This is a genomic window from Variovorax sp. GW531-E2 (genome assembly GCF_059423125.1).
On the sequence record NZ_JBWKXQ010000053.1, the window covers coordinates 1 to 47,632 of the forward strand.

55 protein-coding genes and 3 pseudogenes are annotated in these 47,632 nt (G+C 61.7%); 28 read left to right on the top strand and 30 right to left on the bottom strand.

Annotation, left to right across the window (positions count from 1 at the left end; all coding sequences use genetic code 11):
* The 3 genes and pseudogenes from AC07XP_RS24325 to AC07XP_RS24335 all read left to right on the top strand — a co-directional run.
* Nucleotides 1-772, top strand: a 772-nt coding sequence (locus tag AC07XP_RS24325; protein ID WP_495266114.1) for an SDR family oxidoreductase, incomplete at its 5' end; no start/stop codon positions are given.
* A gap of 14 nt (nt 773-786) precedes the next feature.
* On the top strand, nt 787-1,164 hold the full coding sequence (locus tag AC07XP_RS24330) for a dihydroneopterin aldolase (protein WP_056576172.1): 378 nt from the start codon (nt 787-789) through the stop codon (nt 1,162-1,164).
* 52 nt (nt 1,165-1,216) lie between these two features.
* Nucleotides 1,217-1,399, top strand: a pseudogene (locus AC07XP_RS24335) (tRNA 2-thiocytidine(32) synthetase TtcA); the annotation flags it as partial.
* Between the two features lie 540 nt (nt 1,400-1,939).
* On the opposite strand, the gene AC07XP_RS24340 reads toward AC07XP_RS24335, so the two are convergent.
* Entirely contained in the window at nt 1,940-2,185 is a 246-nt protein-coding gene (locus AC07XP_RS24340) for a helix-turn-helix domain-containing protein (protein WP_495266115.1), read from the bottom strand.
* Nucleotides 2,186-2,423: 238 nt separating this feature from the next.
* On the opposite strand from AC07XP_RS24340, the gene AC07XP_RS24345 reads away from it, so the two are divergent.
* The 7 genes and pseudogenes from AC07XP_RS24345 to AC07XP_RS24375 all read left to right on the top strand — a co-directional run bounded on the left by AC07XP_RS24345 (nt 2,424) and on the right by AC07XP_RS24375 (nt 6,604).
* Nucleotides 2,424-2,804, top strand: a complete 381-nt coding sequence (locus tag AC07XP_RS24345) for a hypothetical protein (RefSeq protein WP_495266116.1) — start codon at nt 2,424-2,426, stop codon at nt 2,802-2,804.
* Between the two features lie 2 nt (nt 2,805-2,806).
* Nucleotides 2,807-3,247: a hypothetical protein gene (locus AC07XP_RS24350; protein ID WP_495266117.1), complete on the top strand. Its 441-nt coding sequence runs from the start codon at nt 2,807-2,809 to the stop codon at nt 3,245-3,247.
* A gap of 30 nt (nt 3,248-3,277) precedes the next feature.
* Entirely contained in the window at nt 3,278-4,111 is an 834-nt protein-coding gene (locus tag AC07XP_RS24355; protein WP_495266118.1) for a metallophosphoesterase, read from the top strand.
* A gap of 238 nt (nt 4,112-4,349) precedes the next feature.
* Entirely contained in the window at nt 4,350-4,856 is a 507-nt protein-coding gene (locus AC07XP_RS24360) for an HAD domain-containing protein (RefSeq protein WP_495266119.1), read from the top strand.
* Between the two features lie 20 nt (nt 4,857-4,876).
* Nucleotides 4,877-5,821 (top strand): metallophosphoesterase, encoded by a 945-nt coding sequence (locus AC07XP_RS24365; RefSeq protein ID WP_495266120.1) that lies wholly within the window; start codon nt 4,877-4,879, stop codon nt 5,819-5,821.
* A 57-nt stretch (nt 5,822-5,878) separates the two neighbouring features.
* Nucleotides 5,879-6,049, top strand: a pseudogene (locus AC07XP_RS24370) (metallophosphoesterase); the annotation flags it as partial.
* Nucleotides 6,050-6,154: 105 nt separating this feature from the next.
* Nucleotides 6,155-6,604 carry a helix-turn-helix domain-containing protein gene (locus AC07XP_RS24375; protein ID WP_495266159.1) on the top strand — a complete coding sequence of 150 codons (450 nt, stop codon included), beginning with the start codon at nt 6,155-6,157 and terminating at the stop codon, nt 6,602-6,604.
* Here the strand turns inward: AC07XP_RS24375 and AC07XP_RS24380 are convergent, their stop codons facing one another.
* Nucleotides 6,605-7,231: a hypothetical protein gene (locus AC07XP_RS24380; RefSeq protein WP_137860535.1), complete on the bottom strand. Its 627-nt coding sequence runs from the start codon at nt 7,229-7,231 to the stop codon at nt 6,605-6,607.
* A gap of 3 nt (nt 7,232-7,234) precedes the next feature.
* Nucleotides 7,235-8,257 (bottom strand): M48 family metalloprotease, encoded by a 1,023-nt coding sequence (locus AC07XP_RS24385; protein WP_137860534.1) that lies wholly within the window; start codon nt 8,255-8,257, stop codon nt 7,235-7,237.
* Nucleotides 8,258-8,660: 403 nt separating this feature from the next.
* Between AC07XP_RS24385 and AC07XP_RS24390 the strand changes: the two genes are divergently transcribed.
* From AC07XP_RS24390 to AC07XP_RS24400, 3 genes are all read left to right on the top strand, one after another.
* The gene (locus AC07XP_RS24390) at nt 8,661-9,305 is read left to right on the top strand and encodes a sce7726 family protein (protein ID WP_495266121.1); all 645 of its coding nucleotides are present in this window, start codon (nt 8,661-8,663) and stop codon (nt 9,303-9,305) included.
* Between the two features lie 138 nt (nt 9,306-9,443).
* Complete coding sequence (locus tag AC07XP_RS24395) at nt 9,444-10,487, top strand: beta family protein (RefSeq protein ID WP_495266122.1); 1,044 nt, start codon at nt 9,444-9,446, stop codon at nt 10,485-10,487.
* Nucleotides 10,488-10,597: 110 nt separating this feature from the next.
* Nucleotides 10,598-10,900 (top strand): hypothetical protein, encoded by a 303-nt coding sequence (locus AC07XP_RS24400; RefSeq protein WP_495266123.1) that lies wholly within the window; start codon nt 10,598-10,600, stop codon nt 10,898-10,900.
* A 39-nt stretch (nt 10,901-10,939) separates the two neighbouring features.
* On the opposite strand, the gene AC07XP_RS24405 is transcribed toward AC07XP_RS24400, so the two are convergent.
* The 7 genes from AC07XP_RS24405 to AC07XP_RS24435 are packed head-to-tail and all read right to left on the bottom strand — an operon-like array spanning nt 10,940 to nt 16,364.
* A complete protein-coding gene (locus AC07XP_RS24405) occupies nt 10,940-11,440 on the bottom strand; it encodes a cupredoxin domain-containing protein (protein ID WP_495266124.1) in 501 nt (166 codons plus the stop codon).
* A gap of 57 nt (nt 11,441-11,497) precedes the next feature.
* Nucleotides 11,498-12,232, bottom strand: a complete 735-nt coding sequence (locus AC07XP_RS24410) for an amino acid ABC transporter ATP-binding protein (RefSeq protein WP_495266125.1) — start codon at nt 12,230-12,232, stop codon at nt 11,498-11,500.
* A 9-nt stretch (nt 12,233-12,241) separates the two neighbouring features.
* The gene (locus AC07XP_RS24415; RefSeq protein ID WP_495266126.1) at nt 12,242-12,931 is read right to left on the bottom strand and encodes an amino acid ABC transporter permease; all 690 of its coding nucleotides are present in this window, start codon (nt 12,929-12,931) and stop codon (nt 12,242-12,244) included.
* Nucleotides 12,931-13,668, bottom strand: a complete 738-nt coding sequence (locus AC07XP_RS24420; protein WP_495266127.1) for an amino acid ABC transporter permease — start codon at nt 13,666-13,668, stop codon at nt 12,931-12,933. Before AC07XP_RS24420 ends, AC07XP_RS24415 begins: the two co-directional genes overlap by 1 nt.
* Nucleotides 13,669-13,726: 58 nt before the next feature.
* Nucleotides 13,727-14,653 carry a transporter substrate-binding domain-containing protein gene (locus tag AC07XP_RS24425; protein ID WP_495266128.1) on the bottom strand — a complete coding sequence of 309 codons (927 nt, stop codon included), beginning with the start codon at nt 14,651-14,653 and terminating at the stop codon, nt 13,727-13,729.
* A gap of 22 nt (nt 14,654-14,675) precedes the next feature.
* Nucleotides 14,676-15,845 carry a trans-sulfuration enzyme family protein gene (locus tag AC07XP_RS24430; RefSeq protein ID WP_495266129.1) on the bottom strand — a complete coding sequence of 390 codons (1,170 nt, stop codon included), beginning with the start codon at nt 15,843-15,845 and terminating at the stop codon, nt 14,676-14,678.
* Between the two features lie 33 nt (nt 15,846-15,878).
* A complete protein-coding gene (locus AC07XP_RS24435) occupies nt 15,879-16,364 on the bottom strand; it encodes a hypothetical protein (RefSeq protein ID WP_495266130.1) in 486 nt (161 codons plus the stop codon).
* A gap of 63 nt (nt 16,365-16,427) precedes the next feature.
* Between AC07XP_RS24435 and AC07XP_RS24440 the strand changes: the two genes are divergently transcribed.
* The gene (locus AC07XP_RS24440) at nt 16,428-17,366 is read left to right on the top strand and encodes a LysR substrate-binding domain-containing protein (protein ID WP_495266131.1); all 939 of its coding nucleotides are present in this window, start codon (nt 16,428-16,430) and stop codon (nt 17,364-17,366) included.
* Nucleotides 17,367-17,638: 272 nt separating this feature from the next.
* On the opposite strand, the gene AC07XP_RS24445 is transcribed toward AC07XP_RS24440, so the two are convergent.
* The 5 genes and pseudogenes from AC07XP_RS24445 to AC07XP_RS24465 form a co-directional block, all read right to left on the bottom strand.
* On the bottom strand, nt 17,639-20,074 hold the full coding sequence (locus tag AC07XP_RS24445) for a heavy metal translocating P-type ATPase (RefSeq protein WP_495266160.1): 2,436 nt from the start codon (nt 20,072-20,074) through the stop codon (nt 17,639-17,641).
* Between the two features lie 114 nt (nt 20,075-20,188).
* Nucleotides 20,189-20,380 carry a heavy-metal-associated domain-containing protein gene (locus tag AC07XP_RS24450; protein WP_119554502.1) on the bottom strand — a complete coding sequence of 64 codons (192 nt, stop codon included), beginning with the start codon at nt 20,378-20,380 and terminating at the stop codon, nt 20,189-20,191.
* A gap of 100 nt (nt 20,381-20,480) precedes the next feature.
* Entirely contained in the window at nt 20,481-22,460 is a 1,980-nt protein-coding gene (locus AC07XP_RS24455; protein ID WP_495266132.1) for a multicopper oxidase domain-containing protein, read from the bottom strand.
* A gap of 252 nt (nt 22,461-22,712) precedes the next feature.
* Nucleotides 22,713-22,913, bottom strand: coding sequence for a hypothetical protein (locus tag AC07XP_RS24460; protein WP_495266133.1), 201 nt, complete (start codon nt 22,911-22,913; stop codon nt 22,713-22,715).
* A 39-nt stretch (nt 22,914-22,952) separates the two neighbouring features.
* Nucleotides 22,953-23,237: pseudogene (locus AC07XP_RS24465) on the bottom strand (c-type cytochrome); the annotation flags it as partial.
* 324 nt (nt 23,238-23,561) lie between these two features.
* Between AC07XP_RS24465 and AC07XP_RS24470 the strand changes: the two are divergent.
* The 5 genes from AC07XP_RS24470 (at nt 23,562) to AC07XP_RS24490 (ending at nt 27,875) form a co-directional block, all read left to right on the top strand.
* Nucleotides 23,562-25,031, top strand: coding sequence for a radical SAM protein (locus AC07XP_RS24470; RefSeq protein ID WP_495266134.1), 1,470 nt, complete (start codon nt 23,562-23,564; stop codon nt 25,029-25,031).
* A gap of 7 nt (nt 25,032-25,038) precedes the next feature.
* Complete coding sequence (locus AC07XP_RS24475; RefSeq protein ID WP_495266135.1) at nt 25,039-25,641, top strand: 3'-5' exonuclease; 603 nt, start codon at nt 25,039-25,041, stop codon at nt 25,639-25,641.
* Nucleotides 25,641-26,216 carry an AAA family ATPase gene (locus tag AC07XP_RS24480; protein WP_495266136.1) on the top strand — a complete coding sequence of 192 codons (576 nt, stop codon included), beginning with the start codon at nt 25,641-25,643 and terminating at the stop codon, nt 26,214-26,216. The genes AC07XP_RS24475 and AC07XP_RS24480 overlap by 1 nt, the downstream gene beginning before the upstream one ends.
* 292 nt (nt 26,217-26,508) lie before the next feature.
* Nucleotides 26,509-27,342: a hypothetical protein gene (locus AC07XP_RS24485; protein WP_495266137.1), complete on the top strand. Its 834-nt coding sequence runs from the start codon at nt 26,509-26,511 to the stop codon at nt 27,340-27,342.
* Nucleotides 27,343-27,440: 98 nt separating this feature from the next.
* Nucleotides 27,441-27,875: a hypothetical protein gene (locus AC07XP_RS24490; RefSeq protein WP_495266138.1), complete on the top strand. Its 435-nt coding sequence runs from the start codon at nt 27,441-27,443 to the stop codon at nt 27,873-27,875.
* Between the two features lie 156 nt (nt 27,876-28,031).
* Here the strand turns inward: AC07XP_RS24490 and AC07XP_RS24495 are convergent, their stop codons facing one another.
* The 6 genes from AC07XP_RS24495 to AC07XP_RS24520 form a co-directional block, all read right to left on the bottom strand.
* Entirely contained in the window at nt 28,032-28,478 is a 447-nt protein-coding gene (locus AC07XP_RS24495; RefSeq protein WP_495266139.1) for a helix-turn-helix domain-containing protein, read from the bottom strand.
* 168 nt (nt 28,479-28,646) lie between these two features.
* The gene (locus tag AC07XP_RS24500) at nt 28,647-28,844 is read right to left on the bottom strand and encodes a hypothetical protein (protein ID WP_301512338.1); all 198 of its coding nucleotides are present in this window, start codon (nt 28,842-28,844) and stop codon (nt 28,647-28,649) included.
* Nucleotides 28,841-29,632, bottom strand: a complete 792-nt coding sequence (istB, locus tag AC07XP_RS24505) for an IS21-like element helper ATPase IstB (protein WP_301505346.1) — start codon at nt 29,630-29,632, stop codon at nt 28,841-28,843. Before istB ends, AC07XP_RS24500 begins: the two co-directional genes overlap by 4 nt.
* Complete coding sequence (gene istA / locus AC07XP_RS24510) at nt 29,625-31,142, bottom strand: IS21 family transposase (RefSeq protein ID WP_301505348.1); 1,518 nt, start codon at nt 31,140-31,142, stop codon at nt 29,625-29,627. Before istA ends, istB begins: the two co-directional genes overlap by 8 nt.
* 841 nt (nt 31,143-31,983) lie before the next feature.
* A complete protein-coding gene (locus AC07XP_RS24515; RefSeq protein WP_495266140.1) occupies nt 31,984-32,121 on the bottom strand; it encodes a hypothetical protein in 138 nt (45 codons plus the stop codon).
* Between the two features lie 171 nt (nt 32,122-32,292).
* A complete protein-coding gene (locus tag AC07XP_RS24520) occupies nt 32,293-34,029 on the bottom strand; it encodes a hypothetical protein (RefSeq protein ID WP_495266141.1) in 1,737 nt (578 codons plus the stop codon).
* 202 nt (nt 34,030-34,231) lie between these two features.
* On the opposite strand from AC07XP_RS24520, the gene AC07XP_RS24525 reads away from it, so the two are divergent.
* Entirely contained in the window at nt 34,232-34,903 is a 672-nt protein-coding gene (locus AC07XP_RS24525; RefSeq protein ID WP_495266142.1) for a hypothetical protein, read from the top strand.
* Nucleotides 34,904-34,931: 28 nt separating this feature from the next.
* Here AC07XP_RS24525 and AC07XP_RS24530 read toward each other — a convergent pair whose 3' ends face one another.
* Both AC07XP_RS24530 and AC07XP_RS24535 read right to left on the bottom strand, forming a co-directional pair.
* Complete coding sequence (locus AC07XP_RS24530; protein WP_495266143.1) at nt 34,932-35,459, bottom strand: hypothetical protein; 528 nt, start codon at nt 35,457-35,459, stop codon at nt 34,932-34,934.
* A 43-nt stretch (nt 35,460-35,502) separates the two neighbouring features.
* Entirely contained in the window at nt 35,503-36,495 is a 993-nt protein-coding gene (locus AC07XP_RS24535; RefSeq protein ID WP_495266161.1) for a sce7726 family protein, read from the bottom strand.
* On the opposite strand from AC07XP_RS24535, the gene AC07XP_RS24540 reads away from it, so the two are divergent.
* Together AC07XP_RS24540 and AC07XP_RS24545 are read left to right on the top strand one after the other, a co-directional pair.
* A complete protein-coding gene (locus AC07XP_RS24540) occupies nt 36,494-36,829 on the top strand; it encodes a hypothetical protein (protein ID WP_495266144.1) in 336 nt (111 codons plus the stop codon). The genes AC07XP_RS24535 and AC07XP_RS24540 overlap by 2 nt on opposite strands.
* Nucleotides 36,826-37,701 (top strand): 8-oxoguanine DNA glycosylase, encoded by an 876-nt coding sequence (locus AC07XP_RS24545; RefSeq protein ID WP_495266145.1) that lies wholly within the window; start codon nt 36,826-36,828, stop codon nt 37,699-37,701. The genes AC07XP_RS24540 and AC07XP_RS24545 overlap by 4 nt, the downstream gene beginning before the upstream one ends.
* Here the strand turns inward: AC07XP_RS24545 and AC07XP_RS24550 are convergent.
* From AC07XP_RS24550 to AC07XP_RS24565, 4 genes are all read right to left on the bottom strand, one after another.
* Nucleotides 37,642-38,331, bottom strand: a complete 690-nt coding sequence (locus AC07XP_RS24550) for a nitroreductase family protein (protein WP_495266146.1) — start codon at nt 38,329-38,331, stop codon at nt 37,642-37,644. The two genes, AC07XP_RS24545 and AC07XP_RS24550, sit on opposite strands and share 60 nt — an antisense overlap.
* The gene (locus AC07XP_RS24555) at nt 38,318-38,914 is read right to left on the bottom strand and encodes a 7-cyano-7-deazaguanine synthase (RefSeq protein ID WP_495266147.1); all 597 of its coding nucleotides are present in this window, start codon (nt 38,912-38,914) and stop codon (nt 38,318-38,320) included. Before AC07XP_RS24555 ends, AC07XP_RS24550 begins: the two co-directional genes overlap by 14 nt.
* Nucleotides 38,911-40,086, bottom strand: coding sequence for a PfkB family carbohydrate kinase (locus tag AC07XP_RS24560; RefSeq protein WP_495266148.1), 1,176 nt, complete (start codon nt 40,084-40,086; stop codon nt 38,911-38,913). The genes AC07XP_RS24555 and AC07XP_RS24560 overlap by 4 nt, the downstream gene beginning before the upstream one ends.
* Nucleotides 40,087-40,166: 80 nt before the next feature.
* Nucleotides 40,167-40,343 carry a hypothetical protein gene (locus AC07XP_RS24565; protein WP_495266149.1) on the bottom strand — a complete coding sequence of 59 codons (177 nt, stop codon included), beginning with the start codon at nt 40,341-40,343 and terminating at the stop codon, nt 40,167-40,169.
* A 46-nt stretch (nt 40,344-40,389) separates the two neighbouring features.
* Between AC07XP_RS24565 and AC07XP_RS24570 the strand changes: the two genes are divergently transcribed.
* Nucleotides 40,390-40,515: a hypothetical protein gene (locus AC07XP_RS24570; protein ID WP_495266150.1), complete on the top strand. Its 126-nt coding sequence runs from the start codon at nt 40,390-40,392 to the stop codon at nt 40,513-40,515.
* 130 nt (nt 40,516-40,645) lie between these two features.
* On the opposite strand, the gene AC07XP_RS24575 is transcribed toward AC07XP_RS24570, so the two are convergent.
* The 3 genes from AC07XP_RS24575 to AC07XP_RS24585 all read right to left on the bottom strand — a co-directional run bounded on the left by AC07XP_RS24575 (nt 40,646) and on the right by AC07XP_RS24585 (nt 43,659).
* Nucleotides 40,646-42,040, bottom strand: coding sequence for a phosphoribosyltransferase-like protein (locus tag AC07XP_RS24575; RefSeq protein ID WP_495266151.1), 1,395 nt, complete (start codon nt 42,038-42,040; stop codon nt 40,646-40,648).
* Between the two features lie 30 nt (nt 42,041-42,070).
* Entirely contained in the window at nt 42,071-42,985 is a 915-nt protein-coding gene (locus AC07XP_RS24580; protein ID WP_495266152.1) for a hypothetical protein, read from the bottom strand.
* Nucleotides 42,986-43,401: 416 nt separating this feature from the next.
* Nucleotides 43,402-43,659 (bottom strand): helix-turn-helix domain-containing protein, encoded by a 258-nt coding sequence (locus AC07XP_RS24585; protein ID WP_495266153.1) that lies wholly within the window; start codon nt 43,657-43,659, stop codon nt 43,402-43,404.
* Between the two features lie 161 nt (nt 43,660-43,820).
* Between AC07XP_RS24585 and AC07XP_RS24590 the strand changes: the two genes are divergently transcribed.
* From AC07XP_RS24590 to AC07XP_RS24610, 5 genes are all read left to right on the top strand, one after another.
* A complete protein-coding gene (locus AC07XP_RS24590; RefSeq protein ID WP_495266154.1) occupies nt 43,821-44,141 on the top strand; it encodes a hypothetical protein in 321 nt (106 codons plus the stop codon).
* A complete protein-coding gene (locus tag AC07XP_RS24595) occupies nt 44,123-44,644 on the top strand; it encodes an HAD domain-containing protein (protein WP_495266155.1) in 522 nt (173 codons plus the stop codon). Before AC07XP_RS24590 ends, AC07XP_RS24595 begins: the two co-directional genes overlap by 19 nt.
* A 458-nt stretch (nt 44,645-45,102) precedes the next feature.
* Entirely contained in the window at nt 45,103-46,038 is a 936-nt protein-coding gene (locus AC07XP_RS24600; RefSeq protein WP_495266156.1) for a metallophosphoesterase, read from the top strand.
* Between the two features lie 85 nt (nt 46,039-46,123).
* Nucleotides 46,124-46,576 (top strand): HAD domain-containing protein, encoded by a 453-nt coding sequence (locus AC07XP_RS24605; RefSeq protein ID WP_495266157.1) that lies wholly within the window; start codon nt 46,124-46,126, stop codon nt 46,574-46,576.
* Entirely contained in the window at nt 46,573-47,448 is an 876-nt protein-coding gene (locus AC07XP_RS24610) for a metallophosphoesterase (protein ID WP_495266158.1), read from the top strand. Before AC07XP_RS24605 ends, AC07XP_RS24610 begins: the two co-directional genes overlap by 4 nt.
* The last annotated feature ends 184 nt before the right edge of the window (nt 47,449-47,632 follow it).

Sequence of the window (47,632 nt, forward strand, 5' to 3'; positions counted from 1 at the left end):
ACCCTCCTCCCCCGATCGCCGCCGCACCGTCCTCGTCACGGGCGCGGGCCGCCGGCTGGGCCGCGAGATCGCGCTGGCGCTCGCGGCGGGTGGCTGGCAGGTGGCGGTGCACTACCGCAGCTCGCGTGCCGAGGCCGAGCAGACCGTGGCCGATTGCGCCGCGCGCTCGGGCGACTCGGCCCTGTTCGAGGCCGACCTGGCCGACGAGCAGGCCACGCGCGCCCTGCTGCCGCGCGTGGCGGCGCGCTTTCGCGCCGTCGATGCGGTGGTGCACAGCGCCGCCCTCTTCGAACACGACGACGCCGCCAGCTTCAGCTACGCGCTCATGGAGCGCCACGCGCGCAGCAACACCGGCGCGGCCATCCTGCTGGCGCAGGCGCTGCACGACCACCTGGCCCGGCGCGATGCGCAGGGCGGCGCCGTGGTGCACCTGCTCGACCAGAAGCTGTGGAACCCGAACCCCGACTTCCTGAGTTACACGCTCTCCAAGGCCGCGCTCGAAGCCGCCACCCCCATGCTCGCGCTGGCGCTCGCGCCGCGCGTGCGCGTGGTGGGCGTGGCGCCCGGCCTCACGCTGGCGAGCCACATGCTCGATGACGACAAGTTCGCGCAGCTGCACAAGCTGTCGCCGCTGGGCCGCTCGTCCACGCCGGACGACGTGACCGCCACCGTGAAGTTCGCGCTGGAGAACAGCTCGATCACCGGCACCACGCTGCTCGTCGACGGCGGCCAGCACCTCATGAAATTCGAGCGCGACTTCTCGCTCATGTGACGAGCACCACCACCATGTCCACGAACACACCGCACGGCCACCAGACACTCACCCTCCAGGGCCTGCGCTTCGACGCCAACCTGGGCATCCTCGAGCAGGAAAAGACCGCGCCGCAGCCGATCCTGGTGGACGCCGAGCTCAACCTCGGCCCGCAGCCGCTGCTGCCGCAGGACGACGACATCTTCCACGTGCTGGACTACCGCAAGGTGCGCCGCATCATCATCGACGAGTGCACCGCCGAGCACGTCAACCTGCTCGAAAGCCTGATCGGCAAGCTCGCGCAGCGCCTGCTGCAACTGCCCGGCGTGCGGGGCGTGCGCGTGAAGATCGCCAAGCTCGAAATCTTCGACGACTGCGAAGTCGCCATCCGCATCGAAGCCGGGGAATGGTGATCCAAGGCAAAATCGGGGGTCTTTCCCCTGATTTGCCCGAAGTAGCCCCCCAATGAACGCCGTCTGGATCGACGATACGCCCGAAGCCGGTGCGCCCTCCAACTCGCTGAAGATCGAACGCGAGACGCACAAGCTCGAGAAGCGCCTGTGCCGCCAGGTCGGCCAGGCCATCGTCGACTACAACATGATCGAAGAGGGCGACAAGGTCATGGTGTGCGTCTCGGGCGGAAAAGATATTGGACTGCGGCCTTGATCTGGTGACTTTGACTTGCTAACTGCTTGATCTGATTGCGGTTTTTCCGTCAAGGCCAGAAAAATGCTGTGAAGCGCGACAATCTCACTTCTGTATTGCGGAACAGATCCCGAAGTGGAAGGATTTGGCTGTGTTTGAAAGCTAATCCATATTGTCTCCATGCGATCTCGGTGAGGGTCGCGCCGTCGTGATCTAGCAGACTTTTCTCCGCGAAGCGCCAGCATCTCTCCATCCGCTATGGATAGATTCGATCCCCCATAACTGAGAGACGACTTCCCGAGGCTACGACCCTCGTCTCATTGATTCAGCGGGAATCACAACCGTCGCCACTGCCGCAGTAAGGTAGTCAAGCTGTTTTCACCGGCCTCAGAAAAGCAGTCTTGGCATTTCGTTCTGCTGCCAAAGGGTGAACTCAGTGGAAGTCCCTGCTCAGGACCTGCGCGAGTCGTTCCGCTAGAGCGCGGCCGAGGCCAGCCCCGGGAGCATGCTGATCTGTACCGTCAGATTAGTACTCTGGTCGCGCTAGGAGCGCGGAACCACCGGCGAAACGAGAAGCGAAACGTCGACATCCAGTGCAGTTGCAAGGCGCTCGAGGTTGTCGATGGAGATGTTCCGCTCTTCCCTCTCGACCGCCCCGACAAACGTCCGATGAAGCCCGGCAGCCTCTGCAAGCTGTTCCTGGGAGATGCGGCGTTCCGCGCGGATGACACGTAGATGGAACGCCACCCTTTGCCTTGCGCTCTGCGTTCTTGGTTGAGGTTGGCCCATCCACCAAGAATTCCCTGTCTAGCATTTTTTATCGACAGCACTAAGATAGCATTTGGATGTGTTTAAGTAGCAAATTAGCTTTTCGAGAGGTAGAAAGTAGCGTTAATAAAACTTGTTGAACTGTTTGAGCATCAGATCAACAAGGTGTCCGCGACCAAGCTTCACGTAGGGCTACCAACCGATAGGGTTCATTTTTATGTTCATGACGATGGATTCACATGAGGTGAGGATCTCTTCCATGCTGGCCGGGCCTGGTGCAAGATGCTGGAGGGCGATCCAGCTGAACCTGTCGATCCCGTTCTTCTTTCCCACCTGGGTGGTGCATGAAGACGACCTCGAGGTTCCGGAGCGAGCTTTGCTGATCTATGAGAGCGATTTCCTGGATCTTTTTGAGAGCGTGGGGCCGCAGTCGCTGCGACACCTTCAATACCTGGCGCCGATGGAGAGCGATCGTGATCGCTGGCAAATTCGAGACATTCGGAAGATCTGGTCAGCGACCAGCGCCGATGCCGATCAAGTCGACCTTCTGGTCCTCGAAGATGAGAACGGAGCGCAGTTCACACACTACGGCATGCGCACTTCGTTCAGCATTCGGCATCAGATCTGGCCGGTCAACTGAACATGGAAATCCCGCTCCTGCTGGCCTTCGCCGTCGTCTTGGTTCTCTTCTACTGGGCCTGGATCGCATTGCCTCGTTCGATTCAGACCGGACGCGAGCAGTTGCTGCGGGCGCAGGGTCAAGCATCTGGCGCGACCTTCTTCCCCGTCGACCCGCGCCGCATGCTGGGCGATTGGGATGAGACCTGCATCCTGTTCGATCCCGATGCCCGCAAGGCCTGCATCGTGAGTCGCGGAAAGAAAGCCCGGACGGTCGACTTCGACTACTTCAACACTTGGCATCTCAAGTGGACCGAATATCCCGGGAATCCGGTGTTTCGCTTTCAGCACGTGCACTTCCTCTTCGAGACCAGTGACTTCGATCGCCCGACGATCCGCGTCGCCGTGCCCTCCAGGTCCGATGGCGAGGCGTGGAACGCCAAGCTCTCGATCCTGATGCCCTGAATGCGCTGCTGAAGAGAAGGGCCTACCGACATGAAGTTGCTCATCCTCTCGGACCTGCACCTCGAGTTCGGGACCTTTCTCGTCCCGCAGGCCGACTACGACGCAGTGGTCCTTGCTGGGGACATCTTCGTCCCCGGTTCCAAGGCCATGCGCTGGGCCCGGCGGGCGGGGAACTTTGGGGAGACGGTCCCCATCGTCTTCGTGCCCGGCAACCACGAGTTCTACGAAGGTGTCCTCCAGACCTCGCTCAAGGAAATGGCGCTCACCGCGAGTTCGTGCAACGTGCATCTCCTGGCGCCCGGCGAGGCCGTGATCGCCGGCGTCCGCTTTCTGGGCTGCACGCTGTGGACAGACTTCGAACTGCCGATCCAGACCAAGACAGGGCCGCTGGTAGACACCGAGCGGGCCACGAAGGCGGCCAAAGTCCGTCTCAACGACTACTCATCGATCCGGTGGGCCGAGGCGCAAGAATCATCCGACGCACCCGTGGTAGCAGCCAAGTCAAGAAAGCGCCGCCTGACACCCGAGGACACGCTGGCGCTCCACCAGAGTGACCGCGCCTGGCTGGCCCAGAAGCTGGCCGAGCCCTTCGACGGGCCAACGGTAGTCGTGACCCATCATGCCCCACATCGAAACTCTCTCGCGCCGCACTACCAGTCCGACTGGCTGTCACCAGCCTTTGTGAGCGAACTCCCAAGCTCTTTCTTCGAGGTGCCTTCGCTTTGGTTCCACGGCCACATCCACGAGAGCTTTGACTATCAAGTGGGCAACTGCCGGGTGGTGTGCAACCCCAGGGGGTACTTGCGGCATGACCGCGGCCTGGAGAACAAGCAGTTCAACCCCGAACTCGTGGTCGAGCTATGAGTGACAGCCAGTCATCTACCCACACGATCCAGCAAGTGCTGGCTGCCGCGACTGCGGTCTCGGGTGGGGACCTCGAGGCGGCCATCCTCTGGTACAGGAACGAGCCGCTCGCGTCGTTTGATTACAGGTCCGCCGAGTCGCTGGTAGCCGAAGGGCGAGCTGCCGATGTACTCCATCTCCTTGAGTCCTTCCAGACAGGGTTTTTTGGATGATGAAGCCCTGTACTGGTCGTCTACCCATGGCAGAAGCGACGCTGCCCCATGATGCCACCGGCCACACGAGCGATTCCAGCGATCTGCTGTTCCTGGATGTCGATGGTGTTCTTCATCCTGTCGGGGCGGACTACTCGTTCAGCAGCAGGTTCTTCAGCCATTTGTCGCGGCTCGAAGAGCTTCTTCGAGAGTTCGGTTCTGTCGACGTCGTCATCTCGTCGGATTGGCGACTGGCCGAGAGCATCGAACAGCTGCAGCGCTATTTCAGTGCTGACATCCAGCATCGGATCATCGGAGCGACGCCGCAGATTGACCCCAGTGTGATCAGCAGCAACCGGCGCCAGTTGGAGATCCAGGCCTGGCTCGACGGGAACGGCCGTAGTGATGCAGAGTGGGTAGCGCTTGACGATTGGCCCTCGAGCTTCGAAGCAGGCTTCACGCGGCTCGTCCTCACCGATCCCCAGCATGCATTCGATCAAGACAGCTTCCAGGAACTGCGCTCGCACTTCCTGCGGTTCGCGGCTGGCCGATGAGTCGCCATTCGGCATATGAAATGAAACCACTCATCTCGTCGGACCTCCATGCGCGATCCGAGCACCAACAGTCGAAGCCCAAGCTGATGTTCTTCGGCGATCCGCACGGCGATCTCGAGCCAGTGATCGCCGCGGTCGAGCGTTTTCAGCCTGAGGCGATCGTGCTGCTGGGTGACATCCAGGCGCGCCGGCCTTTGCACGTCGAGCTGAGGCCGGTCCTGGATCTCACCGAGGTCTGGTTCATCCACGGAAACCACGACACAGACGCCGACGCCGACTACGACAACCTGTGGGGATCAGAGCTCGCCAACCGCAACCTGCACGGACGGATCGTCGAAATCGCGGGGTTCAAGGTCGCGGGCCTGGGCGGCATCTTCCGCAGCAAGATCTGGGATCCGCGGCGGCCGATCGAGGAGGCGGCGTTCCAGTCGAGCGATGCCATGCGCCGCACCATGAAGCGCGAGGAACGGTGGCGCGACGGCATCTCCCGCAAGCACCGGTCCTCCATCTTCCCGGCCGACTACCAGCAACTGCTGCAGAGCGGCCACTCCGACATTCTGGTGACGCACGAGGCACCGGCGGCCCACCCGCACGGCTGGCAGGTGATCGACGAGCTTGCCGAGACGCTCGGTGTCCAGCTGGTGGTCCATGGTCACCACCATCAGCACATCGACTATCTCGCCGAAGGCCTGACAACTGCCGCGGCACCGTTCCGCGCCTTCGGAGTCGACATGGGCTCGCACTTGGCGTGGCCAACTGATCCCCAGAACAGTACTGAATCGGAAGGCCCTTCACAAGACTTGCTCGATCTCGCAGCCGAGGTGTTCGGTGCCGCGGCCCAGGACTGGCTGGGTAAGCCGCACAAGCTGTTCGACGGTCAAACACCAGCAGCGTTCGCAACCGAGGGCGGCTCTGAAAAGGTGCGATCCATCCTCAACGCAATTCGAAACGGCGGGGTTGTATGAAAGCCGCCGCGGCGCAGTTCTGCGCCTTCGGGGTCGGCACGGGCTTGCACCTCGCGTGAGGTACCCGTGCTCTTCGTCCACGGCCACACGCATCAGTCGTTCGACTATCGAGTCCGCTCTTGCCGGGTCGTATGCAATCCGCGCGGCTATGTGAACTGGAGCGGAAGGATCGAGAACAAGGCGTTCGATCCTGGGTTGGTCATCGATGTGAATCCTTCCGCCACTTAAGCAGTTCATATAACTCCTCACACGCCTTGACCGAACGTCGCAGATCTTTTTGGTATGTGCGGCCAGCGCATCGACGTGAATGATCGCCTTGTTCAGCGCGGCACAATGCGTCCATGCCAAAACATCGCCTCGATCCTCAAAGCCGAAATCTCCCGCGTTGCTCGCAAAGAAGTGCGTGCTGAGATAGAAACACTCAAGAAGGCATCCGTCACCCATCGCTCATCGATTGCTGAGCTACGTCGCCAAGTGAATTCACTTGAGAAGGAACTGCGTCGTGTTGCGAAGGATTCGAAGCGCCCCACCACAGCGGTTGATTCGAGCAATGAAGCGGCAGCGGGCACGAAGCGCCGATTCAGCGCAGCCAGATTGGCGGCACATCGCGCGAAGCTTGGGCTGTCCGCTGCGATCTATGGGCAACTGGTCGGCGTGTCCGGGCAGACGATCTACCACTGGGAGCAAGGCAAGGCACGCCCGCGGGCAGCGCAACTCGAAAATCTTGCGGCTGTGCGAGATCTCGGCGCTCGCGAAATTGCAGAGCGTCTGACCACGCGGTAGTCAGAGCTTCTCGCAGATGAGCGAGGGATCGCACAGCGACGTCAGCTCGCCGATGTAAGAGGCGAGCGCCTCCCGGACCGAGGCCTCTCCTGCGTCGCAACGACTCCCCATGATGATGTTCACGGCAACGTCGATCTTCTTCCAAGGACACACCTTGGATCGAAGCACGTCCAACCCCCACTGGTTCAGCCCTGCCTCAATGATTCGTTCCACGCAGATTACTCGGCCAAGAAACGGTTCACGTGCTTCAGGCGGTAGCGCTGCGAGCGCGCGCAGCGCCCGCTTGTCTCCCGTCAGCAGCCGTGTATCCGGCGCTGCCACGAGCGATGCGAGCAGCACCGCCTCGCCAGCGTCGATGCCCAACACGTTTTCGAAATCCCCAAGGCTTTGGCTCGCGGGCTCCATCGGCGCCTGCATCAAGGCGATAGCTTCGAGCACACGGTCGGCCGCTTCGACTGCGTGAAACACCCGCCCGTCGAGCTTGCTCTTTGCCTTGATGGCCCGGTATTTCGACGAGGCGAGCGTGGTGCACTCTTGCAGCGGGATACCCATCAACGATGGGATCTCCTCGAGAAGCCCCCAATGCGCCAGCTTGCAAAGCGCGTCGACGTCGATCAGCAGACGCACGCCTCAGTTCGCTCCATCCCAGCCGGTGATCTGCGACACGAGGTCTTGCAGGTCGTCGGCGACGCGGCTGAGATCCAGGTGCGAGCGCAACTTCTGCAGCAGCGCCCCCTCTGGATCCAGGTCTTCGCTGAGGAAGTTCAGCGCTGTCAGCGCCGTGGGCCAACGCTTCGTAAGAAAGGCATATCTCAGAACGAAGTGTCCAGCCTCGATACCCACAGCGCCGGCAGCGCCGCGGGCCAGTACCGCAATATCCACAGGCGCAGCCAGAACCGGCCATTTGCTCACTCGCGCCGTGACCTCGTCGCCTCCCAGCGTCTGGAGCGCGAAGCTGTCCGCCTCCGCTTCCTGGCCGTCTGTCGACAACTCGGTTGCATACGTGCTCGTCTCCTGAAGCGATACATCGATGATGGAGGATCCGGGGCGCAGATGCCCCAGTGCGATGTGTCCGATTTCATGCGCCAGGATGAAACTCAGCCAAGCCCGTGACGACTTCTTCTTCGCGATCACGATGGCCGGACGTCCGCCCAACTGCAGCGCGGCCCCATCCATCTTGCGCACGCCCACAGGCAGGTGTGGCAAGGGAATGACCGGGATTCCGTGGGCCCAGCAAAGGTCCAGAAGGGCACTGAAGCCGAACTGGCCAGCGCGATCACGCATTGCCAGCGCGCGCAACTCGCCGGGATCTTGAGGCAGCGGAACGTATGGGATCGGCAAGGCGGCCAGCACCGCCTGCGCAAGAGATGACGCAATGAAGCTTGCGGCCGAGAGTGATGACGCCTCGATGTTGACCGAGTGCTTGTAGGCAACGCTGGCCATGGCACCCTTGGGAACGATCTGCCCCTTCAGCAGCGGCTGAAGCTCGACGCTCAGCCGCCTGCTGACGTGCATTGCCAGTTCCGCCGCGCCACCGCGTTCCTTCTCCAGTGCGGGATCCCACCAGTCAGGCAGGAGCCGACGCACTTGTGCGCGCGTCAGCCCGATCGCCGACACGGCTTGGTAGATGGTCTTGGCATCCGGATGGGTCACTGCATGTTCCTGGTTGCCGTCAATGGTGCACTTTTCAGGACGGGTCCTAACGCCTCGATCAATCGGGCGAGCAAGTCGGCCGTCTCCGGCCGCCCGTCCCAGACGCGCTCGAGCGCCCCTCGCACACGGGGATTATCGAGCACGCCGCCTATCTCTGTTATGCCATTTTCGGAATCAATATTTGCATAATCCAACAGCGGCCGTATGGCTGCCGTCACGGACTTCGTCCGCCCACTCAAAAATCGGCTCACTGTGGGCTGGCCTACACCCGCGGCTTGAGCAAGTGCATTCACAGAGATGCTCTGCCGCTTCAGGTACAGCCGGAGCGCTTCCCGAGCCCGGACAGCTTCCAAGGTGGTAGGCTTTGCTGTTCTTGGCATAACGGCATTATATAATGCATAAAATGAGCACCCCCTCCATCACCGAGCGCGAGTTGCGCCAAGCAGTGCGTTCGCGACTGCTCGCCGACGCCACCAAGTCGGGTGGAAGGCTCTTCGAAGAGTTCGGGATCGAAGGTGGGGAGGCGCGCGTAGACCTCGCGCTGGTGGACACACAGCTCAGTGCTTTCGAGCTGAAGAGTGATCTCGATTCGTTCGCGCGCCTGCACAACCAGATTCATGCCTACAACCGCGTCTTCGACCGGGTGACGCTGGTCACGGGTCCGGTCTATTCCGAGGCCAGTCTGGCCTTGATGCCTGCATGGTGGGGCGTCTGGTCAGCCGCGCGCCGCATGGACGGTACGCTCTCGCTGCACGTGCTGCGCAAGCCGAAGGTCAATCCAGTACAGGAGCGTCTGAGCATGGCCATGCTGTTGTGGCGCGCCGAATGCATCAAAGCGCTGGCGTCGCACAGGGGCGAGTTGCCTCCCAAGCGGGCCACGAAGTTCGAGTTGCAAGAAATGCTCGCGCGGGAACTCAGCATGCGTACGCTGCGTGATGCTGTCACCGGTTTTCTTCGTGAACGGCAGTTGGACTTCTTACCGTCGACTTCGCAAGCGCCGGATGGCCCCTCGGATGCCGTTGCCTTCGCGCTGAACTGCTTGGCATAAGCCGTGGCGGCGTGCCCCGGCAACATGCGGCACACGCCCGCGCACCGAAACCGCGGAATGGTGCGGCCTGGGAAATCCCGTAATCCAGTGTAAGTAACCGTGACGTACCCTCTAGACACAACGAGTCTGGAGGGACCAATGCCTGCGAAATGGAAATACCTGCCCATCCTGAAATGGAAGCAGGGGGAACGAATCGCCTTGAGCAAGCTCACTGATGCCCAGTGGGATGGAATGGTCCCGCTGATCGAAATCCTCCCCATTGACCCCAAGAAGGGGACGCTCTCCGAAACGCTGGTGCCTTACATCACCAAGATTGGAGGGCAAATGACCAAGTCGATTCCGGAGGGCACGCCCATCGCGATCGACATTCGGTACTTCATGCCCACCTACGCAAAACAGACCCAGGTGCTCACCTCGATCTGCAAGCGGCTCACGGCGCTGACCGGTCGTCAGATCATCCCGGTCATCACGGAGGCGATGGTTGCGCGTCCGGCAGATCTGCCGGACCTCGCCAAGGCCTTCGAGGTCTTCGTGCTCCGGATCCAGACACACGGCGTGACCTCCGACCAGGTCAAGGATTTCGTGAAAGTCGTGGTCGGCGCGGGAATCGCCAAATCGCGGCTTCATGTGCTCGTGGATCAATTTTCGATCGTGGGCGTCGACCCGGCAGCGTGCGCTGCGGCCGCGCAGCCTTATCTTGACGAGGCGCTCGCGGCCGGATGCAGCAGCACCACGCTCGGCGGCGGCTCCTTTCCACTGAACCTCGTGGGCCGCAAGCAAGGGCTCCACGACATCGAGCGCGTTGAATGGAAAGCGTGGAAGTCGTTGGTTGCCAAGCCCGCTTACGCGAAAGTGCTCTTCAGCGACTACACCGTAAGCAACCCAGCACCAGCGCCTGACATCGACCCTACCATGATGAATCCCTCGGTGGCCATCCGCTATGCCAGCGACGGCTTCTGGCGCTTGTTCAAGGCTGGCGGTTTCAAGAAGGGGAAGCAGGATCAATACAAGAACCTGTGCATCCTGCTCAAAGGCGATCCCGTGTATTCGGGTGCCGCGTTCAGCTTCGGCGACGATTGCTACGACAAGGCGTCCGTCGGCGTGCTCGGCAATGGCAACCCGACCAGCTGGCGGCGCGATGCCGCGAGTCACCACCTGGTGTTCACGTCGTCGGCCATATGAGACAGCGGCACTGATCCGGCCGCCTCCATTTTTCCCAGTGCAGCACGTTGCGTTCGCACGCAACAGCGCAACGTGCACTCACCCCCGCAAACCAACCTTCGAGGAACAGCATGCCCCAACTTACGAAAGCCGATTTGCACTACACGGACTACAGCTGGACGGCGGTTCCCGGAGACGATCCGACCAAGGTCAAGGCAGATGCGGATCGGTTGAGCCGCAAGGAAGGTTACGAAGTCCTTGCCTACCTCAACTCGTTTGTCGGACCGGAGAAAGCGGACCTGTCGAAGGCAACGCGGCTCATCATCGAATGGCTCGTGCATGAGAAATTGCCGTCGAATGTTCAAGGAAGAACCAAGGTCACCGCGTGGATCGTTGAAAACTACACCACCCTGAAACCGAGCTATCCACGGTAGTGAGGGTATCTCGCGACGGCCTGTCCTCGGCCGTCGCCCTCAAGATCCCGTGGCGGCTGCGACCTTGACCTTGCCGACCATGCCGGCTTGGTAGTGTCCCGCGATAAGACAGGCGAAATCGAATTCGCCCGCACGGTTGAAGGTCCAGACGATCTCGCCAGTCTTGCCAGGAGCAACATGTGCCATGTAGGGCTCGGAATGCTCCATGCCTGGGAACTTCATCATGAGTGCGGCATGGTCGTCGAGTTCCTTCTTCGTGCCGATCACGAACTCGTGCATGACCTGTCCTTCATTGCGAATGGACAGCCGGACGGTTTCGCCCTGCTTGACCTGGATTCGATCGGGTGTGAAGCGCATGCTGTCGCTCATCTTGAATTCCAGCGTTCGTTTGGCCGCGCTCGCATCGCCCGCGATACCCCAGCTCTTTTGTTCCTTGCGTACCGGTCCGCTCGACGCGCTGTGATCCTCATCGCCGTGTGCAAGGGCCAGGCCCGAGAACGCCCGGGTGCTGGCGAGCACCAATGTCTTGATCGATTTCATGTGATTCCTCGGGGTGGTTGAGCTTGTCTGGAAATGGGTTCGATGGTTCTTCGACCCTCAGTGCGCGAGGATCTTGGAGAGGAAGTCTTGCGCGCGCGGCGCCCGGCTCTGGGGACGCCCGAAGAACTCTTCGCTCGAGCAGTCCTCGACGATGCGCCCGTGGTCCATGAAGATCACCCGGTCGCTGACCTGCCGAGCAAACCCCATCTCGTGGGTCACCACCATCATCGTCATGCCTTCGCGTGCGAGCTTCACCATGACGTCGAGGACCTCGCCCACCATCTCCGGGTCGAGCGCCGAGGTCGGCTCATCGAACAGCATGACGATCGGATCCATCGACAGCGCCCGCGCGATCGCGACGCGCTGTTGCTGGCCACCGGAGAGCTGGCCCGGGAACTTGTCCTTGTGAATCGACAAGCCCACACGATCGAGCATGCGCAGCCCGCGCTCGACCGCTTCTGCACGCGAGCGTTTGAGCACCTGAACTTGCGCCAGTACGAGGTTCTCCATCACGCTCAGGTGTGGGAAGAGCTCGAAGTGCTGGAACACCATGCCGACCCGGGAGCGCAGCTTCGGCAGGTCGGTCTTGGAATCGGAGACCTGGATGCCATTGACCGTGATGCTGCCGCGCTGGATGGGCTCCAGCGCGTTGACCGTCTTGATGAGCGTGGATTTGCCGGAGCCGGAAGGGCCGCAGACCACGACCACCTCACCCTCGCGAACATGGGTGCTGCAATCCGTGAGCACCGCGAACTGGCCATACCACTTGGAGACGTCGTTGATTTCGATCATTGCGTTCATTCAGATCGCCGCTGCGGCCTTGCGCCGCTGCAGCCATGTGACCCACCAGGCGCCTGCCGTGCACAGCACCAGGTAGACGACGGCGACCAGGATGTAGACCTCGACCACACGCCCGTCGCGTTGCCCGACCTTGCTGGCGGCGCCGAGGAAGTCGTTCAGGCTGATCACGTAGACCAGCGAGGTGTCCTTGAGCAGGGCAATGGTCTGGTTGATGAGCGAGGGCGTCATGTTGCGAAACGCCTGCGGCAGGATAACGTGCCGCATGGCCTGCCACGGCGACATCCCCAAGGACTGGGCGGCCTGCATCTGGCCTGCGCGTACGCTGCCGATGCCGGCGCGAATGATCTCGCAGTAGTAGGCGGACTCCGCGAGCACGAACGCCACGAGCGCGGCATAGATCGGCCCGACGCTGAGGTTGGGATCACCGGTCACGCTGCGCAGCACCACCGGCATCAGGAAATAGATCCACAGGATCGTGAGGATCAGCGGGATCGAGCGGAACAGGTTCACATACCCCGCCACGAGGGCCGCTACCGGCCGTGGCGCGAAGATGCGGGTGATCGCCAGCAGCGTCCCAAGGCCGATCCCTGCCGCCATGGAGGCGGCTACCAGAAAGGCGGTCATTTGCAGGCCCTGCAGCAGGTAGGGCCAGGCGCGTTGCAGGGAGGCCCAATCGAAGTCGTAGCCCATCACGCGGCTCCCAGCAGTCCGGGCACCCGAACCCGGCGTTCGATGTGACGCATGAGCACAATCACGCCGTAGGTGATCGCCATGTAGATGAGCGTCGCCGCAATGAAGGCCTCGAACGGATGGGCGCTGAACTCACTGAGCTGGCGGGTCTGCCCGGTCAATTCCATGAGCCCGATCGTGAGCGCGACGGCCGAGTTCTTGAAGACATTCAAGAAGTCCGAGGTCAGCGGCGGGATCACGATACGAAGGGCCTGCGGCAGAACCACATGCCGATAGGCCGCCGCGGTTCCCAGGCCGAGTGCCATGGCCGCCTGCTTCTGGCTTCGCGGCACCGACTCGATGCCCGCGCGCACCTGTTCGGCCGCCTTCGCCGCCGTATAGAGCGTGAGGCCCACCAGCACGGTGAGGAACTGGTTCGCCGTCGGGTTCATCTGCTTGAGCGCATTGCCCCACTCGAGGGGCAGCAGTTCGGGCATGACGAAGTACCAGAGAAACAGCTGTACAAGCAACGGCGTATTGCGAAAACAGTGGATGTACACCGTCGACAGGTACCGTGCGGCGCGGTTGGGCAGCGTCCTGGCGACGCCGGCGATCAGACCAATGCCCAGTGCCAGTGTCCAGGCCAGCAAGGACAGCGCCACAGTCCACAGCAATCCGCGCAGCAGCATCATGCCGTACAGGCCCTCGCCTGTGACCGAGGGCCTGAAGAAGATCAGCCAATCCCAGCTGTAGTGCATCGTGAAGAGTGCTTAGATGGTTCGTGAGGACGGTCGTCGAACGTGCGGCGCCAGCGGCTTACAGCGGCTGATCGCTCGGATGACGCAGGAGTTCTTGCATGTCGGGCGACATCGGGAAGTTAACCGTCACGCTGCCCTTCACCGCGATGGGCTTGAGGAAGTACTTCTCGTACAGCGCGGCGAACTCGCCGGAGCGCATCATCCCGGTGATCACGCCGTCGACCAACTTCTTGAAAGCCACATCGCCCTTGCGCAGCATGCAGCCATAGGCTTCCTTCTGCTGCGGCACGCCGACCACCTCCCAGTCCGACGGGTTCCTGGCGCGGGCGATATTGCTGAAGAGAATGATGTCGTCCTGCGTCGCCGCAACGGCGCGCCCCGTCTCCACGGTCAGGAAGTTCTCATTGATGTCCTTGGCCAGGATGATGTTGATGCCCCACTTGTTCTTCTCGTTGAGTTGCCGCAGCATGCGCTCCGCGGTGGTGCCCGCACTGACCACGACGTTCTTGCCGACAAGGTCAGACCAGTGCTTGATGCCGGAGTTCTTGCGCACCAGAAGCCGCGCGCCGACGACGAAGAAGGTCGTCGAAAACGACACTTGGTTCTGCCGCTCCGCATTGTTTGTGGTCGAGCTGCACTCCAGATCGACGGTCTGGTTGGCCACCAGCGGAATGCGTGTCTGCGGCGTCACCTCCAGGCTCTTGACTTCCAGCTTCGCAAGCTTGAGGTCTTTCTTCACTTGGTCGACCACGCGCTGCGCGATCTCCCACGCAAAGCCGGCCTGCTTGTTGTTGTCGTCCAGGTAGTTGAACGGGATCGAAGCGCCGCGCGTGGCCACCGTGATCGTCCCGGTGTCCTTGACCTTCTTGAGCGTGCCCTCCAGCGGCGGCGCGGATTGCGCGGCGACACCGACGCACAACGCGAGGCCGGCGACGGCAAGGAAGGGGCGAATCAAGGCAGAGTGAATGGTTGGCTTGAGGGTCATCGCGGGCTCCAGGTAGCGTGGATCAGAGGTTGAAACTCGTTTCACAGGCGCTCAAGGCGCCCAGCAACTCGTCAAGCAGCGCCTGGGGATCATCCAGGCCGATCGACAGGCGAATGACAGGGCCTTGGACGTCGCAGAAATTGCGTTTGGCGAGTTCTTCCGCGGGGTAGAACGCCGCGATGCTGCGCACGCCGCCCCAGCTCGCGCCGATCGAGAACAACTTCAGGTGCCCGAAGAGCGCCCGGTAGGCGTCGTAGGGGCCGTCCACGAGCTGCAGCGACATCACGCAGCCGGACTGCTTGAAGTCACGCGCCCAAAGCGCATGGTCCGGCGCGCTGGTCAGCGCGGGAAAGAGCATCCGACGCACCAGGGGATGCACCGCGAGCCGCTCGGCAATAAGCTGAGCGCTGGTGGCCTGGCGCTCCATGCGCACCTGCATCGTGTCGAGACCCCGGGCGACCAGAAAGCAGTCCTCCGGGCTCACGGCCAGTCCCATCTGCGACTGCAGGCCGCGCAAGGACTTGTACAGGCCTTCGTCATTGGTCGCGATGCTGCCCATCAACACGTCCGAATGGCCACCCATGTACTTGGTGCAGGCGTGAACGCACAGGTCGACGCCATGTGCCAAGGCCGCGAATCCCAACGGGCTGGCCCAGGTGTTGTCGATGGCGGTCAGCACGCCGCGCGCACGCGCCACGGCGGTGATCGCCGGCACGTCTTCCACTTCCATCGTCACCGTGCCGGGAGATTCCAGCCAGATGAGCCGCGTGTTGGGGCGCACCAGACGTTCGATGTCCGCGCCAATGCGCGGCGGATAGAACTCGACCTCGATGCCGAGCGTCTGCAGCCGCTCGACGGCGAAGGACTTGGCCAGGCCGTAGGCGGCGTCGGTCATCAGCAGGTGATCACCCTTCTTGAGCAGTGCGAGCAGCGCACTGCAGATGGCTGCTTGTCCAGAAGGGAAGACGACACAGTGCGCAGCGCCGTCCAGTTCGGCGATGCGCGTCTCGAGGGCGCGCTGCGTCGGCGTGCCGGTCGTGCCATAGCTGAAGCCATCGGGCAGGCGGGTGCGGCGATTGACGAAATCGTCGAGTGAATCGAAGACGACCGTGGAGGCACGCCACACTGGTGGGACGAGGCTGGCGAATGCGCCCCGAGGAGAGGTGTCGAGATTGGGGATGGGAGAGTTCACGATGGAAGACGGAGCTGTTCGTTGGAAGTGCGATCAGTTGGCGGGTGCGGATTCGATGAGCTGCAGCGCTTGCTTCATCTGATCGACGGCCATGTTCTCAAGGTCGGTGTAGACCTTCATCTCCACCGTCAGTCGAGCGAAGGTTTCTTTGGCCGCGGCGATCTTGGCCGGATCGTTGGTCTTGGGATTGGCAAGTGCAACTTCAAGGCGCTTGTACTCGCTGGTGAGAAAGGCCGGTTGTTCGCCGATGGCGCGCAGGCCCGCGTTGGTCATCGAGCGGATGCGCAACACCATCTTCACATCCGACTGCTCCATCTCGCCCTGCGCACGCTCCAGCGCGAGCTTCGCTGCAAGCGCTTGCTGGCTGTCCGGCTTCTTGGTGGCGGCGATGGTCTGGAACTTGGCGATGTCGCCGGAAAAATCGTGCGCCCACGCAGGTGCGGCACATGCCAGGGCGGTCACTGCAAGAACTGTTTGAAGTTTCATGTCGCTTCTCCGGAAGGTGGCTGAAGACGCCAACTTTAGGACGACGGGGATAATCCGGATCGCGCTCGAAATTCTTTGTCCATAAGCGGTTGTTATATGTTGCTCCGAGAGATCGAGGTGTTCCGTTCCGTGATGTCCGTGGGCTCTGCGAGCAAGGCGGCTGCGCTTCTGGGCGTTACGCAGCCCGCCATCAGCCAGTCGCTACGCAGACTCGAGGAGGCGGCTGGATTCCCGCTGTTTCGCCGACTGAGAGGCCGTCTGCACCCGACGCCCGAAGCGCAAGCCTTGCTGGTCGAGGTCGAGCGTGTCTTTGTGGGTCTGAGCAGCATCGAGCACCGGATGCGCAGCCTCAAGCGCTTCGGGGTGAACACGCTGCGCATGGCGGTCTATCCGGCGTTCGGCCTGACCTTCGTTCCCCGCGTGCTGTCGCGGCTGGTGGCCGAGCGCCGCGACGCCGACGCCCGGCCGCAGATTTCGCTGCAGGTGCTCAGTTCGCGGGAGGTGCACGAGGCCGTGCTGGGGCGGCAGGTCGACTTCGGACTGATGGCCGATGAGATGCCGACGACAGGCCTGGAGCATTCCGAGTTCGCGCGCTTCCCCGGTGTGGTGGTGATGCATGCGAAGCACCGCCTGACCAAGGTGAGAACCATCCAGCCGCATCAACTCGCGGAAGAGCCATTCCTGGCGCTCAACCCTGAGGACGCGTCTCGGCGGCGTCTGGAGCGGGCCTTGGCGGAGTGCAACGTCGGGTTGAGCGTGCTGGTCGAAACCCCCTACGCTGCAAGCGTGTGCGAGATGGCCCTGAGCGGCATGGGCATCGGCTTTGTCAATCCGGTCACCGCCATGGAGTACGCCCAACGTGGCCTCGTCATCCGTCCACTTTCTCTGGAGGTCTCCTTCGCGGGGGTGCTGGTATTGCCTCCGGGACAGCCGCTGTCCGGCCTCGCCTCGCGAGTGCTTCAGCTCATGCGCATGCAACTGGCCGAAGACCAGAAAGCTCTCGCCAATCTTCTCAAACCCCGTGCCAAAGCTTGACCGCCAAGCCTCAGCGACGCTTCGTTCGCGTTCCGCAGCAACGAGGCCTTTGCGCCTGGGCGGCCAGGACCCCGTAGGCCTTGGCCACTGTCTTGCTGATCGGTGCATCAGCGGGGGCGCAGACCTCGATGGCGCACAGCAAGTGCTCGGCAACCGCCCAGTTTCGCTGTCGCAGAGCCTCCTCGTAGACCTCCAGCAAGTGCAACTCGAGTGGCTTGGGTCTCTTCATGGAAACTCCTTCGCGCGCAGCGAGGCCGCCCGGCCCGCAGGCCCTAGGCCGATCTTTCGCCGACGTGGGACGCATGAACATCGCTCTTTGCTCCCCGCAAGCGCAAAGCGTTGGTGATGACCGAGGCCGAACTCAGGCTCATCGCCAACGCAGCGATCATCGGCGACAGCAACCATCCCGTGAACGGGAACAGCACGCCCGCGGCCAGCGGCACGCCAAGGGCGTTGTAGAGGAAAGCGAAACCAAGGTTCTGCTTCATGTTGGCGATGGTCTGCTCCGAGATGACGCGTGCCTGCGCAATGCCGCGCAGATCGCCTTTGACCAGCGTCACCTGGGCGCTGTTCATGGCGACGTCGGTGCCGGTGCCCATCGCCACGCCGACGTCGGCCTTGGCGAGAGCAGGGGCGTCGTTGATGCCGTCACCCGCCATCGCGACGATGCGGCCTTCGCGCTGCAGCCTGTCGACCAGCGCGAGCTTGTCGGCAGGTTTCACTTCGCCATGCACCTCGTCGATGCCCAGCTTCGCGGCGACAGCGCGGGCCGTGGTCAGCCCGTCTCCGGTGGCCATGATGACCCGCATGCCCGAGGCCTTGAGCGCGGCCAGCGCCTCCAGCGTGGTGGCCTTGATCGGGTCCGATACCGCAAGCAAGCCGGCAGGCTGGCCGTCCACCGCCAGGAACATGACACTGGCGCCTTCGGCCCGCATCGACTCAGCCTGCGGCTTCAATTCCTCGATCCGTACGCGCAGTTGGTCCATCAGCGCCGTGTTGCCAAGCGCCAACTTCCTGCCGCCTACGCCGCCGCTCACGCCGATGCCGCTACTCGATTCGAAATCGTCGGGCGTGTCCAGCGCCAGGTTGCGTTCACGCGCTGCTCGCACGATGGCATCGGCCAGCGGGTGTTCGCTCCCTTGGTCCAGGCTGGCCGCGAGGCGCAGCACCTCGTCTTCGGTGAAGCCTGGCGCAGGCACCGCGCGCTCGAACTGCGGCCGGCCTTCCGTCAGAGTGCCGGTCTTGTCGACGATGAGCGCATCGACCTTGCGGAAGTTCTCGATCGCCGCAGCGTCGCGGAACAGAACGCCCTGTGTGGCCGCCTTGCCGGTGGCCACCATGATCGACATCGGCGTGGCGAGGCCGAGGGCACAGGGGCAGGCAATGATGAGCACTGCCACGGCGTTGATCAGGCCATAGACCCAGCTCGGCTGCGGTCCGAAGAATCCCCAGGCGAAGAACGTCAGCACCGCGATGCCGATGACGGTCATGACGAAGTAGCCGGCGACCTGGTCGGCCATCCGCTGCATCGGCGCGCGGGAACGCTGGGCCTGCGCGACCATCTGCACGATGCTCGCGAGCACGGTCTGCGAGCCGACCTTTTCCGACTGCATGACCAGCGCGCCGTTGGTGTTGAGCGTCGCGCCGATGAGCTTGTCGCCCACGCGCTTGGTCACGGGCAAGGGCTCACCTGTCAGCATGGACTCGTCGACGGCGCTGCTGCCTTCGATCACCACGCCGTCCACCGGCACCTTCTCTCCGGGGCGCACGCGCAGCTTGTCGCCCACATGCACGTGGCCGATGGGCACGTCTTCCTCGGTGCCGTCGGCGCCGATCCGGCGTGCCGTCTTGGGCGCGAGCCCCAGCAGCGACTTGATGGCCGCGGAGGTTTGCGAGCGCGCCTTGAGCTCGAGGATCTGGCCCAGCAGGGTGAGCGAAATGATCACCGCCGCCGCCTCGAAGTAGACCGACACGCGCCCCATCGACACGAACGACGCGGGGAACACGCCGGGCGCCACCGTGGCCACGACGCTGTAGGCAAAGGCGGCGGCCGTGCCGAGGCCGATCAGGGTCCACATGTTCGGGCTGCGGTTCGCCACCGATTGCACCGCGCGCACAAAGAACGGCCAGCCGGCCCACAGCACGATCGGCACGCTGAGCACGAGCTCAATCCAGCTTTGCGTGCCCATCTCGAACCACTGCAGGCGGTGGCCGGCCATGGCGAGCACGGTGACGACAACGCTGAGCGGCAGCGTCCAGAAGAAGCGCCGCTTGAAGTCTGTCAGCTCGAGGTCTTCGCTCTCGTCGAGGGTCGGCATCTCGGGCTCCAGCGACATGCCGCACTTGGGGCAATTGCCCGGGTGATCCTGTCGGATCTCCGGATGCATGGGGCAGGTGTAGATCGTGCCCGGAGGACCAGGTTGAGCCGGCTGCGCGGGCGCAAGCACGAGCGGCGCTGCGGGCTGCGCGCCGCGCTTTGCGTACTTGGCCGGGTTGGCCTCAAACTTGGATTTGCAACCCGCACTACAGAAATACACGGGCCCACCTTCGTGCTGCAAGACATGCGTGGACCGCGCGGTCACCGTCATCCCGCAAACGGGATCCTTCAGGGTCGCATCGGTCTCAGGTGAAGGTTCTCCAGAGGCGGGCGGGTGCGCCCCGTGATGCCCCTGGTGGTGTTCATGCAGGTTGGAAGGCGTAGGGTTCATTCGAGTTCTCCAACGAAAAATTGGCTGGATGCACCCCACACGGTCGCGCATTCAGTCCGCACAGGCCCGCATGAGATCACCAGCCGATCAAGGCCGCCGTCCCATGCCAGCAAATCACTTCGGCGGGTAGCCGGCTTCCGTGAGGGCCGCAGTCACAGACTCACGGTCCTCGGCGCTGTCGACACGCAACGTCTTGGTCGGCAGGTCGACTTCGATCTTCGCCGTGGCGTCCAGATTCTTCACGGCCTGCGCGATCCGGCTCGCGCAGCCACCGCAGGACATCGACTGGATGACGAACTCTTGCATGAGAGACTCCTTGGTTGAAATGGACCCCAGTGTCAGGCTTGACATCGTGTGAAGGTCAAGCGGCTGCCGCCAGGTCCCCCAACAGAGTGGTTTCCCGCATTCAGGCTTCTACCTCCAGGACCATCATCAGGCCGCCGCCCCCATCCTGCTCGACGTTGTTGTTTGTCGTGTGGTGTGGGATGTGGCAGTGGACCAGCCATTTTCCGGGCCGCAAGGCCTTCCAGATCACGTCGTAGCGCTGACCGGGTCCGACATTGACGGTGTCGGCCTGGAAGCGCGCCGACTCCGGAAGGACGTACCCGTCCCTTGCGACGACAGTGAACGGGCCGCCATGGACGTGCATGGGGTGCACGAAGTTGTTGTTGCTGCCTACGAACCGGAGTTTGATCGTCTCACCGACCTTCATCTTCACCGTGTCGGTTGCGGGGAACGCCTTTCCATTGATGGTGAAGTAGTTCGGCAATCCGCCTTCCATCAGCATCGCCGGGTAGGTCAGGCCTTCGCGCTTGAGCCACTCCTGCAGCTGGATCACATACTCGTGATCCGCTTGATCCGCCTTGGGTGCCTGGTCGGCATTCTTGGGATCGATGATCAGCGCTCCATATAAACCGAAGGCCTGCTGGCGGTCCGCATGATCGTGCGAGTGATAGAAAAATGTGCCCGCCTGCTCGGTGGTGAACTCGTAGGTATAGGAGCCGCCGGGCGGAATCGGCTGCTGAGTGATTTTGGCCGGGCCGTCCATCTCGTTCGGCAGGATGAGTCCATGCCAATGCACGGTGGTGCTCTCTGGCAACCGGTTCGTCACCTTGATACGCACCCGATCGCCTTCGGTGACGCGAATCCTCGGTCCTGGAATCGTCGCGTTGAATGCGTAGCCCTCGACGGTCACGTCCGGCAGGATGTTCCAACGGATGACGCTGGTCTCGAGGTTGAATACCTTGACGCCGTTGTCCATCGTGGGCACAAGGTCCACATCGCCGCGCGCTTTCGCCGCGGCGGTGTGCGCAATCTGGCGTGGATGAATCGCCGACATGTCCCGCATCGCTTGGCCTGGCGTGTCCCAGCCCATGATCATCGACGGCGGCATGATGGCGCCCAGCACGTCGCGGTTCGATAGACGCATGTTCACGAACATCGCAGGCACTGTCATGCCCGCGAACAACATGAGGGTGGTTGCCATGGTCACTGCGGCCAACTGGGGACGAGTCACGTTGGGTTGCATGCTATGACCGCTATGACCGCTATGACCGCTATGGCCGCCGGGTGCATTGCCTCCATGCGCGGATTGCCCGTGCTCGCCACGGCTTTTTTGATGAGCCGACGCGGCGCTGGTGCCGGGCGGCATGGCGTCATGCGATGTCGCATGCCCAGGGACTGCTTGCGCATTGGGCTGCGCCCCAGGAGCCGGCTTGGATCGCCGCTCGGTCATCAACCCATGCTTCATCTTGCGAGACACCATCCAGACATTCACCGGATATGCCACGGCGAAGCCGACAGCCACGCCCAGCGACATCACGCCCCAGAAGAGGAGTTCAGTCGGGTCCATCGCGCGCATGTCGCGGCCCATCATGAGCAGCGCCATCACCGGCGCCATGCCCGCCATCATCGCGTTCATGCTGATGAACTCCGGCATGAACGACTTCCTGACGTTCTCCCAGTAACTGCCGCCCATCATGTTCTTCATGAAGAGCGATTGAAAGATGAACAAGCCGAACGCGAAGCCGGCGGCATACTCAACGATCAGGTCGATCCACATCGGCAGACCCAGCACCGCAGTCACGACGGCCGCCAGGATGATGCCCGTCGCATCACCCGCTACGCAGTGGATCGTGGAGCCCACGCCTTGCTTCCACAGTGGCTTGATGAACTCTTCGTGCTCTCCCGGCGCCGGCTCCTTGTCCGCCATGACGTACAGCAACAGGCCCAAGGGACCGAGATACAAGGTGACCAGGATGAATCCCCATTTCATCACCACTGGCTCAGGGTTATGGCGCAGTTGATCCCACGCAACGTACGCGGTGGAGAGCGCGGCCAAGGAGAACCAGACGGCAAGGAAGTAGTCAATGGGCTGGGCAAACATCGGAGATCCCTTTCATTGATGATTTCTCGTGCTGAGCCATTGCGGTTTCTTCCTCCTGCCTGAGCGAGGCATGACAAGAAGAATCAATTCTTGAGTGCAGCGTTCGTCAACGCATGACCGCCTTTGCAGTTCGCCGCATGAGCTCAGCCTGGCTACGGCCTCGTCACCTGAATGGCCTCCCGGAGATTCGCCCACGCTCGCGAGGCTGTCTGTCGGACGCCGACCCGGTTGCGCCAGACTGATCGCGAAAATTCATCGGCCGTTTCGGCGGCGGCGCCGGGCCGCGCGGGATTTGCGTGTGCGTGAGGATGCTCGCGGCACACCACCCGTCTTGCCTCGGTACTTGCGGCGTTGCCAGAACAGGATGCAGAGGAAGACACCCACGCCGATCAGCCAAGCCACGAACATGGTGCTCACCACGTTCTCGGAAACCCAGCGTCCTGTCACGTACATGGGGTGCTCCGTGTCAGTGAAAGAACGCCATCAAGACCGCTAGTGCAGGCCTGCGATGTAGTCGGACACCGCTCTGATTTCACGGTCGTTCAAGCGTGCTGCCACGCCGTTCATTGGCACGCTGTTCAATCTCGTTCCATCCCGAAAAGCCGTCAGTTGCGCAGCGATGTACTCCGCGTGCTGTCCGCCCAGACGTGGGTACTGGATCGGAATGCCCGCTCCGTTGGGACTGTGGCAACCCGCGCAAGCCGGAACGGCGCGGTCACCGATACCGCCCCGGTAGATCTTCTCGCCCAACGCCACCAGATCCTTCTCCTTTGCAAATGGTCCGTGTTTCGCTAATTGAGAAAACTCTCAGCTATTTGAGAATTTCGAGCTATTTGAGAAATTTTTACTAGAAAGTGAGTAGACACTTTTCTCCAAGTCATTTGTAGTCGGGCCATGCCGACTTTAAACAATGGATCGCCAGACAGCGGTTTCGAGCTAGATCTGCCGCGCCGAGTAAGCGATGTCTCCGTGCGCGAACCGACCCGATGAAACCCATGCTGAATAGGTCCCGATAGCCAGTCTTGACGGCAATGACGCCGACGTCCGGTGCGGCCGTTTTTGGCTGTCTCGCCAAATTTCCATTCGTGACCAAATGCCAACTTGCAGTATTTCGTTACGATGATGTCGGCGGGCAAACTGGTCGGAGCACCGCTCTCAAATCCACGAAATAAGGAGGCCGGTTTGCCAAAGAAGAAGGTATTTTTCGCCCACAACACCTGCTTGAACGCAGCGTACGACTTGAACGTGCTTCAAGCCGGCCTCGCGCAGGCAGAATTTGAGATCGTCGACAGGCCGGAATTGGCAGACGAGATCATTTTTTCCGGCTGCTCCGTTCGTGAACACTGGGTAGACGATGCTGTCTCGCAGATAGCTGAGGCCCAGACTCGCGCGCCCCACGCAACGGTGACCGTCACAGGCTGTGCAGCCAATACGAGCGCTCAGACCATCGCTGCTCGCCTGCCAACAAAGACGTTGAGCTTTCGTCCTATGAAGGACATTCTTGCGACCAGCACAGGCATGGCGTTCGCGGCCATGGATCGCAAGCTCTCTCAAAACTCTTCCGTTCATTTCGAATCCGCGCGTCCGAACGGACTTCAGAACCTTCGTCGCCGAGTTGGTGCCGCGAAAGCTGCTGTGGTCGCGCAGCTGCAAGAGGTCGACCGAAAGCTCGGGACCCAGATCGAGCGCGAGTATCGGCGTACGACCAAAGGGTTCGTCTTCTATGAAGAAAGTGACCCGACCGAGATGATCACGGTCACGCGCAGTTGCTTGTACAAGTGCAGCTTCTGCAATATCCCTCAAGGGCGTGGCGCATTCGAGTCAGTGCCTTTAATGGACGTGCTCGACAAGGCCAGGGCAGCAATCGCAGCGGGGAAGAAACACCTTGTGTTGATCGGCGATGAGGTCGGCAACTATGGCGTTGGCATCGAGGGCATAGATCTTGGCAAACTGATCCAAGAGGTGCTCGCTCTGGACGACGAGGTCACTCTTTCGATCCGCTACATAGAGCCCAAGCCCTTCTTGAAGTATGTAGACCGGCTGCTCGCTTGTGGGCGCGCAAACCGTCTTCGCTTGCTATACATTTCGCTTCAAAGTGGATCGCCCCGCATCCTCAAGGCAATGAACCGCGGCTACGACATCGAGCGTCTGGCCCAAGCGCTGCAGTTGTTCCGGGAAAGCACATCCACCGTGCTCTACAGCAACTGGATGGTCGGCTTTCCGGGCGAAGAAGAAGCAGACTTCCTGGCGACCGAGGCTCTGATGAAAGCTCTGAACTTTCACATCAACGTGGCTATTCCGTTCTCTGCGAGACCTAACACGCCTGCCATGGGAATGGCCGATCAAGTCGACTCCATCGTCGTGGCCGAAAGAGTAGTCCGGTTGACTGGACTCATTTCATCGCTGAAATCCGATGCAATGGCTGGCTGGCTCGAACCGCTACCCGCGGCCGAGCGCTCGAATTTGCTGCACAGCATTCGGCGTGCCGAAGCCGAACAATATGCCGAAGAGCCGGGTCGCGAGGAGCTGGAGACCGGCATGTCTCAGCCCGGTGATCGGCCGACTGACTAAGCTTCCGATGGTCAATCCGCATTGGTCTCAGTGTCATTTTGTCGTCCTTGACGTCGAGGGCAATGGCGGCTCGCCACAAGAGCTGGTCGAGATCGCCGTCATACATATCCTCGATGGGAAAATTGAGACCTTGCGCGACTGGACTGTTCGACCCGCAGTGCCAGTAACCCCGCACGCTACGCGCGTGCATGGAATCACGAATGTCGACTTGGTGAATCAGCCACCCTTTGCGGACATCGCTTCGGACCTGAAAAACGAGTTGGGTTCGGCAGTTGTCGTCGGGCATCACGTCGGGGTCGACCTCACGCTAATGAAGCGGCAGCTCATTAACTGGCACCCGGGGACGTGCATCGACACGCTGAGACTTTCTCGACACGTTTTTCCTAGTGCCCCAAGCTATGCGCTGGGTGAGCTTTGTAGCTATGTCTTCGGTGAATCTTCCATGGCACGACATCGTGCCAAGGAGGACGCGAGCATGACCGCAAGGCTTTTTCTGCATCTGATGTCTAAGCTTGATCGAGTGAGGTCCATGGACCTGCTCACTCTCGCACGGCTCGGTGCAAGTGCTGACGACCCTGCTCTTCAAGCTCAACAAGGAGATCTCTTTTGATGACTGTCTTTATCGGTATTGCGGGCACCCATTCCACCGGAAAAACAACATTCGTCGAAGCCGTGCAAGAAATGGCTCAAGGGCTCGGGATAACTGTTGCGGTCATCAGTGACACGGCGACGAAGTGCCAGGATGCGGGCTTTCCAATACTGAGAGACCACACGTTCGAGAGTACGTTGTGGATCATCACCTCGGTGATTAAAGCTGAACTGGAGGCTGGTCTGAAGGCACAGTTGGTGATCGTGGATCGCCCCGTACCTGATGCGCTCGGGTACCTCGAAGCTGCGCTCATTGCGACGAGCAGATCCATAACCGCCGAGCACCGTTCTTATCTTTACGACGTCGCGGCACATCACACAAAGCGCTACGCGCTGCTCCTCAAAACTCGATTGGACGGGTCGATTCCACTCGGCCCGGGCAGGGATCGGGATATGGAATTTCGGCGTAGCGCGGATGTGTGTATCGACGATGCACTGGGCAAGTTGAATGCCCCCGCATTGGACCCGAGTACCGTGAGCGCCAAAGACCGAGTTCGAGCACTCTTGGATCAGATTTCCAAGCAATCCTCGAGCTGATTCGATCGGCCTGGCGCCGCAAACCGTGTGATCGGTTCACGTCATTACCGATGGTTTACAGAAGCTTGGGAAGAGGCCTTGAGGCATTGTCGCCAACACTTTTTTCTCATACCGATCAACTTGAGGCGCAACGTTGAGAAGTACTGAAGCATATTTAGACGGAACACCATCTCGAGAGGATCTCGAGAATGAACTGTCCCAGTTGCAGGCGCGCGTCAGGTCGAGCCTTGCGCCGTACGACGCCGAGTCTGCTGTCTGCCTTTGGCTGGACAGTTTGCGAGCGATCGAAGAGATGATCAATCTGATGACGGTGGACTGGAGGGACGCCGCCTTTGAAGCCCAACTCTTTTCACTCCCGGTCCTTGAGATCGTCAACGGCCCCCTACAGTTGCAAGCGGTCTACCAGAGGCTCGAATCTCGATTTAGCACTCCGTTCGCAAATCGATTCCGCAACCTAGTGGTTTTAGGTTCTGCCATTGGTACGAGCTTCGTCGCGCACGGAGCGGCCGAGGCGAGAAGCGCATTTCAAACCGTTGGCTCGATGATCGGTTATCTCCAGTCGCGCCGCCGCCATTTCGTAGGCCTGTTGCATCTTCTACCATCCGCGTGCCGTGGATCCCGCAAAGTCACTCTACTTAACACGCTCAATTTCATCTTGCCGATCATTGAGTTCGATGGAGTTCCGATGATGGGCACGCAGTACAGCCTGATGATCAAGCTTGCTCAGGAGCGGCTCAGCATTCCTGACGATCCTGAAGCTGATTTGGCAATGCTGGACGCGCAGTTCCTCGAGCCGGAGCGCGCATCCATTATCGAGATGGAGTTCCTCGAACGAGAGCAGGAAATGCTCGCTTCCAAGAAGGAGCCGCTGCAAGAGGACCGGCTATTTTCTGCCGCAGAACTGCGAAATGACATCCTGTTCAGCGAAGCGGCCTACGCAGAATTCGGGCTCCGCGAGACGGAGTTCAGTACAGCGGCGGCACTCGTGAGGCGCTTATCCGTCGACTACATCGAGCGGATTTCTGGGTCCAGATCTCGCCAGAAAATTTGGGCCGCCTTATGGATGAATGCGGCGCGTCCCCAGCGCTTCGCGCCGAGCTCATCTGCAACTCGGACAGCTACATGAAATGCCTGTCGACGTATTCACCGTTTGTATTGCTAGGTCAGCGCTACATATCGACGGTCACGTTGCTAAGCCGGTTCATTTATTTTTGGCGTGCTCGAGTGCTTGAACGTCAGAAGCGGTTTCAGATTCGCGCTGGATTTATCTTTGAAGAGCAGGTCAAGCAGCAACTGGCGAGCCAGGGCTTCAAGGTTCACGACATCGTCAGGATCAATCGCAAGGAATTCGATGTGGTGACCACGCGCGATGGGGTTATCTGGAATGTGCAGTGCAAGAACAATTTCATCGATCTTGAGCGCGTGGATTCCAACGCTACAAGCTTCGCTCGCTACAACCTCGCGCTCGTTCGTTCCTATGAGCGCGCCTTGGTCAAAGAGCACAAGCGCGAGGATTTGCTGAAGAATAAGCTAGGTCTCGATGAAATCGAGCATATGCTTGTGTCGAAGTTTCCAGTCCTGACCAACAATCAACGCATCGTTGTGTTCAATCGGATAGGGGATTTTGGAAGCAGGGCAAATGCATTGCTGGGACCTTAGGGTGGTCTGCTCAGACGTTGTACGCCACGGGCTCGCGAGTCGCTGATGCGTCAAGTTCGGAAACAGCAGACCTGAACGTGGCAGATGTCAAGGACGCTACTGGATATGTCCATGTGGGGGTTAGCCCGAAATAAATCCGTTGGACCGCTCTCGTTCTTAGTCCGATGACGCGCTTAGGCGTTCCGCTATCTCACGCGCGCCGAGTTCTCGCATTGCCCCAAGATTCTCAAGTTGGGCTGCCCGCGGGCGCGCCTTTCCTTGTTCCCAGTGGTAGATCGTCTGCCCGGACACGCCAACCAACTGTCCGTAGATCGCAGCGGACAGTCCAAGCTTTGCGCGGTGTGCCGCCAGCCTAGTTGCGCTGAATCTGCGCTTCGTGCCTGCTGCAGCTTCGTCGTCCGAAACAGAAACTGCGGCGGATCGCGTCGCTCCCTTTGCGACGCGACGCAGTTCCTTCTCGAGCGCATTCACTTGTCGACGTAACTCGGCAATGGATGCACGATGCGCGACTGATGCTTTCTTGAGCGTTTCTATCTCCGCACGCACTTCTTTGCGAGCGACGCGGGAGATTTCGGCTTTGAGGATAGATGCAATATTTGGCATGACCGCATTGTGCCGCTCTGATTCAATGCCGGTATTTATCGGGCGGGTCCAAGTATGTTGGCGGCGGTGTAAATCCGCTGCTATTCGGCGGTGAGGATGCGGTTTTGCAGGTGGTTGAGGCGCAATGGAAGAGGGCCCCTTGCGGGGCCCTGGTTGGGTGAGCGGGGTTCAGAACGGCTCGTCCGGATCGAAGGACGCAGGCGGCTCGTCGTGCACGAGCTGGTCGTACCAGGCCTGCTGGACGTCGCGGCCGTAGATTCTCCACAGCTGCTCGCGCAGCACGCGCAGGCACTCGAAGACGGCCAGGGCCTGCTCGGCAGTCCAGTTGGTGGGAAGCGTTGGTGGTTGTTCGCGCTCGGACATCATGACTTCTTGCTCCTGACAGGTTTGCCTGCGCGCTGCCTGGAACGCGCAGCCAGGCGCTCCTGAGCTTCCTTGGCGCGATAGGACTGGCCCTCGATGCGCACGACCTCGGCGCGGTGCATGAGGCGGTCCACGAGCGAGACGACGCACCCTGCGTTGGGGAAGACCTCGCCCCAGTCGGCAAACGCCTTGTTCGTTGTGACCACGGTGCTCTTGTGCTGGTAGCGGCGGCTGACCAGCTCGAAGAGCAAGTCGGCGTGGCGGTTGGAGTAGGACAGGTAGCCGACCTCGTCGATGAGCAGCAGATCGGGCGCGGCATAGCGGCGCAGCCTGCTGCGCAGGGCCGAGTCGCTGTCCAGCGCCGCGAGGTCGCCGAGCAACTGCCCGGCGGTGACGAACAGCACCGTATGTCCTGCCAGCACGGCCTGGTAGCCCAGGTTGCAGGCGCACATCGTCTTGCCCACGCCGTTGGGGCCGGCGAACACGACGTTGGTGGCATCGGCGAGGAACTGCAGCGTCATGAGCTCCTCGATGGCTGCGCGATCGATCTGCGTGGGCCAGCTCCAGTCGAAGTCGGCGACGGGCTTGAATTGCCCGATGTGCGCATCGCGAAGGCGCCGCTCCAGGCTTCGTCGGCCGCGTTCCTGGAGCTCCCAGCGCAGCCACTGCGCGATGCGCTGCGCCGCATCGGCGTCGGCCATCACCTCGGACCAATGGGCCAGAAGCCCATGCAGACGGAGGCCCTGGGCCTGTTCGCGCAACTCGGCGGCGTTCATCGGTGTCTCACTCATCGCGGCGATCTCCTTGGTCGGGCTGTGAGGCCTGCACGATCTGGTCGTACGACGCCAGCGCGTGCGAGCGCACCGGCGCGTCGCGCCGGGCGACCTCCTCGCTCAGGCGCAGCTCGGTGGGCGGCGGCAGGCCCTGCTCCTCGCGGGCGCGCTCCAGTGCCAGGCGCACGGCGTTGGGGTGTGGCACATCGCGTTTGAGCGCTTCGCCGATGGCCGCCTGCAGGGGCGCGGCGCCATAGCGATCGAGCAAGCGCAGCAGCGCGGCCGTGATGGTGCCCAGGTTGTGGCCGCGCGCGGCCGCCGCCTTGAGCAACGCGAGCGCCCCCGGCGCAGCATGGGCGAGCCGATCGGTGCCGCGATGCGCATGGGCGGCGCGCTTGCGCTCCACCAGCGCCTGGATATGGGCCAGATCCTCGATCTGTTGGCCGCTGTCATAGCTGCGCGGGTGCGAGGCGACTTCCTGTGCCCCGTCGAAGACGCGCATGCGCCGGTCATCGGCAAGCACCGACAGCGTGCGCCGCACATGGGTGTGCGGCACCGTGTAGTCGTTCAGGTCGAACCGCACGTAGGGTGTCTTGCCCACCTGCACGGCCACGCGCTCGCCCAGCGGGTACTCGCGCTCGGGCAACGCCAGCAGGCTCGATCGCTCGACCTCGAAGGCATCGTTCACGCTCAGGCGTGAATCCTCCGGCCAGCGCCGCTGCGACGCCTGGCCCTCGCACCAGGCGCGCGCCTGAGCGTTCAGATCGTCCAGGTCGATGAAGGCACGGGCGGCGAAGAAGCTGTCGCGAACGTAGCGTATGGCGCGCTCGACCCGGCCCTTCTCGTTCCCGCGCGCGATGGCCACCGGGCGCGGCTCGAAGCAATGATGGGCGGCGAACTTGAGCAGCTCGGGGTTGAAGCGCACGGCGTCGCCTACGCGCTCGAGTACGGCGCTCTTGAGGTTGTCGTAGAGCAGGACCCTCGCGCACCCGCCATAGGCGATAAAGGCCTCGGCATGGCCGCGCAGGAAGCTGTCCATCCGGGCATCGAGGAAGAACCTCAGGAAGATACGCCGCGAGTAGCTCAGCACCATCACGAAGGCCATCAGCGGTCGGCGTGCACGGCCGATCTGCAGGTGACCGAAATGAGCCCAGTCAACTTGGGCGGCCTCACCCGCAAGGGTGCGCAGCCGCAGGAAGGCCTCGGCCGCTGGGCGCGGGCGCATGCCGGCAATGACATGGCGGAAGTGCTCAGGGCTGCCGCGGTAGCCGCGTTCGTGGACCATCGTGAACAGCCGCGCGGCGGTGAGCGTGGGGAACTTGACCAAGGTCGCGAGGACGAAGTCGCGGTACGGATCGATGCGACTGGGCCGCAGCGGCGAAGCCGGCGCGGGATCGCCGGCCTGCGCGAGCACGCGCCGCACGGTATCGCGATGCACATGCAACTGGCGGGCGATGGTGCCTACGCGCCAGCGCTCGGCGCGGTACAGACGCAGGATCTGCGCACTCAGATCGGCATGGATAACCAAGGTGTCTCCTTCACGGACAGGGATCGATGAGGCGAGCAGGCCAGCGTGAAGCGCGGGCGTGACGCAGGAAGCCCTGGCGAGTCCAGGGCGACAGCGCCGCGGCACAGCGCCGGCAGCGCCAGGCGATCGGCGTCGCATCGGACACGGAGGGCGCGCGCACGTGGGCTTGCTCAGGCGCGGCCAGTGGAGCACCGAGGGCCGGGATCGGGGAACCCTGATGCGTCACGATGTTGGTGGCGGCAGTGTCCAACGCGGCCACTGAGTGGCACGGCCGCTCGCGTTCGCGGCGTCGCTGGCGCCAGCGGCGTGCGCGCTCGGCATGCGCCATGCGTCCGGCGCGGCCTGCCTGGTAGCGCCGTGCGGCCTCGCGCTGCGAGTCCTGGCGTGCTGCGCGAGAGCACGCCGGGCCGCAATAGCGCTGGCCGCGATCGCAGCGACTGCACAGCAGCACCTGTGCACGGCAGCGCGCGCACACGAACAGGCGGGCGGGATGGTCGACCAGTTGCCAGGCTCCTCGGGGTCACTCCCGAGGACCTCGCCGCTCAGAGCGGCGCCCCGCTGCTGCGAGCGGGCCCGGCCCGTTCGCAATACACTGGCGCTGCATCCGCTTCGGCGTGTTGTAGGGCACGGCGTGCGGAATGAAGCTGCCAGGCCAACGGCCGCCGCCGTGCCCGCCTACGACTCGGGCATGCCCCGAGTTCTACCGCACTCGCAGCCCACCCTCCCAGAGGACCGTGGCCGTCACGACGCGCCGCCGCGCAGCAGGCCGCCCTGCAGGGCGGCCTGCTGCGCGACCCATCCCACACGAACGATCACTGCAAAACCGCCGCCTCGCCGCCGGTCACGGAAACGGCACCTCACCGCCGATGAACAAAAGCGCCTTCTCACCGCCGATGAACAAAAGCGCCTTCTCACCGCCGAATAAGCGCGCTTCCTGACCGCCGTTCACACAAGTATGAAGAGCGACAGTGGCCAGCATCGAGGCGGTACCCTGAGCGGTTTTTTCTCCCTAGCCTCTACCAGCGCCGAACCACTGTCGAGAGGCAGTGTCTGCGACCCAGGTGAAGTCAGAGTGAAGTCCGTGCGGGAGTTCTGTGAAACGATACCGGCCGTCTTGTTGCGTGCGACTCCCGCCCCAAACCATTCGGGGTCAGGGATGCCCGGATGGCCGGCTGCTCGTCGACACGCGATTGAAGGCATCGAGCATCATCTCAACCATGTCCACAGCCAACATGGAACCGTCCCTCTCGGCCAACTTGTCCGCCGTCCAACCGATCCGCAACTCGGTTCCCCGCGCTTCCCGGATCAGATTCTCAGCCGGCACAAAACTCAGCAAGGCCAGGCGATCGAAGGTCTCACGATCAAGGGTCTGCGACGGAAGGTCGAACATCAGCAACTCGATGCTTTGAGGCGAGGCTGGCATCTCCACCACGGTGCACAGGAAGCTGCGGCCGATTCCTTCCAATGCCTCGTAGCGAAATACCGTCGCCCAAACGGCCGAGATCCTTCGACGAAACGGCGGGCCGTAATCGATGAGGTGACGGCTTACGACGCCGGCTCCGAACGGCGACTTGGCCCGAACTTCGGGCAGGCTGTATGCGATCTCCTCGCGCAACCAAAGCAACGACCGCGGCTCCGGCTGGCCTCCCAGGTACATCCGCCTTGCCGCAGCAACCTCTACGCCGCGGGGGGCGACGCTCGAATGCGGGCTACCCGCCGGGGTATGAGGCTGATCATCGGACTGCGACTGCGCCGCCTCTCTCGCCGGAATCGGCTCCCTGCGCACCTGGAACAGCTTCTTCGATGCCAGGTCGGGGAAGGGATCGGAAGGCTCGACCTCCATGTCGAGGATCAGAGGCGACAGATCCTTGTTGGCATGCCCCGCATCCAAACCGCGACTACCACCGCTGACGGAGCGCCCAGCTGCCTGCTCGCGCGCGGCATCGCCCTGTTCGGGTGCCCTCGCACTCGAGCCCGCCGATTGGCCAGGATGAAGTTCGTAGAAAAGCTTCTCGAACGGGAAAGGATGCGAGCAGGAAAGAATCTGCAAAGCCAGGAACGAACGATCCGGGCCGCGCTCAAGCCATAGTCCGCGCACATTCAGGTCCGTGAGGCCGTCGATAGGGAAGCCCATCTTGATGTGCCACGGCTTTTTGTTCGCGGTCGCCGCCACCCCGGAATTGACCAGACCTTGGAAGGCTTTTTTGGCGGCTGGATCGAAGGCAATACGGGCGATTGCAGATGCTGCGTGATAGGGCATCTCCGGGCCCAGCCGAAGATTGGCAACGCGCGTCGACCTGTTGATCTCGGCTGTCTCAAGGTCGTAGAGCGTTCGCGCTGCCAATGCGCCCGAGAACACCCTCGAGAGCAAAATTCCGCTGTCGCCAAAGTACCGGCGCGTCAGCTCGGTGCACGAAACCAGCAGGCTGGTTCTTGCGTCGACGCGCACTTTGACGGCGTGCGAAATCGTGTGCGCTTTGTGCCCCGCGAAGTGCGCAAACGGAATCTCGTGCCGCTGCATTCCGTCCGAGCACAACGACTCCCCTCCGCAAGGCACGATCTCGGCCGTTGTCTGATCGACTCGAAGTCCAGCAAAGGATTTCTGCAGCAGCCGAGCTCCGCCCACGCGATAGCCTTCGTGCCAGACGTCACCGACACGCAAAAGCCGCAGGTATGCAATCGGCACCAATGCTTCGAGCTGAGGAACTTCATACTGCGCGCCGCCCCATGCTGTGCCGATCTCCCATTTTGAGCAGGCCACCTTGATGACCCGGCTCCTTTTACCCCGATGGAAAACGGTGATCACATCGCCCAGCCAGTCGATTCGCACAGGGGTGTTACTTACTCGCTCGAAAGCGAGGAGAGGCGGTTCTTTGTACGCAGACATGGATGTCAAGATAGTTGGACGTAGTTTGCCCCTCTATCATGGCGAACTGCGACGTGCGTGAGCGGCGATCTTCTAGCCGCGCCACTCAATCTTCAGCGGCGCGCCTTGACGAGAGCTAACGCGCCGAGTGAACCGCTCAAAAACCGCACCCGCTAGATGCCATGTCGACGAATCGAGGTCTCATTTGACAATCCGTGCTCCCGTGCCGCCTCCACAGTACCTGCTTCTTTCTCTCGCAGATCATCAATCGGCATCACTGGAGGTTGAGCGGCACGGCAGATCGCAGAGCACCTACCTGCGTTGCCTCAACATCGCCGGTCGATGGGCGGTCCATGGCACGACGCATGCACCACTTCTCGTGTGGCGTTCGGAACAGGCAAGCGAAGCCCGTGCCGCGGCCGAACAGTCGGCCAAGGCCCGTCGAAGGCCCGTCGAGGTGATATCGCGCAGCGATTCCGGATGGGAAGAAGGCCGTGAGATCCAGTTGTTCACCGTTGCCTCCGAGCCGGCGCTTCTTGGCTATGCCGCTCCCAGCGAAGCCAAGGCTCGCCGCTTGCGCGTCGAAACGGACAAGCTTGAAGCGTTCTGCCTGGTAGTTCGGCACGCTTCGGCTGCAACGAACCATGAGCAATTCGTCGAGATCAGCCGCGCTGCGGGGAAGGCGCTCCGTGCCAAGTTCGGAGGCGGATCGATCACATCGGCATCTGCCTGGTTGGCGGGACGCAAAGGCCGGGAGGCGCTGCAGAGCGTGCTGGCTGGCGAAGTTGAACTGACCGGGCCGATCGCGATACAAGAGATAGTCGAAACGGCCGCGCTGGCACAAGAGGCGGAGCGCCTACGGCAGGAAACCGAGAATCCGAGCGCCCGTAAATGAGCGCCCTCGCGCCTATCGGCCAAGCGGACTAGCCAGCGCTTTGCGCATCAGGCGCATCGATCACTCTCGCGTGAGCGAGGATGAAATCGCCGGTTCCTGAACCCCATGCAGCACCGAGATCGATCGGCTCTTTGAACGCCAGGCGCTCCACGGTGATTCCCGCGGCTTCCTCGACCGTCGTCGGAAAGAACGCACCGCCCGGCTCCATGTGAAGGTAGAAGTCACCAGTGAAGGTTCCGCAATCGCAGTTGTTGGCGAAGTAGCTGTCACCCGCCGTATGGCTGTAGCGCTTCGAATAGTTTGGATTGCGCTGCACGAGTTCGCGCAGGACCTCCGCGGACATGAAGCCAACGTCGGTCAGGACGAGCATGTCGGCGGTATCGGCAGGATGGCCGATCTGCTCGCCATCTTCCTCCAGGGCATGCGCCGCCAAGGCAACGGCCTTGACAGGTTGTCCGCACTTCCAGCACTTGGTCTGCGCACTCAGCAACAGCAGGGGCGGCAGCGCACGCAGGGTGGGTTCGCCCTCGTCGGCGTAGTCATCATCGATGTCCATGCCTGGATTCTGCGCGATCAAAACCGGAGCGACAAACCCCACCTCAGCTCGGGCGCCTCCGCCCCTCATTGCGCGGCGGATTTACCGGAAAGAATCCAAGTGGCTTGAATGCGGCCGGCGCGGGCCTGACCCGTCCCGTGTCTTCGATCCGCCTTTTCGCAACGTCGGCAAACTCGGCCCGCAGTTCCTGCAACCTGGTTCTCGCTTCCAGGTTCACAGGCGATGACGCATGTGGTGATCGCGTGGCCACGACATTGCCCAAGGGCGAACCTCCCGCTCCCCCCGTGCCCAGAACCCCGATGTGAGCGAGGTGCCACAGGCTGAAAGCCGCAGGCTCTTCCTGTTGCGTATCGCGCTCAGAGTCGTTCGTATGCGCCGCGACAACCTCATCGAAGACAGATCTCATCCGAGGTTTCGCTTCGCGCGCCTGCAGGCATTCGCACAGATACGAGTCCAGCTCTCGCGGGGTCAGGGCCCGCCCCACCTTTTGGACCAAGACCTCTTTCGACAGTTTCGATGCGCCTTGGCACGCTGCCAGCACCTTCAGCTTGGCGATGCACTCCTCGCGGGTCAGGAGCCGCGCCATGCGGACCGTGTCCCTGCACAAGTTGACGGATGCCGGCCGCAGGCATCGCAAGCGCAGCGTCCGGCCTTCGCCCAGCGCCACCCAGACACCCCATGTCTCGGGGACCATCTTTTCGACCGCTCGCAAGTGAGCTGGGACCGTCACGATGTTCGAGTACCTGAACAGACTGTCGTATTCCACGATCTGCTGCGGCAGTCGGTCCAGGCGATCGCGGCCGGCCTTGATTTCGAAGCCTGTGAGCTCTTGATTGACGACCGCAACGTCAGCGCGGCAACGCCCGCTAGGCATCCAAAGTTCTTCAACGACCAGATCATCCCCGCGAACAGCCTTGCTATTCATCAGCAGCCGCCGCAGCTGCGCGTCGTACTCCATCTCATAGGCATTGAAGGAGAGGCCGCGGATTGCGTGCTCGAGCGATTTCATACATGCAATATGCAATAATAAATGCATGATCGTCAATGATGTACTTCGGCAAATTGAGAACGCCATGGCGGTGAACGATCTCAATCAGCTTGCACTTTCTCGAGTGATGAACATCCCTCAGTCCACACTCAGTCGAGCCCTCTCTCAACCGGTCAAGCTCACCAAGACCCACCGAAAAATATGCAAATATTTCGGAATTTCGATACCCCAGGATGAGAACAGCTCGGGAGCGGAGGCGCTGCGCAAGGCCGTGCTAGACGCATGGGATGGCACCGACCGGCATGCTCAGGCGCTAGCCGGCCTTCTGCGAGCTGCTGCTCACGTCTCGGCCGTCACTTCTGCATCGAGTAAATCGTCATGACCCAGCACGCGGCGATATTTCTTGAGCAAACCGCAGTTCGCCTGGAACTGCCACCTTCGACGAACGAGGTGGTCCCTGGCGTTTCATGGGGCGCGGTCGATGCATTCCCAAGTCCTGCGTACTGGGCGTACCAGGTCCTAGCGCGCCGGGTCAGCGGCACCACCGTGCGCTACCGTCTCGGCGACACCCTTGCCGAAGAGGTCGCGGCATGTCTGCTTGGCGGTCATGGAATTCCCGCGAGCATCGGCCTCGCGGCGTTTCGGCATCTCAAGCGCAATGGCCTTCTCTCTCTCGAAGGCGACGTACCCAGCGAGGCGGATTTGCTGGCGCAACTGTCTGCTCCCATGGAAATGGACGGCAAGCAGGTGCGCTATCGCTTCGCCAAGCAGAAGGCGCGTTACCTGAACTCGGCGTTCACCAAGCTGGCCGAAAGTCCGGCGCCGACCTCCACAGGTCGGCAACTACGGGACTGGCTGCTTCCGGTGCAGGGAATCGGGCCGAAGACTGCTTCTTGGATCGCTCGCAACTGGCTGGATGCAGACGACGTGGCAATCCTCGACATCCACATCCTGCGGGCTGGGATGCTAGGCGGCTTCTTCGAGCATGGTCTCACCGTGGAACGCGACTATCTGAAGCTGGAGCAGCAGTTCCTGGCATTTGCGCGTGGGCTCGGTGTACGAGCCTCCGAACTTGACGCCCTCATGTGGCTCGAGATGGCGTCATCCCAAACGACCGTGCATGAACTGCTGAAGTCCCGCATGCCAGCGGCTGTAGCGGCAAAGCCACCGTTGACGAATGAGCAGCGGCTCAAGTCACGCGCGCGCGCCCACCAACGCCGCGCCGACACCCGCCAAGCCCGGCTCATCGACTAGGCGGCCCACCCAAGGATCCGCGGTGACGCCCAGCGGCACAAAGGCCAGATCCAAAGCTTCGGCTGCCATGCTGAGGTAGCCAAGCAGGACGCCTGCGTCCCTCCAGACCAGGCTACAGGAGTTGCCGTACTTCGATGCTGTCTTGCTTGGCTCCGCAGCCAGTAAAAGGAGCGTCGCCGTCGGCGCCGCGACCAGCTCGTCCATGTGCCGGCGCACCTCCAAAACGTCGACCGCGCACGGCAAGGATACGAGCGCATGGCCTGCCGGGTCATACCGGTGCCAGCCGGAAAGCGCAGGGTCCTGGACAATTAGATGCACCGGATGGATCGCGCCGGCGGAGGGCGCGGGACGCTGCGTCAGTGCAAATCCAAGGTCCTCGGTTCCGCTCGCCAGCTGCCTGTCGACCAGCTCGAGCAACCACCCCAGTCTATCGCGCGCCAGTGGCGCGAATGCGCGTGCCGAGCGCCGCCGTGCTGCAAGATCCACGATGGAGCGCGAGAAGACGGGATGATGCGAGGGCAATGCCGCCACGGACGACAGAGCGATCCGTTCGCCATCCGGCCATTGAACCGGGGTGTGGCGCAGCGCCTGCGAGCGAGGCTGCGGATTTCCTAGGTCAATCCAGGTCATGCCGCAGTTCCTCGAGCACTTCGAAGTACTTATTGCAGCCGCGGCACTGCGCGCATGCGACGTTGGCCTTGTGGCAGCTGTGCGCCCAGGCGAGTTGGTCGTGCGGGATTTGTGCCAATCGCACCAATTCGATCGTGGAAAGACCAATGGCCGGAGCCTCCACTTGAATGCCGCCCTCCTGCATGCTCAGCAACTTGCTCATCGCGTCGACAAACTCGGGTGTCCCGTCCCGATGGCTACCGTCGGACTTTACTGTCCCCAGCCACAGATGCGTGACGCCAAGAGAGATCGCTCGCATCGCAGCCAGCGTGGCCAGAAGTTGGTTGCGATAGGGCCACCAATCGCTGGCGGGCGCATTCGGGTCCGCTTGGCCTCCAGCCATGTCCCCGGACCCCAGTGCGCGACAATCGACCCGCAGGATGTGATGGTCGATGCCCAGAACCCTGCAGATGGTCTTGGACGCTCGCAACTCCGCCTCAGCGGCCAGTTGCCCGTAGTCGATGGTGATGGCGATATCGGGACGCTTCCACCAGGCGATGCTCAGAGAGTCCATGCCGCCCGACAACAGCAGAGCCGTCTTCATAGGGCGGCCGCGAGCCAGAGCGCCTGATAGATCGCGCCCACATAGTCCTTGGCAAGGACGCAGGCGGAGCCTTCCAGCATCTTCTTGTCTTCCTCGCTCTCGTTCTCGCAATAGACGACGACAGGAATTCCCAATGCCCGGGCATATCCAATCTCGTAGATCGTCCCTGAATCAAGTCCATCGCCGATGGCAAACACCAGATCGGCATTCTTGATGCCCTCCAGATCCGCCAGCACGACATCTTCTGCAGAACCAAGACCCACGTCGTGATAGGGCGAGAATACGGTCAGCCCCATGCTGCTCAGGTTGTCGCGCGCCTGCTTGACCTGCCACAACTGAGCCAGCGTGAAGAAGGGTCCGGCGAGATACACGGTGGGGCGTCGACCCGCGGCATATCGCTCGGACACTGCGAGCGGCGCAGGATTGAATTGGGCCAGCGATTTGGGCGTCGCAAACGCTCGGGTCTCGCAGTAGAACGCCGTGGCCTTCGAGGCCAGATCGGCACTCTCGGCGGGGGAAAATCCACCTTGCATCCAGTGATGCGCGAAGTGAGCGACGAAGTTGTCGCCCGAGCCGATCTTCCACACCTCTTGCGACCGATAGGCGGGGACGACGTGCGTATCGGTACCGTCGAAGACAAGCGCGCCGCGCGGTCCACGCTTGATCACCACGACACTGGCTCCGTGCGCTTGCAACAGCTCCTTGGCCATCTCCTCGACAGTTGCGCCCGTTTTCCCCGTCATCAGCGATGCCTCGTGCTGATTCAGGACGAGAGCAAGCTCTCCGGCCTTCGAGCCGTTCTCATGGAACGGCTGTGGATTCAGCGCGTTCTGCGGGTCGTAGACAACCCGATCTCCATGCACCTGCGCATCAGCCTCCAGCATGCCAAAGCGCACGACGTTGCGAGAGCGGACTTGAAGAGTGGGGAGCGTCTGGTCCGCGCCGTAAATGCGCGGGGTCTCCAGCCCATGGTGATAGTCGAACACCACTGGGCCCGAGGTCGCGACCGTCGCGTTGGTCATGAAGGGGGTAGACAGCGCCGCCCGATGGGTCACGACCTCGGCGGCCTGCGCGTCCACATACCCATGCAGCTCCACAGCCCCCTGCATCGCGGCGATCGCGGAGGCTGCTCGTCCGGCCGAGCCGAAGATCTCCCGCCATCGCGGGCGCATGCATCGCTCGTGATAGATCCCACCTACGACAACGATCAGATCCCCAGGGCTCGGCCCTGAAGCATCCGGGACCTGCGGCGTCACAGACCTACGGGGCGCACCCGTACGCGAACCTGTCCGTTGGACTTGGACAGAACCGTTGCCTCGTAATCGGTGCCGCCATTCATGCACTCACGCAGACGCGGCAGCTGCGGGGCGGTGAGCCCGCCTGCAATCTGGCCGTTGTGCACGACCACCACGACAGTGGTTGCGCCCATTTGCCGACTCTCCACCGGCAAAACGATTCCCACCTCGATGTCCGCAATGACGTCTTCGTTTGGCGAGCTCAACTGCGTGTCGATGACCAACGTCTCGCAGCTCGTGCTCGTGTCCGAAAAGCCTCCTCCACCACCCCCGCTCGATCCCGACATGGTGTTCCTCCTGCAATAAGGCGTTACAGCCTACCGTCAGGCACAGCGAATGCAATACCGGTTTTCAGGGATAAGACAAGACTCTCGGTTACTCGATAGCGCCAACCGCTTGGGGCGACCAAAGGCGGCCGCTGAAGGTAGATGCTTGTCTAGGCGCGCGGGAACAGAGGGAGCCAGTCGATCTCTGCGCCGTCTGCGGCACGTACCTTTCCGGTAGCCCAGAGCACCGGCAAAGATGCTCGCGGGATAGAGTGCGCAAAGGCAAACGTAAGAGCCATCCCTTCCATGCCCAAACCGCACTTTTCGATGCGGCTGTCCGGCCAGCGATCCGCGTCGACCTTGCCATAGCGAGTGAGCAGGAATGACCGCCAGAGCTGAGCGCCGATACGTCGGCACAAATCATGAAGCTTTGTGTCCGTTTCCGGCTCGATAGACCAGGGCGTGGTGACGATATGCCGCGTCAGTTCGGCCCGAAATTCGCGGAGCTTCTCACGGCGCTCTTTGTGCGCGGTTGGCTCCAAGACCGGCTCAAGCTCTGAAATCCGAGCTTGCATGGTTTGGATTGCACCCGCCTGCAGAACTGCGATTCGATGTGTCTTCGCGTGAACGTGCAGCATCGCTCCGGACAAGCCGTACACCTTCACCATCGCATGGAACATGATTTGGCCGTAGTCCGTCACACATCCATACGCCCATTCCTGGCGTGCATCGCGCATGTGGTCGGCGTCGGCCAACGGAGGTGTTTTCTGACGGCGCTCCTCACCTCCTTCAACGCGCGCGCCAACGAGACTCTCTACCGTTCCCAGCAGCTCCGTGGCGGAGAACAACCCATCCTCCATGATGCGTACCAAGCGTCCGTCCCGCGCGCCCTTCGTCACCGCCTCGTGGATGGGCAGAATTTCAGCTGGTGCGCCTTTCGACTCCAGACCTTTTTTTAGAGCGTTCGACATCACGCCCCAGCTTTTGCCGATTGCGTCTTGAATGATGCCGTAAGGTCCGGGAAGCCCATGCTGCACTGCACATTCCACGGCGTGTTGGGTCAACGAGACTTGGAGCCTTCGCAGGATCGCGTCCGCCAGCAGCGGCCCGGAGACCGGATCGATCACTTGAAACTGTCGCCGCCATGCGTCGACCCGTGCATTTGCCCATTTGCCCGACGGGATGGTTGCGTGGTCCGGCTCGACATGGTCCCATTTCGAAAGCTCGGTGACTGCGCGAGAGCTGAAATCGAGACTGATTGCCATCAGGACGGCGTTCAACGCACTCGAATTGGGTCGCCTGAGTTCACGAGAAGAAGTTTCCAACCGCTTCAACTTGCGGCCAGCATCCTTCACGGTTTGATCACTGAGTGACAAACCTTTGGGGACGAAAATCGTTTCAGCTCGGAAATTCGCCGCCGCATCCAGCACGGACTCTGTGCTTTCCTCCACTGACTTTTTTTCTGGCAGCTCATGAACCAGGAGCTTGTCTCTCCAACCGTCGATAGCCAAGGCTGTGACGGCATCGGAGGTTGTCGCCAGTGCGCCGGAAGGCACGACCAGCATAGCGCGAGTCGACATATACGGAACTCGCGGTCAGTCAGTCTTCAGGGCCAGTTCAATCGCATGACCAGACAGCCGAAGCTGGCGGAGTTCCTCGATCGACATCGCTTGAATCGCTCGCACGAAGAAGGCTCGCAATTTCTGCTCTTCGTCCATTGGAGGAGAAATCTGCGGCTTGTTTATCGAGACTGGCTCGCCAACCAGAAGTGTCTTTGAAGTCTGCTGCGGCTTGGATGCTCTTATGTCCGAAAGTATTTGCCGAGTTGTCTGCTCCGTCGCTCCCAGCGATAGCAGCCGCGTGCCGAGCACACGCAAAATTGCGTCGGTCCGATATTCGTCCCACTCGTCGTAGAGGTTCAACTCCCGCAGAGCCGCCATGATGCGCGGGCCGTACTTGCGTGGCTCGCTCGGATCCGCCTTTTCCACCGGAATCGACACGTTTTTCGCCGCCAAGAAGCTCTGCGTGATGTGATTGAGCTCGTCATAGGTGACGGACCGGACTTCCTGCAGATCTGCGGGCGCAACCGCATCGGGCGCGAGAAGTTCGAGGCGTAGCTCTACAGGATTCCAGCGCGCTCGAATGATCGATGAAGGGTTGGCCAGAGCACGCCAGGCATTGATCACGAGCGGACGATGTCTTGGGCGTACTGGTGGCAATGGCGGCAAATCATCGGCTTGCGAAGCTGTTGCGAACACATCTGGCCCCGCCGGCTGCGTGAAATCTACAAGCCACTCGATGTCCGAGCCGCGCCGCGCCACTTCCGTGACCTGTTCATGGAAGTAGCTTTGAATGAGAGATCGAAGTCCCCCGAAGTCGATCTTGAGATCGATGTCCGGAAACTGCTGTCGAATATAGGAGCCGAGATAGGAGCCCAAAACTCTCTCGGGCTTAGGGAAACGTTCGCGGACGACCTCGGTGATGTCGGCGACCTTTGACGCTGAATCCATGTTTACTCCAGACAGACTATTGTCGGAGGTACCGCTGTGAACGGTGCCTCCGACGCTAAAAGTGCGGGTAAACAGAGCAGGTTTATGGGCCCCTCCCAAAAACCTTCGAAGTGCATCCAGGCGAGCACCTCAGTTCGTTCAGCTTTCGCTGTGCCTGAATCGCAGCCCAATCGTTGTTGGCATGCTGCGACTGGTTAATAGCATGTCGTCCGTCCGGACGGCAGTCAACATAACCCACGTCGGCAGTCTACCCTATCTCTGCGAGCCCTTGCAACTGAGCCCAGTTTGCGCTGAGGCGCGGTAGGGGCGTCGCACAACCCGACTTTCCCGGAGCCATCACCGGTCGGATATCTAAGCTTGAAAGCTCAGAGAGCCGCTGCTCAACACTGATAGCGATGCGCTCATAGCCAAATCGACTACGCACGGAGTTCCTTCTTGTATCGCTTCATCAGAGAGCGCATCAGCTCCGCCGGCTCCACTGTCAGTCCATCGCAGAGTGACACAAGGCTGGTCAGGGAAGGACTCGTCGTCGCTGTCTCCAGCTTGGCGATGAAGGTGCGGTTGAGGCCGGCGGCGAACGCCAACTCCTCCTGATTGAAGCCAAGCTCCGCCCGCCGAGCCTTCAACTCGGCCGCAAAGGCTTTCAGCAGCGCAGGATCCTGGGTCGACCGCATGCAACGAATCTCGTTGCGTGGCCTACTTTATGCACCCGTCTGTATGGTACAAATTGGAGGGTCACTGTTTGAGAGACGCGATCTGATGCTCGATATTTGCAGGATGAATGCAGGACTGCCACCGAAGACCTGGCTGTTCGGGTTCCCGGCACGCAGAGGTTGTGCATGACGCTTCCGCTCCTGTGCGCGGCAGTTGTGGCCGCGATCCTCTCTACTGGGTATGGGTGGTCGCGCCGAACGGCGCAAAGACCCGGCGGGAAGCGCTCCTCCAAGCGGAGAGCCAGGCATCGGGCGCGACCTTCTTCCCGGTCGATCCACGCCGCATGCTGGGCGATTGGGATGAAACCTGCATCCTGTTCGATCCGGATGCGCGCAAGGCCTGCATCGTCAGCCGCGGAAAGAAAGCCCGAACCGTCGATTTCGCGTACTTCAACACCTGGCAACTCAAGTGGACCGAATACCCGTGGCAGAAGCGACGCTGACCCATGATGCGACCGGCAACACGGGCGATTCCAGCGATCTGCTGTTCCTGGACATAGATGGTGTGCTTCACCCGATCGGTACGGACTATTCGTTCAGCAGCAGGTTTTTCAGCCATTTGCCGCTTCTGGAAGAGCTCCTTCGCGAGTTCAGGTCTGTCGATGTCGTCATCTCGTCGGATTGGCGGTTGGCCGAAGGCATCGAGCAGCTGCAGCGCTATTTCAGCGCTGACCTCCGGCACCGAGTCATCGGAGCGACGCCACAGATTGACCCCAATGTGATCGTTCACAACCGTCGCCAGTTGGAGATCCAGGCCTGGCTCGACGGGAACGGCCGCAGCGGCACTGAGTGGGCCGCGCTTGACGATTGGCCCTTGAGCTTTGAAGCAGGTTTCGAACGGCTCGTGCTCACCAATCCAAAGCTTGCGTTCGATCAGGATAGCTTTCAGGAGCTGCGCTCGCACCTCTTGCGGTTCGAGGCTCGCCACGAGCGCAAAACGAACTGATCACGCGGTGGATTCGGAACTTCCGTCTTGGGCTACAGCTAGTCATTTGCCATCGCCTTCCCCACATGAAATAAGCCGTCTCAGCGCGCCATTTCTCCGGATCGAAATCGCACTTTGTATATGCATGGCAACTTGCCGAAGGCCCCGCTGGGCCAAGCACAGCTGCTGTCCAGCGACTTGCGCGCGTTGACGATTTCGATTGCTCGGATGTGGTAGCTACCGCTAAGATGAACTTGACGAAAACGTTCCTCCAAGACTTACCTCAAACGCCATGTTGAACTTCTCAGCTGCGATCACCCGACGCGTCGTATCCGACGCGGGCGCGGCTGTGCGCATGGCCATATGTTTGCGGACCTCAACCCGAACCTCGAACCGGATAGCAGCGGCAATATCGCCTCGCCTCATCCTCGTTCCCCAGTCCAGGAGCTGACAAATTCGGCTCCATCCAGGAGCCCAGAATGGTCAGCCCAAAGCAACTCTTTCCTCCCCCGTCCGCAGGTGCTAACCCTGAGATTCTGATCTTCGGCGATCCGCACGGCGACTTCGCACCCGTGATCGCCGCAGTCGAGCGCTTGCGGCCCAGGGCGATCGTGCTGCTGGGCGACATCCAGGCGCGCCAGCCTCTGCACATCGAGCTGCAGCCGATCCTGGCTCTCACCGAGATCTGGTTCATCCACGGGAACCACGACGCGGACTCGGATGCGGACTACGACAACCTGTGGGGATCGGAGCTCGCTGACCGCAACCTGCATGGACAGGTCGTCGAGATCGCCGGGTTCAAGGTCGCGGGCCTGGGCGGTATCTTCCGCAGCAAGATTTGGGATCCGCGGCGACCGATTGAACAGGCGGCGTTCCAGTCGAGCGACGCCATGCGCCGCACCATGAAGCGCGAGGAACGGTGGAGAGACGGCATTGCCCGCCGGCACCGCTCCACCATCTTCCCGGACGACTTCCAGCAGTTGCTGCGGAGTGGACCCGCCGACATCCTGGTGACGCACGAGGCGCCGGCGGCTCATCCGCACGGCTGGCAGGTGATCGACGAGCTCGCCGAGGCGCTCAGCGTTCAGCTGGTTGTCCATGGCCACCACCATCAGAACATCGATTATTTCGCGGAAGGACTAACGACCGCCGCGGCATCGTTCCGCGCCTTCGGAGTCGACAAGGGCTCGCACCTGGCATGGCCGCTGGATCCGCAGGGGGAGACTGGGTTGGGAAGTCCCCCGCAAAACTTGCTTGATCTTGCTGCCCAGGTGTTCGGCGTAAAAGCCCAAGCCTGGTTGGACAAGCCACACGAATGGCTTGATGGTCAGACGCCCGCAGCGTTCGCAGCCGGGGGCGGGTCGGACAAGGTGCGATCGATGCTCAACGCCATTCAACACGGCGGGGTCGTATGACTACCGCCGCGGCGCTGTTCCGTGCCGTCGGCATGGGCTCGCACCTGGAATGGCCGCTGGATGGAAATGGACGGGGAGGTCCGGCGTGATCCTGTTTCTCGACTTCGACGGCGTGCTTCATCCCGAAGGAGAGGATCACATCCTCAACGGCGGCGTCGACTTCTGCTTCCTGCCCCGGCTTGAGGCACTACTGCGCGAATTCCCGCACGTGAACATCGTGATCAGTTCATCCTGGCGCGAGCAGCTTCTCTACAGGACCTTGCTGAAGCCTTTCTCCAGCGACATCAGAGCCCGCATCCTCGGAGCCACGCCTCATTCGGGTTTTGGCCTTCCACCGCCGTACAGGAAGCGTGAAGGAGAAATCCTCGCCTGGCTCCAAATCCATGAGGTGGTCGATGAGCCATGGGTCGCGCTCGACGATGCCTACTGGCAGTTCGATCACTGCAAGGACCATCTGGTGATGTGCGGCTCGTTCGTCGGCTTCGACGACAAGGCCAGTGCCGAGCTTCGCGCGCGCTTTGAAGGGGCGATTCAATGAAAGTACTGATCCTCTCCGACCTTCACCTCGAGTTCGCGCCCTTCGAGTCGGAACCCGATCTCGAATTCGATGTCGTCATCCTCGCCGGCGACATTCATTCGCCGGCCAAGCGCGCCGTCCAGTGGGCGGCGGATCGCTTTCGTGGCAAGCCCGTGGTCTATGTCGCCGGCAATCACGAGTACTTCGACGGACGGTTGGACACGACACTGGTCGAAGCGCGTCGCTCGGCCGAAGGCAGCAATGTCCATCTGCTCGACGGTGACGAGTTGGTGATCGATGGCGTGCGCTTCCTCGGTGCAACGCTGTGGACCGACTTCGCGCTCGCCATCGAAACGCCCGAAGGTCCGGTCAGCGATGTCGGGCGCGCCATGAAGATGGCGACCAATCTACTGAACGACTACGCGCTGATCCGCACGGTCGACGAGTCGGCAGAGCCCGACACTTGGCGGGACAAGCAAGGAAGAAAGCTTCAGGCGGCCGATACGCTTCGGATCCATCAAGTGCAGCGAGCATGGTTGAGCGAGAAGCTCGCGGAGCCGTTCTCCGGACCGACGGTGGTAGTGACGCATCATGCACCGCACCGCGGTTCACTTGCGCAGCGCTACGCCGATGACTGGGCCTCAGGCGCCTTCGTCAACGAGTTTCCAGAGGCAATCTTTGAGGTACCCGTGCTCTTCGTCCACGGCCACACGCATCAGTCGTTCGACTATCGAGTTCGCTCTTGCCGCGTCGTATGCAATCCGCGCGGCTATGTGAACTGGAGCGGCAGGATCGAGAACAAGACGTTCGATCCTGCCCTGGTCGTCGACGTGGAGCCCGGCGTCATGCACGAGAGGCTGCAGCCCGGATGTAGTCGCTCGCCCGGAGGTTAACCGCAGCGCATAGGTCGCTCCTTCAGTTTGGCTGCTTGCCTGCTCGAAATCGACGGAACTCACTGAAGTGCCGGATGGCCATCTGTTGCCGTCTGCTCGGCATACTGGTAATAGTCCGACGGTGACCGTTATTGACGCGCTCACTCGCGGGCGTTCAGTCGAGCATTGACCTCGTCGATGTCGA

What these genes read in the sequence shown, in the direction of transcription:
- AC07XP_RS24410 (WP_495266125.1), bottom strand. Translation starts at nt 12,232, where the DNA reads ATGATCGAAATCAACGACGTCTCCAAGTGGTATGGCCAGTTCGCGGTG.
- AC07XP_RS24420 (WP_495266127.1), bottom strand. Translation starts at nt 13,668, where the DNA reads ATGCACTACAGCTGGGATTGGCTGATCTTCTTCAGGCCCTCGGTCACA.
- AC07XP_RS24530 (WP_495266143.1), bottom strand. Translation starts at nt 35,459, where the DNA reads ATGGACATCGATGATGACTACGCCGACGAGGGCGAACCCACCCTGCGT.
- istB (WP_301505346.1), bottom strand. Translation starts at nt 29,632, where the DNA reads ATGAGTGAGACACCGATGAACGCCGCCGAGTTGCGCGAACAGGCCCAG.
- AC07XP_RS24495 (WP_495266139.1), bottom strand. Translation starts at nt 28,478, where the DNA reads ATGCCAAATATTGCATCTATCCTCAAAGCCGAAATCTCCCGCGTCGCT.
- AC07XP_RS24445 (WP_495266160.1), bottom strand. Translation starts at nt 20,074, where the DNA reads ATGAACCCTACGCCTTCCAACCTGCATGAACACCACCAGGGGCATCAC.
- AC07XP_RS24545 (WP_495266145.1), top strand. Translation starts at nt 36,826, where the DNA reads ATGACCCAGCACGCGGCGATATTTCTTGAGCAAACCGCAGTTCGCCTG.
- AC07XP_RS24480 (WP_495266136.1), top strand. Translation starts at nt 25,641, where the DNA reads ATGACTGTCTTTATCGGTATTGCGGGCACCCATTCCACCGGAAAAACA.
- AC07XP_RS24550 (WP_495266146.1), bottom strand. Translation starts at nt 38,331, where the DNA reads ATGACCTGGATTGACCTAGGAAATCCGCAGCCTCGCTCGCAGGCGCTG.
- AC07XP_RS24570 (WP_495266150.1), top strand. Translation starts at nt 40,390, where the DNA reads ATGACGTCTTCGTTTGGCGAGCTCAACTGCGTGTCGATGACCAACGTC.
- AC07XP_RS24580 (WP_495266152.1), bottom strand. Translation starts at nt 42,985, where the DNA reads ATGGATTCAGCGTCAAAGGTCGCCGACATCACCGAGGTCGTCCGCGAA.
- AC07XP_RS24610 (WP_495266158.1), top strand. Translation starts at nt 46,573, where the DNA reads ATGAAAGTACTGATCCTCTCCGACCTTCACCTCGAGTTCGCGCCCTTC.
- AC07XP_RS24520 (WP_495266141.1), bottom strand. Translation starts at nt 34,029, where the DNA reads ATGTCTGCGTACAAAGAACCGCCTCTCCTCGCTTTCGAGCGAGTAAGT.
- AC07XP_RS24560 (WP_495266148.1), bottom strand. Translation starts at nt 40,086, where the DNA reads ATGCGCCCGCGATGGCGGGAGATCTTCGGCTCGGCCGGACGAGCAGCC.
- AC07XP_RS24475 (WP_495266135.1), top strand. Translation starts at nt 25,039, where the DNA reads ATGGTCAATCCGCATTGGTCTCAGTGTCATTTTGTCGTCCTTGACGTC.
- AC07XP_RS24405 (WP_495266124.1), bottom strand. Translation starts at nt 11,440, where the DNA reads ATGAAATCGATCAAGACATTGGTGCTCGCCAGCACCCGGGCGTTCTCG.
- AC07XP_RS24355 (WP_495266118.1), top strand. Translation starts at nt 3,278, where the DNA reads ATGAAGTTGCTCATCCTCTCGGACCTGCACCTCGAGTTCGGGACCTTT.
- AC07XP_RS24340 (WP_495266115.1), bottom strand. Translation starts at nt 2,185, where the DNA reads ATGGGCCAACCTCAACCAAGAACGCAGAGCGCAAGGCAAAGGGTGGCG.
- AC07XP_RS24365 (WP_495266120.1), top strand. Translation starts at nt 4,877, where the DNA reads ATGAAACCACTCATCTCGTCGGACCTCCATGCGCGATCCGAGCACCAA.
- AC07XP_RS24555 (WP_495266147.1), bottom strand. Translation starts at nt 38,914, where the DNA reads ATGAAGACGGCTCTGCTGTTGTCGGGCGGCATGGACTCTCTGAGCATC.
- AC07XP_RS24565 (WP_495266149.1), bottom strand. Translation starts at nt 40,343, where the DNA reads ATGGGCGCAACCACTGTCGTGGTGGTCGTGCACAACGGCCAGATTGCA.
- AC07XP_RS24400 (WP_495266123.1), top strand. Translation starts at nt 10,598, where the DNA reads ATGCCCCAACTTACGAAAGCCGATTTGCACTACACGGACTACAGCTGG.
- AC07XP_RS24450 (WP_119554502.1), bottom strand. Translation starts at nt 20,380, where the DNA reads ATGCAAGAGTTCGTCATCCAGTCGATGTCCTGCGGTGGCTGCGCGAGC.
- AC07XP_RS24360 (WP_495266119.1), top strand. Translation starts at nt 4,350, where the DNA reads ATGGCAGAAGCGACGCTGCCCCATGATGCCACCGGCCACACGAGCGAT.
- AC07XP_RS24460 (WP_495266133.1), bottom strand. Translation starts at nt 22,913, where the DNA reads ATGTACGTGACAGGACGCTGGGTTTCCGAGAACGTGGTGAGCACCATG.
- AC07XP_RS24585 (WP_495266153.1), bottom strand. Translation starts at nt 43,659, where the DNA reads ATGCGGTCGACCCAGGATCCTGCGCTGCTGAAAGCCTTTGCGGCCGAG.
- AC07XP_RS24425 (WP_495266128.1), bottom strand. Translation starts at nt 14,653, where the DNA reads ATGACCCTCAAGCCAACCATTCACTCTGCCTTGATTCGCCCCTTCCTT.
- AC07XP_RS24345 (WP_495266116.1), top strand. Translation starts at nt 2,424, where the DNA reads ATGCTGGCCGGGCCTGGTGCAAGATGCTGGAGGGCGATCCAGCTGAAC.
- AC07XP_RS24515 (WP_495266140.1), bottom strand. Translation starts at nt 32,121, where the DNA reads ATGCTGGCCACTGTCGCTCTTCATACTTGTGTGAACGGCGGTCAGGAA.
- AC07XP_RS24600 (WP_495266156.1), top strand. Translation starts at nt 45,103, where the DNA reads ATGGTCAGCCCAAAGCAACTCTTTCCTCCCCCGTCCGCAGGTGCTAAC.
- AC07XP_RS24390 (WP_495266121.1), top strand. Translation starts at nt 8,661, where the DNA reads ATGAGCACCCCCTCCATCACCGAGCGCGAGTTGCGCCAAGCAGTGCGT.
- AC07XP_RS24535 (WP_495266161.1), bottom strand. Translation starts at nt 36,495, where the DNA reads ATGCATTTATTATTGCATATTGCATGTATGAAATCGCTCGAGCACGCA.
- AC07XP_RS24415 (WP_495266126.1), bottom strand. Translation starts at nt 12,931, where the DNA reads ATGGGCTACGACTTCGATTGGGCCTCCCTGCAACGCGCCTGGCCCTAC.
- AC07XP_RS24375 (WP_495266159.1), top strand. Translation starts at nt 6,155, where the DNA reads ATGCGTCCATGCCAAAACATCGCCTCGATCCTCAAAGCCGAAATCTCC.
- AC07XP_RS24500 (WP_301512338.1), bottom strand. Translation starts at nt 28,844, where the DNA reads ATGATGTCCGAGCGCGAACAACCACCAACGCTTCCCACCAACTGGACT.
- AC07XP_RS24330 (WP_056576172.1), top strand. Translation starts at nt 787, where the DNA reads ATGTCCACGAACACACCGCACGGCCACCAGACACTCACCCTCCAGGGC.
- AC07XP_RS24540 (WP_495266144.1), top strand. Translation starts at nt 36,494, where the DNA reads ATGATCGTCAATGATGTACTTCGGCAAATTGAGAACGCCATGGCGGTG.
- AC07XP_RS24575 (WP_495266151.1), bottom strand. Translation starts at nt 42,040, where the DNA reads ATGCTGGTCGTGCCTTCCGGCGCACTGGCGACAACCTCCGATGCCGTC.
- AC07XP_RS24395 (WP_495266122.1), top strand. Translation starts at nt 9,444, where the DNA reads ATGCCTGCGAAATGGAAATACCTGCCCATCCTGAAATGGAAGCAGGGG.
- AC07XP_RS24440 (WP_495266131.1), top strand. Translation starts at nt 16,428, where the DNA reads ATGTTGCTCCGAGAGATCGAGGTGTTCCGTTCCGTGATGTCCGTGGGC.
- AC07XP_RS24350 (WP_495266117.1), top strand. Translation starts at nt 2,807, where the DNA reads ATGGAAATCCCGCTCCTGCTGGCCTTCGCCGTCGTCTTGGTTCTCTTC.
- AC07XP_RS24455 (WP_495266132.1), bottom strand. Translation starts at nt 22,460, where the DNA reads ATGTTTGCCCAGCCCATTGACTACTTCCTTGCCGTCTGGTTCTCCTTG.
- AC07XP_RS24485 (WP_495266137.1), top strand. Translation starts at nt 26,509, where the DNA reads ATGATCAATCTGATGACGGTGGACTGGAGGGACGCCGCCTTTGAAGCC.